Source organism: Chryseobacterium flavum, assembly GCF_003385595.1.
GTDB classification, from domain to species: domain Bacteria; phylum Bacteroidota; class Bacteroidia; order Flavobacteriales; family Weeksellaceae; genus Chryseobacterium; species Chryseobacterium flavum.
The window spans coordinates 57,672-115,342 of record NZ_QNUE01000003.1 but is presented as its reverse complement, the minus strand read 5'-3'; the positions used below and the strand labels follow the sequence as shown (position 1 = coordinate 115,342).

Genomic DNA, 57,671 nt, shown 5'->3' with positions numbered 1-57,671 from the left:
TCCGGAGCGTTCGGAAAAGATCAGATTTTAAGATTTATCAAAGAAGGGGATATCATCGGCTATCGTTCTTTGCTTTGCGGGGAAAACTTCCAGGCAAAAGCAGAAGCAATGACAGATATTGAATGCGTTTTTTTGCCGGCAGATATCTTCATGTATCTTTTAGAAGTTGATCCGCAGTTATCTTTTGTAATGCTTCAAAAGATTTCCTATGAATTAGGAGAGTCTTCAAATACAATTACATTCCTTGCCCAGAAAACGGTGAGAGAAAGATTAGCGGAAATTTTATTGCTTCTTGAACAGAAATTAGGAGTTGATCCGGAAGGATTTATTAAAATTTCATTAACAAGAGAGGAAATAGCCAACATTATAGGGACAGCTACTGAAAGTGCCATCCGTCTGATCTCTGAATTCAAGCAGGATAATCTGATTGAAGTAGATGGAAGGAATATCAAGATCTTAAATCACGACAAACTCATGAAACTCGGTCACGTAGTTTTATAAATCATACAAAAAACTTAAGTCGGCTAAAAGCCGACTTTTTAACTTTTAAAAAATAGATACAATTATGTCTGTTCACTCTGAAATTAAAAAAGTTACAACTGAAACCTTGCGTAAAATGAAATTCGACAAGGAGAAAATTACCATGCTGACTGCCTATGACTATACCACGGCTAAAATGGTGGATGCAGGCGGTGTAGATGCTATTTTGATTGGAGACTCTGCGGCAAATGTAATGGCGGGTTTTGAAACTACTTTGCCTATTACGTTGGATCAGATGATCTATCATGCTCAAAGTGTGGTAAGGGGAACTGATAGAGCTCTGGTCATTGCAGATCTGCCTTTCGGGACTTATCAGAGTAATCCTGAAAAAGCATTGGAGTCTGCAGTAAGGATGATGAAGGAAGGAGGTGCCCACGCAGTGAAAATTGAAGGGGGAAAAGAAATTTCAAAGTCAATAAAAAAAATAATTAATGCCGGAATTCCGGTAATGGGACACCTGGGATTAACACCGCAGTCTATCTATAAATTCGGAACTTATAAAGTAAGAGCTAAAGAAGAAGCGGAAGCAGAAAAACTGATTGCTGATGCACAGCTTTTGGAAGAATTAGGATGTTTTTCTGTAGTACTGGAAAAGATTCCGGCAGAATTGGCTAAGAAAGTAACAGACAGTATTTCTATTCCGACTATTGGGATCGGAGCCGGAGCTGACTGTGACGGGCAGGTCCTGGTGTATCATGATATGGTAGGAATGAACAAAGGTTTCAGTCCGAAATTTTTAAGAAGATATCTGGATCTTTATACTGAAATTACAGGAGCTGTTTCACAATATGTAAAAGATGTGAAAAATGTTGAGTTTCCGAATGAAAATGAAAGCTACTAATCAATGCAGAATCAACAACAATCTATCCAGGGAATATTATCTATTGCAGCATTGATCTGTCTTGCTGTAGGGTGGTTTAATTTATTCTCCCCGGAAATCAATCACTTACTTTCAAGAAAGGTTTTTTATGTGCTGATAGGAGCAAGTTTCTTTATTCAGGCTCCACTGCTTACCAATAAAAACTTTGTATATGCTATGTATGCTGCTGCGGCAATCTGTGTACTCGGAGCATTCATTCCGGAAGGATCAAAACTTTCAGCCCTTAAAACAGTGGGACTTCTGGCAGGAATTATTTTGTCGTTATCCAATAGAAGAAGATAGACCGAAAAAGTATGAAGGAGCAGATTGTATATGAAGATAATCATCTTTTGGTGGTCAATAAAAAGGTCGGACAACTTGTGCAGGGGGACAAAACAGGAGATGAATCACTGTTGGACTCAATAAAGAACTTTATAAAGATAAGGGATGATAAGCCGGGAAATGTTTTTCTCGGCCTGGTACACCGTATAGACCGGCCTACTTCAGGGCTGGTAATTTATGCTAAAACTTCAAAAGCTCTTTCACGTCTTACCCAGATGGTAAAGAACCGTGAGATTAAAAAAACATATTGGGCAGTTGTAGGAAAAGAACTTATTCCGCAAAGCCAGAGACTGATTCATTATTTAAAGAAAAATGAAAAGAATAATAAGGCTGTTGTTTTCCCTAAAGCAACAGAAGGGGCGAAAGAAGCAATTTTAACGTATCATATTATTAAGGCTCTGGATAATTATCTGCTCTTGGAAATAGATCTGGAAACGGGAAGACACCATCAGATTCGGGCACAGTTATCAAAAACGGGCGTTCCGATCAAAGGTGATCTGAAATATGGTTCACCACGTTCTAATCCTGACGGTGGAATCAATCTGCATGCAAGAAAATTAGAATTTATCCATCCGGTAACCAAAGAAAAAATTGAAATTACAGCTCCGGTTCCGCAAAATGATGCGGTCTGGCGAGCTTGTGAAGAATAAGAATCCTGCAAATTTTGCAGGATTTTTTTATATGTAATTTATGGCGTTTTTGATCTTTTTTATGTTATTTTGATCTTTTTTATTTGTTTTTATTATAAATAAAGCTGTTAAAATAATTTATAATTGAATTATTTGTAAAAATTCATATCTTGGTTGTGAAACAAACAAACTTGCTATGAAACATTTTTACAAAATTTACGAAAGGAGTAAAAAGTATTTTAAACTGACCCTCGGAGCGGCTTTACTTGCTGTATCTCCAGGTGTGAATGCCCAAGTTAGTGCTTATGCATTTACTCAGTCTACAGGAACTTACACTCCAATTATAGGAACAGTTTTGGATGCTGCAACAGGAAATACCTCTGCAACTAATCTCAACAGCAATGTCTATCCTCTGTCACTGCCATGCAATTTTAATTTTAACGGAACATCTTATAACTCGTTAAATGTATCTACAAACGGCTTTATCACTTTTGGGACAATAGCTCCGGGTACAATTGTTACAACACCAATCTCGGGTTCTGCTGCTTATGATGGGGCAATATCTGTTTTTGGGAAAGATTTAAGCAGTGTTTTTGATATAGGTGGTTCTACCGGTGATATTAGCTGGGAAGTAACCGGTACGGCGCCAAACAGAGAAGTGGTTATCCAATGGGAAAATTTCAGGCCTAACAGCAGTACATCTACAACTACTGCCTATACTTTTTCATTTCAGATCCGGTTAAAAGAAACGTCTGATATTATTGAAATGGTATATAACAGCGGAGGGTATCTTGTGGGGTCATCCACTGTTTCAGGAACTGCTCAGGTCGGATTGAGAGGAGCTACCAATGTTGATTTTAATACCCGTCTTAATGCAACCACACTGGAATTTATAAATTCAACTTCCGGAACAGCAAATAACAGTACACAGGCATTTAATACCAATAATACAACACCCGGAATGCCTGCTGCGGGATTAACGTATACCTGGACTCCTCCGACATGCTATGTTCCATCAGGTTTGACAGGAACAGCAACAAGTAATGACGCAACTATTTCATGGACTGCTTCTTCCTCAGCTCCTGTGGGGTATGATATCTATTATAGTACATCAAATACTCCTCCAACTTCCTCTACAGTCCCAAGTAATCCTAATGTTCCGGGAACATCTGCTTCAATCGGGCCATTAGCTCCGTATACAGCTTATTATGTTTGGGTTAGATCCAATTGTGGAGCAGGGAATACAAGCATATGGTCCCCGCAGCCTATACAAATTATTACCCAATGCCAGCCTCCGGCAATTCTTACAACCAATGGAGCCACTTTTTGTTCCGCACAGACGGCAACGTTATCGGCAACATCAGATCCGGGAACAACCATTACATGGTATGATTCTGCTACCGGGGGAAATGTGGTTGGAACAGGTCCGGCGTTTACGACTCCTCCATTGACAAATACGACTCCTTATTATGTAACAGCTTCTACAGGAAGCAGGGTTATGACAGGATTTACCAATGCTGTATCTTCATCGGGATATACCTTAGATGCCGGTTTGCTCTTTGATGTGTATTCCCCTCTTACTATTGAAGGAGTATATGTATATCCGATGGGAACAGGAGCTGGAACTGTGGAAATCGCTTTACAGGACGGGAATGTTTCTCCTGCAGTAACCTTACAGACAATTACGGTAAACCTTACAGGTTCAGGGGCACCACATGTTAAAACTTATGTACCGTTAAATTTTACGGTAGTACCAGGAAACAATTATAAATTGATGATGGTAACAAGGTCAGGGGATGTTACCGGATTAATCAGGGAATCAGGTTCCGGCTGGGGCAGCTATCCGTTTACAGCTCCGGGACTGTTATCCATAACCGCTGGAAATCTTTCAGGAAATTCGCCTTCAACTTCGTATTATTACTTCTATGACTGGAAGGTAAGCAATATATGTGAAAGCCCGAGAAGCATAGTTACTGCTACGCTTGACAGCAATTGCTTAAGTACCTCAGAAATAGAAATGAAAGATCAGATGAAAATATATCCTAATCCATTTAAGGATATCATTACCATTACTGATATTGAAAAAGTTAGCTCTATTCAGATTGTTGATATTTCAGGAAGAATGATTAAAAAAATTAATAATGTATCCCGTGAAATTGATCTTGGAGACCTGAAATCCGGATTATATATTCTTAATCTGATCATGAAGGACGGAAGTATAACGAACGTAAAAGCAATAAAAAAATAAAATGTAAAAACAAAAGTAAAAGTCCGGAGGTTTAAGTACTTCCGGATTTTTTTGTTTATGTATTTACTTTTCTAAAAAAAATAACTAACTTCGCCCCATACTTTAGGGGTGTCTGTTGACAACAGACTGAGACTTTACCCTTTGAACCTGATCTGGATCATACCAGCGTAGGGAAAAGTAGATGACTTTTGCTGTGCATTCTATTGTACAATAACAGCCATTCCTAAAGTGTATTTAAATTTATTAGGAATGGAACTTATTATCAACCACACCCGAAAAATATTTGAGATACTTCCGCCGAACCTGGAGGTGTTGCTTGCTATGGAATTGCCCGGAAAGAAAAAAGGAATTGCCATAGCGCTCAATAATCGCATTATCCCGCTGTCTGCCTGGGCAGAAACTTCCCTTAAAGATAAAGATTCAGTTTTAATCATTACTGCCACTCAGGGCGGTTAACTTATATATTTAATACCAATATCTATGGCTCATTCAATTACATGTTCGCCATTTCCGAACTCAAAAAAAATTTACGTTGAAGGAACAATACATCCTGTCAGTGTAGCAATGCGTGAAATACAGCTTAGCCCAACCAGGCTTAGCAGCGGAGATTTAGAAGATAATGCTCCGGTGACTGTTTATGATACATCAGGTCCTTATACTGATGAAAATGCGGTCATTGATATTCAGAAAGGACTTCCAAGAATCAGAGAACAATGGATTCTGAACAGAGGTGATGTAGATATTCTGGATGGAATTACTTCAGAGTACGGCAAAGCCCGTTTAGCAGATTCACGTCTTGATGAACTGAGGTTTTCATACGATCATAAACCTAAAGTAGCAAAGCATGGAAAAGAGCTTACTCAGCTTTATTATGCAAAACAGGGAATTATTACCCCGGAAATGGAATATGTGGCGATCAGAGAAAACCAAAAGATAGAACAGCTTGATTCCGTATCAAAAGAAATGGCTTTTCAGCATGCCGGACACAGTTTTGGAGCCAATACTCCGAAAAGCAGGATTACCCCTGAGTTTGTAAGGGATGAAATTGCTGCCGGAAGAGCCATTATTCCCAATAATATCAATCACCCGGAAAGTGAACCGATGATCATCGGAAGAAATTTCCTGGTAAAAATCAATGCCAATATAGGAAACAGTGCCGTTTCATCCAGTATTGAGGAAGAAGTAGAGAAAGCGGTGTGGGCATGCCGGTGGGGAGCAGATACTATTATGGATCTTTCAACCGGAAAAAATATTCATGAAACAAGAGAATGGATTATCAGGAACAGTCCCGTTCCGATTGGAACAGTTCCTATTTATCAGGCATTGGAAAAAGTAAAAGGTGTGCCGGAAGATCTGACCTGGGAAGTTTTTAAAGACACCCTGATTGAACAGGCAGAGCAGGGAGTATCCTATTTTACCATTCATGCAGGGGTTTTACTACGATATATCCACCTTACAGCAAACAGGGTGACAGGAATAGTTTCCAGAGGAGGGTCTATTATGGCAAAATGGTGTCTTTACCATCATAAAGAAAACTTCTTATATACCCATTTTGAAGAGATCTGTGAGATTATGAAGAAATATGATGTTGCATTTTCATTGGGAGACGGCCTTCGCCCGGGGTCTATTGCTGATGCCAATGATGCAGCTCAATTTGCAGAACTGGAAACCTTGGGAGAATTGACAAAAATTGCCTGGAAGCATAACGTACAGGTAATGATTGAAGGACCGGGCCATGTTCCGATGCATATGATCAAGGAAAATATGGATAAGCAGCTGGAGGAATGCCATGAAGCTCCATTTTATACCCTGGGACCCCTGACTACTGATATTGCGCCGGGATATGATCACATAACTTCCGGAATCGGGGCCGCAATGATCGGGTGGTTTGGCTGTGCTATGCTCTGCTATGTAACACCGAAGGAACACTTAGGGCTTCCGAACAAAGAAGATGTAAAAGTGGGAGTGATTACTTATAAACTGGCAGCTCATGCGGCAGATCTTGCAAAAGGACATCCGGGGGCACAGTACAGGGATAACGCATTAAGTAAAGCAAGGTTTGAATTCAGATGGGAAGATCAGTTCAATCTTTCATTAGACCCTGAAACGGCAAGGGCATATCATGATGAAACACTTCCGGCAGAAGGGGCTAAAATTGCACACTTCTGTTCTATGTGCGGGCCAAAGTTCTGCTCAATGAAAATCACTCAGGAAATTCGTGAGTCTGCAGAAAAAGGAATGCTGGATAAATCACAGGAGTTTATTGAAAAAGGGAAAGAAATTTATATATGATCCTGGTTATCACTCCTGAATTGATTGTTCCGAACGAACCTGATAGTATTAATCAGATGTTTCAGGAAGGTCTTGATCTGCTCCATATCCGCAAACCGTGGATCAGCCGTAATGAAATGATTGAATTCATCACCCAAATTGACGAATCTTTTCGTTCGCAGCTGGTGCTTCATACACATTATGACCTTGGGAAAGAATATCATATTTCAAGATTTCATTTCAGGGAAACTGACCGTGAGCAAGGAAAATACAAACCCTTTGTGCCGGAAAATATTATTTCAACTTCAGTACATGATATCAGAACATACAATACTTTGGATAAAGAATGGGAATATGCTTTTATAAGCCCGTTCTTTCCAAGTATATCCAAAAAAGGATATGGGCTGGGCTCCACCATTAAAGAAGAAATAAAATATAAGAATAATCCGGATGTAAAGTTAATAGCCTTGGGAGGGATTAATGAAGAAAATATTCATGAAGTCTTTGAGTCAGAGGCTGATGGGGTGGCCTTATTAGGAGGGGTCTGGGAAAATAAAGAACCACTAAAAGTATTCAGGAAATGCAGGAGCGCCCTTATGTCATAAGTATTGCGGGTTTTGACCCGACTGGTGGAGCTGGTTTACTATCAGACAGTAAAACCTTTGAGCAATCCAAAGTGATGGGCTTGGGAGTATGTACCGCATTAACATTACAGACTGCTTCAAAATGTCTTAGTCTGGACTGGCGTCCTGTGGAAGAAGTTACCGGTGCGATTCAGGTGCTGATGGAGAACTATCCCGTTTCAGCAGTGAAAATCGGAATTGTGAGGGATGCAGAATTTCTAGGTAAAATTGTAGAAGCGGTTCAAAAGTATAATTCTGAAATTAAAATGGTTTGGGATCCTGTCCTGAAAAGTACCTCCGAATTCACTTTTTTTGATCTTGAAACCCTTTCTCAATTAAAAAATACCATTAATAAGCTCAGTTTAATAACTCCCAATTATAATGAATACAGTGTTTTAAAGGAAAATAATCTTTTGCCGGATACCCATCAATGTTCATTATTAATCAAAGGAGGGCATAGGGAAGATCATTTAGGAACGGATATTTTAGTTGAAAACGGAAAAAAAACTCTTTTAGTTCCTGCTGAAAATAATACGGTATATTTTCCTAAGCATGGTTCAGGTTGTGTTTTATCATCAGCCATTACAGCAGAACTTGCTAAAGGTGAAAATATGAAAGCCGCCTGTAAACATGGAAAATTATACATCGAAAAATTTTTAAAAAGCAATTCTACATTATTGGGAACACATTCATAGAAAACATGGAAAAATTACAATACATATCACAGGGAAATACCCGACAGGAACAGGAACTTCATATCCGTAAAGCTCTGGATAACGGGATCAAATGGGTGCAGGTTCGATGGAAAAATGCTCCTGAAAATGAATTGATAAACCTTTGTGAAATTTCAAAACAACTTTGCTCAGAATATCATTCAGTTTGTATTATCAATGATCATGTACAAATAGCTAAAGAAATAGATGCTGACGGAGTGCACTTAGGTTTGAATGACAGCTCTATTGAAGAAGCAAGACTGATCTTAGGCGAAAACAAAATCATCGGGGGGACAGCGAATACCCTTTCAGATGTTATCCGGAGAATCAATGAAACTTGTGACTATATTGGTTTGGGGCCATTGAGATTTACCACTACCAAGGAAAAGCTAAGCCCTGTTCTTGGATTTGAAGGATACCGGAATATCGTTGAAGGGTTAAAAGATAAATCAATGGAAATCCCTAAAATATTTGCAATCGGGAGCGTCGCTTCTGAAGATATTTTACCCTTACAGCAAATAGGAGTTTATGGTGTTGCTGTATCGGGGCTCATTACCAGGCAGCCGGCCATTATTAACGAACTAAAAAAAGTAATGATATGAATAATCAGAAATTAGAAATAACAGGAAGAACTTTTGAATCAAGACTGTTCTTAGGAACAGGAAAGTTCGGAAGCATGAGAGATATGATACAATCTGTAGTCGCATCCGAAACCAATATGGTGACCCTGGCGCTCAAAAGAATTGATGCTCAGGCCGGTGAGGATGATCTGCTTGATTCATTAAAAGAGACCAATGTTCATCTTCTTCCCAATACTTCCGGAGCCAGAACTGCTAAAGAAGCTGTATTAGCAGCACAATTAGCAAGAGAAGCTTTGGAGACCAACTGGGTAAAGCTGGAAATCCATCCTGACCCAAAATATTTATTGCCAGATCCTATCGAAACCTTGTATGCTACGGAAGAACTTGCAAAACTAGGCTTCATAGTGATGCCTTATATCCATGCCGATCCGGTTTTATGTAAGCGTCTTGAAAATGCCGGAACGGCAGTAGTAATGCCTTTGGGAGCACCGATAGGAACAAATAAAGGATTAAGAACACAGGATTTTCTGGAAATAATCATCAGTCAAAGTAATGTTCCCGTAGTGGTAGATGCAGGAATCGGAGCGCCGTCAGATGCTGCTAAAGCAATGGAAATGGGAGCAGATGCCGTTTTGGTGAATACGGCTATTGCTGTTGCCGGAAATCCGTTGAATATGGCTGTTGCTTTTAAAGAAGGTGTAATTGCCGGAAGAAGAGCTTTTGAATCAGGACTGGGGGCCATTGCTAACCATGCGGAAGCTTCAAGTCCGCTTACCTCATTTTTATTTGAATAAATCAGAATAATGAAAAGCTTTAAAGATGTTTTTGAAAACTATCAATGGGATGAGGTAAAGGATAAACTTGAGAAAGTAAGTTTGTCTGACGTAAGATACAGTCTTCAGAAAAAAAATAAAACGCTTGATGATTTTCTGAATTTCCTTTCGCCAGCCGCCTCTCAGGAACTGGAACTGATGGCAGGAATGACACAGCGGCTCACTCAAAAACGATTTGGAAAAATTATTCAGCTCTATGCTCCGTTGTATCTCAGTAATGAGTGCCAGAATATCTGTACCTACTGTGGGTTCAGTCTTGATAATAACCTGAAAAGAAAAACACTTTCAGATATCGAACTGATGATTGAAGCTTCGGTACTGAAATCAATGGGGGTAAACCATGTATTACTGGTGAGCGGAGAAGCCGGTAAAATAGTGGGAGTGCCTTATTTTCAAAATGCTGTTCGTAGGTTAAAACCTTATTTTTCCAATATTTCAATTGAAGTTCAGCCATTATTGGAAGATGAATACAGGCTGCTTCATGAAGAAGGTGTGCATTCTGTTTTGGTATATCAGGAAACCTATCATCAGGAAGTCTACAGACAATATCATCCGAAAGGTAAAAAATCTAATTTTCATTTCCGGCTGGAGACCCCGGACAGGATAGGAAGAGCGGAAATTCATAAGATTGGATTGGGAGTTCTTTTAGGGCTGGAAGATTGGAGGGTGGATAGCTTTTTCAATGCTTTACACATTGATTATCTTCAGAAGCAGTACTGGAAAAGTAAATTTTCAGTTTCCTTTCCAAGGCTCAGGCCGGCTGAAGGAATTATTGAACCGAACTTTATTATGGAAGACAAAGACCTTCTTCAACTGATCTGTGCCTATAGAATCTGGAATGAAGACCTTGAAATTTCCATTTCTACCAGGGAAAATGAAGTATTCCGGAATAATATAGTGACATTGGGGGCTACAACAATGAGTGCAGGATCAAAAACGAACCCGGGAGGATATTCTGTGGATAAAGATTCATTAGAGCAATTTGAAACCAGTGATGAGCGAAGTATGGAGGAGATAAAAAATATGATTAGAAAAGCTGGATATGATCCTGTAATGAAAGACTGGGATTCTGTTTATAGTGGATTTTAAAGCCATTAACAAGTTTGAAGAGGTAACATTTAATTAAGAGAAATCGGAGATTTAAGATAGTATCTTTTTGAAGCGAAGCTCAGTCCTTAAAAACTTAAAGGATCTAAATGGTTTAATTATAATTATGACAAAAGATAATTTTTCGCGGTACAGCCGGCAGATATTCATTGAAGAAATAGGATTGGAAGGTCAGAAAAAAATAATGGATTCAAAAGTTCTTGTAATTGGAGCAGGAGGTTTGGGAAGTCCGGTTATACAATATCTGGCTGCTGCAGGAGTAGGAACTTTAGGTGTTGTAGATTTTGATGAGGTTGAACTTCATAATTTGAACCGGCAGATCATTCATACCGAAAGCAGAGTGCGCTTATCCAAAGTGAAAAGTGCTGCAACTTTTGTAAAAGAACTTAATCATCAGGTTATATTCAAAGGAATTGAAGAAAAAATCAATGATGAGAATGTTGAAGAAATCCTTTCTCGGTACAATGTTATTATTGATGGTTCAGACAATTTTTCAACAAGATATCTGGTGAATGATACTTGTGTGAATTTAAAAAAGACTTTGGTTTACGGCAGTATTTTAGGGTTCTCAGGACAGGTTGCAGTATTTAACCATTGCGGAAGTAAAAACCTGAGAGATATATTTCCGGAACCTCCTTTTGATGAAAATATTCCGGATTGTGACAGTCTTGGTGTTTTAGGAGCTTTGCCCGGAATCATAGGCAGTATGATGGCTCTGCAGACCTTAAAGATTATTGCCGGACTTCCTGTAAAAGTAAATCAGCTGACCTTAGTAGATACCCTTGCCTGGCATTTCCAAACGATAGATTTTTAGATAATCGGGCAAAAATTGTTACAGAATTATGAGAAGTATTATATAATGAAAAGGCAGTAAAAATGATTACTGCCTCTTTCATTTCTCTTTGGAAAAAAATTATTGTGTCTGCTGCATTACGCTGCTGTTATCCTCTTTTTTAGTTTGGTTTAAGATATTTGGATCTTCTTTTGCCAGTTTATTTTTTGTTGGGATTTTATAGTTGATGGAAATTCCGAAATTTCTAGTATCATACTTGCTGCTGATCATTACCGGCATTCCTGATAGCGGGTTAGAGCGTACCTGCATTACCTGCCCGTTGAAAATATCATTGGCAAAAACAGAAAGTGTCAGACGGTTATTCATAAACTTCTTTGTCAACGTAATGTCAAACGAATTATTGAATGGTTTCTCTGCCGTGAAGTAGAAATATCCCGCCTTTGGGGTCAGATAGCTGTAGTTGGCTGTCAGTTTAATATCTTTCGGCAAAATAATCTGCGTCATGATATTGAAGATCCAGAACCCTTTATTGTTCAGATTGTCAATTTCATGTTTCTGATAACCGGCATACAGGTACATGAAGTTAATTTTATCAGGATTAAAATTAAACTTCATAATCTCACTCATCGGCTTACTGAGAATCATAAAAGGAACCGGTAACCCTACATTAAAGTTATGAATTCTCATATTTGAAATATTCACCTGCTCATTGAAGAGTTTTCTTCCGTCTTTTCGGATGATCTGTGCCACCTGATTGCTTGCCGAGCTTACGCTATACCCAATAAATGCATAATCAAAGGCTGATATTTTTAGTTCATAATTATCAAAAATAGTTGGCTGTAGATTAGGGTTTCCGTTTACTTCCGTACTGGGGCCTGAGAATGTCACATTATTCGGGTTCAGGGCGGAAATGCTTGGCAGGCTGATTTTTTTGTTGTAATTCGCAGCGATATACACCTGGTTCATCAGGTTATACTGTACACTCGCATTCGGGAAAAGCTTAAATTTATTAAAAGGAATTAAACCGGCTTCCACCAGCTTTGCATCCTTATTGAAATATCTTGTTATCCCGGAAATGTCATAATTTTCAGCACGGGCGCCCAATGTAAAATCAAATTTTTTCAGTTTAGCCTGAAATTCCAGATAGGTAGAGGCTGTCTGTCTCTGATACTCCAGATTGGTTAATCCAAAACTTTCTGTATCATAATCCTGTCTTTCATACAATCCCCCAAAGCTCACTTTTCCACCATCAAGAAGCTTAACAGGCTGGGCATAATCTACTTTGAAATTAGCAATATTCATTACCGATTTATTGTTCAAAATGCCTTTTAGTCCGCTTGTAGCACTATTTATAGGAAGGTTTGGAGCTTCCGCAAATGTACCATCCTGAAAGAAATTATCCTGAGAAAATTTACTGTCCGATCTTGTGTAACCGAATTGGAAGTCAAGCTTTTGAGATTTTTCAGCAAAACGTTTCTGATAGGTTACAACTGCTTCCTGTCTCAGGTTATTGGTATGGGCAACATCTGAAGAACTGAAAAAAGCTTCTCTTAAATCCTTTGGGTTATTCTCAAAAGGTAAATCTCCGTGACCGTTACTTAAGGTGTAATTGTCATTATTATTATGATAAATATCGTAGTTTAATAATAGCCTGTCCTGTCCTAAGTCAAAAGTCAGTCCTGATTTTGCAAAATATCCTCGGGAAAAGCGGTCTGTTTTGCTGGTCAGAAGTTCATCCTGCTGGCCGTTCAGCATACTTTCACGATAATTCTGGCCAACGTTCAATTGCCATCCGAAATATTTATTTCTTGCATTTAAATTAACAGAATTGGTGGTTCTGCTTCTGAATTTGTCATAATTTGTAAAGGAATAATTTCCCGAATAAGTAGCTGTTAAATATTTATTAGCATTTTTATTGGTAATGATATTCATGATTGCACCACCGGATGTTGCAGGAAATTCTGCACCGGGCTGGGTGATTACTTCTATTCTGTCCACAGAATTGGCAGGCATTCCCTCAAGAAAAGAGTTCAGCTCATTTGATGTAATATTCAGGGGTCTACCATTAAGGTACACTTCAAGCATTTTTCCCTGATACATCATCCCTGCGATATCAGTTGATACCAGTCCGGGGAGTTTTTTTATTCCTTCAAGAACATTACCGTTATTCAGCTGAGGTTGTTCAGAAAAATCAAAAATAGTACGGTCTGCCTTTTGCTCAACGGCTTTTTTAGTTTTGGTGATAACTACTCCTTCAAGCTGCTTTTCCTGAGGCTTGTTATTTTTTTCCTGTGAAAAAACAAAAACAGAGCTTAATAAGGATAAAGCGAAAATCGTTTTTTTCATAATGTTTTTACTACTATTCCGTTAGACGCAGAAAAAGATAATTTGTTACGGTAATTTTTTGAAAATCGAAAATTTAGGCTAAATGTTTTTTTATTTCCGAAATAATTATATCTTTGCCAGGTAATTATCAAGAATCTCTAGATGGGATAGCAACCTGCAAAAACAAGCAAGGTGCTGCAATCGATAAGCCGGATCTTCCGGAAAAAATGTTTATCATTCTATCATTACTCCCATCTTGAATTTTTGTTTTAAAGTTAAAATCAATGTTTAAAGACAAGGGAAATCACCCAACATCGGTAATTTTTTATTCTTCAGATCATGAAGTGAATCTTCATTACTCTGATATGTTCTCATGCCATTTCTACATGCGCATGTGTTGTTGTTTCTAGCCTTTTCTATTTCTAAAAGATAATACAAACATTTTGAATTCTATGGTAACCTTACAATTTAGGGTTACAGGATTTGTATTGCTTAAAAAACAATTTTATAAACAAAAAGTACACAACAAACATGCATAATTTCAAAAAAAGAATCTTTGTTCCTTCTATTGCGCTTATCTCCACATTTTACTATGCACAGACGGACACCTTACAATCTAAGAAAATAGATGATGTGGTCATCCTTGGATCAAGAGGCTCCGGTAGATCGCTTACGGATACTCCTGTACCCGTAGATATCATTAATATATCGAAAATTTTAAAACAAAGTCCGTCTAACAGTATAAGTCAGGCTTTAAATTATATTGTACCCTCATTCTCATCCACCTCTCACACGGTTAATGACGGAACTGATTTTGTAGATCCCGCGCTCTTGAGGGGATTAGGACCGGATCAGGTTTTGGTTCTGGTAAACGGAAAAAGAAGATATCAGTCTTCACTTATTAATGTTACCCTTACTCCGGGAAGAGGTTCTGTGGGAACCGACCTTAATGCTATTCCTGCCTTTGCATTGGAAAAAATAGAGGTTTTAAGGGACGGAGCTGCTGCTCAGTATGGTTCTGATGCAATTGCAGGAGTAATAAACCTTGGGCTGAAAAAAAGATTGGGGCTTTCCGGACAGGTATTTTTAGGAGGATATGCTTCTCCTGTCACCAATAATTTCTCCGGCGGAGTAGATGGGCAGACCATTTCCGTAGATCTTAATTATGGAGCCAAAATAGGCAAAACCGGTTTTTTTAATGTGACAGGTTCTGCACAATATCGTGATCCTTATTCCAGAGCCGGAGTGAGGGAAGGGGATATTTTCAATGCTTATAATGCAATTAATTACAGAGCATTACAGGATGGAGTTAATATTGATAGACTCTATAAAAATATTACCAATACTCCCAATACTCAGCAGATTATCAGCACGATTAAACAGTATGCAGCCAAGGTAGATTATTTTGGGAACGATTTTCAGTCCCAGATCTCAGGGGCAACCAGTATTTCTGATCTTCAGAATATATTGGGCAGAGATTTTACCTCTCAGGAACTTAATTACAGAGGATTGAGAGGAAAGATTTCAGTCTGAGAGCCGGGCAATCTAAACTGCAGTCAGGCCAACTCTTTTTCAATTCTGAAATTCCTGTTAATGATGAATGGAAAGTTTATTCATTCGGAGGTTACAGCTACCGTCTTGGGAATGCCGGAGGATTTTACAGGCTTCCAAACAATGAAAGAAACATCAGTGCGGTTACACCCAATGGGTATCTCCCCCAGATTGAAGCAACTGTGAATGATTATTCCCTTGCTGCCGGAATCAAAGGAAAATGGGATGGCTGGAATATCGATTTCAGTAATACATTTGGGAAAAACGTCTTTGGTTTTGGCGTTGTAAATACTTTTAATGCTTCGCTTACAGATGGTTCTCCAAGGACTTTTGATGCCGGAGGATCTGAATTCTCACAAAATACCGTCAACCTGGATTTCTCCAAAAAATATGATATCCTGAAAGGGTTGAACATTGCATTTGGTGGTGAATACCGACACGAAAATTATAAAGTAAATGCCGGAAAAGAAAACTCTTATGCATCTTACGATATCTATGGCCGTGTAGTAACAGCTAAAACCCCTGAAAATGAAAAAGTAACCGACTTTTTCGGAAATGTAAGACCTGCAGGAGCTCAGGTTTTTCCAGGCTTCAGTCCGGAAAATGCAGTTTCCGGAAACAGAAACAGTATTGCGGCTTACTTTGATACAGAACTGGAAATTACTGACAGATGGCTGTTGGAAGGTGCTTTACGATATGAGAATTATTCAGACTTTGGATCTACATTTAATTATAAGATAGCAACCAATGTAAAACTCGCTTCTAATCTCAACTGGAGAGGAGCTGTTTCCACAGGTTTCAGAGCTCCTTCATTGGCACAAATCTATTACAGCTCTACTTCTACGCTGATTCAGCAAGGGAAAACAACACAGGTAGGAACTTTCAGAAATAATTCTGAGGCTGCACAGGCATTAGGGATTCCAAAATTGAAACAGGAAACTTCACGATCCTACAGCACAGGAGATTCCGGCATTAAATCTGACTTTTACAGCGGATGCTTACTTAATAAAGATTAAAGACAGGGTAGTACTGACTGATCTTTTCTACCGCCCTGATGGTAGTTTTACTCCGGGCTCAGATCAGGCTGTTCTACAGGATGCCTTTGATCTGGCAAGAGCAAGCGCGGCCAACTTTTTTGCCAATGCTGTAGACTCTCAGACAAAAGGTCTGGATATTACCATCTCCCAGAACTCGAAAATTTCATCGGGGGTTACTTTGGAGAATAATCTGGGAATAAACTTTAATCAAACCAAAAGAATCGGGGATATCCATGCATCTCCGAAATTGGTTAGCCAGATCAATAATTATTTTTCAGAACCTAACAGAGTGTATTTTGAAGAAGCTGTACCCCGTGTAAAAGCTGCATTGGCCAACACAGTAAAGACTTCTGGCTTTACTTTCGTACTGCGTAATTCTTTCTTTGGTAAAGTGGCCGATGCAGATGTCGTAGATGCCAATTTTGATGGAGTAACAGGAAGTGCGGAACATTTTGTCCTTAACAGCCGTTTGGTAACAGATCTATCTGTAGGTTATAGTTTTAATAAAAATATTTCGGCAACAATAGGAAGTAATAATATCCTAAATATACAGCCTTCTAAAAGTCCCGATATAAGTTCTCTAACAGCTGATAACCAGTTTGTTTATTCAAGGCAGGTTTCCCAGTATGGTATCGGCGGGCGGTTCTTATTTGCAAGAATTGAATTCAGTTTCTAATATAGAACTTAGAGGTTTAATAAAAAGGACAGAGATTCGGTCTCTGTCTTTTTTATATTCAGCCTGAACATAAGGAGTAAGTTCTTATAGCCCCGGCCAATCATTGTATTTATTTCAGTGAAGAAAATTCAGTAAAATTATATTCTGCGGAAGAGGTAAAAAGCTGCCGTAATACTGCGGCATGGCCATTTCCGGCAATCACAAGAATTCTGTCTTCACTGTTGTGAGGAATGTTTTGAATATTACGGAACATCCTCAGGTTTCTGCTGTACCAATAAAGTGCAAGCATATCTGCACCGTCGTATTCTCTCAGTTTGAAATCGCCGCTAAGATAAGCTCCGTACCCGTATTGATGGCTTTCTTTGGAATTCATATAAGTAAAAGTATCTAAAAGAGATTTAAAATTTTTAGGCTCAGAACTCTTGTAGAAGGCAGTAAACTGTTGAGAGATCGGGTCATCACTTCTGAAATCATAATCCTTGCTGAGTTTTTTAAAAAACGCAGAATCAGTTTTTCCAAAATGTTTTTCAAGATCGTCCAGAACAGATTCTGCGTCAATGCTGAACAATTCGTTTATTTTAAGCTCACTGGCTATTCTCATAGCAAGCTGATAACGCTCATCTCTTTTGTCACGGTGCATACCTTTGTTATATTCCTTCAGCTTTTGATTGGCATTCCAGCTTGGCCAGGCTTCAATTGCGATTTTTGTCGGTTTAAATCTTTTTATATATTCTACAAGTTCGGTGACTTCTTTTGCAGTTTTAGGAGAAAGTACATCTATCTGATCTTCTTTATTGGTTTTATGAGCATCAAGATTCGGATAATCAAAATGAAATGAACCGACAACCAAAACTTTCGTCTTTGACTTTGAAAAATAATCTGAAAATTTTTTTTGAGCGAATACTGATGTAGAAAGGCATACAAGAAAAATATAAATAAAAGTTTTCATGAGTTTGTTTTTTAAATTACTATTAAATTATTGTGCACGGTTTTTCTCTTCGAAATTCACCGCTCTGTTATTCGATTTTCTGGTTATATTTTCCGAACGAAGGTTTCGGAGGTAGTTGATCAGCTCAGATCCGGAAAGATTCAGCATACGGCCATTGACCATCACAGAAACACCATTTTTTCCGGCAATGGAAAGCAGTCCTTTATTTTCATCCACCTGTAATAAAGGTGTACCAACCAAAACTTCAGTTCCCGAACTTCCCTGTGAAAGCATAGAATTCTGGACATTATAAACAAGACGGTCCACTTTACGTTCTACCAGAACCTTTTTACCGTTCACCATAACCGCTTCTATTTTGTTGACATTAGCGGTGTCTTTGGTTTGGGCTGCTGAAAAAGAACAAATCAGGGTAGCTATAAATAAAATGCGTTTTTCCATATTATAAATGACAGATTGAATGGTATTTATATTACATTTCTTTGACAAAAGTACCGGAAGAGGTTCTATGAGAAAACAGCATTTAGATGAAGAACACAATTATTCATGTCAAAAAAGTTTCGTCGGGAAAAAACAGGTTTTTGTCGAAAACAATTGATGAATTTTCCCTTTAGAAATTTATATTTGAATATGAATAAAAAGCAAATTATCTGGCTTCAAATTATTTACTGAGGGTTCAATTTTATAGGAACTGTCATTACACCTAACTTTTTTGTTCCGGATACTAATCGTCGGGAAGTACACATTCTGAGGGTTACATTTTTCATTGTGAAAATTGCCACATTTTATATATCCTATTTCTTTATTTTCCCAAAAGTTTTTAAACTTGAGAAACTGTATTCTGCTGTTTTTGTTTTTATACTGACACTGCTGTGTTTTGCCGGTATGAGATATGCTCTGGAAGAATTGATACTGCCTTCTACTCTTGGCTTTCGCAATTATGATGAAAGTACGGGGCTTCTCTACTATCTTTTTGATAATATATATAATAGCTCGCTGACTACTTTCATTGCCGGTATTCTATGGATACTGGAGAAATATGGAGTGGCTGAAAATGATAAAAAGCAGCTTCTGATCGAAAAGAAACAGGCAGAACTCCAGGCACTGAAAACCCAGATCAATCCACATTTTATTTTTAATTCATTAAATAATATCTACTCGCTTGTCTACCAGAAGTCGGATGAGGCGCTTCCTGCTATTGAAGAGCTTGGGCAGCTGCTGAGGTACAGCACGAAAGATCTTGAAAAAGATTCCATTTCGCTCGATAAGGAAATCGGATATATTGATAGTCTTATTGCACTGGAGAAACTCAGGATCAGAAATCCCGAACTGTTAATCGTAGAGAAAAATATTCAGCATCCTCACCTGAAAATTTCTCCGATGCTGTTGGTTCCTTTTGTGGAAAATGCTTTTAAGCATGGTGATTTCCGGGATAAATGTTTTGAAATGAAAATCTCAGATCCTGATGAGGTCTTGCATTTTTATCTTTTTAATTATAAAACCCGGAAAATGAAAGATGTTGTTTCCGGAATCGGAATTCAGAATGTGAAAAAAAGGCTGGAAATATTGTACCCCAAACATCAGCTTGAGATTAAAGATTCGGAAACGGAATTTGTTGTAGATTTAAAAATTGATTTAAAGAATGAATAAGATAAAGTGCATTATCGTTGATGATGAGCCCCTGCAATTTCCCTTCTGGAACATTATGCAGAAAAAATTCCTTTCCTGGAACTGGTTTTCTCTACAGAGAATCCGATTCAGGCTTTGGAATATCTGCAGAAAAATGATTCTGATCTTATCTTTCTGGATATCCAGATGCCGGAACTTACAGGGATCAATTTTATGAAGATTGTAGGTGCTGATCAAAAATATATTTTAACAACAGCCTATTCTGAATATGCATTGGAAGGTTATGAGCATAACGTTGTTGATTATCTTCTGAAGCCTGTTTCTTTTGAAAGATTTCAAAAAAGTGTTTTAAAGGCTCAGGAACGGTTTTCTTTTCCACAGGAAGAAAATACCCATTTCTTTGTGAAGTCTTCGGGACAAAAACATCGCATAGGCTTTCATGAGATTCTTTACGTTGAAAGTATAAAGGACTATGTCAATATCCGGACGGAAAATGATGAGTTTATTGTTCTGGATACTCTTAAATCAATGGAAAACCAACTTCCTGAAAGATTTGTAAGAATTCATAAATCTTTTATTGTCAATCTGGATAAAGTGAAAAGTATCGGGGCTAAAAAAGTGATTCTTCCTGATTATGAGATTCCTATTGGAGAAAGCTATAGAGCAGGTCTTCTTGATAGAATATCATAATATTCATATGAGAGCTAAACCTTACAGGTTTCTAAAACCTGTAAGGTTTGGAATATTCACCAAAGTTCAGCAAAGGAAATTTTTAAGGCATTTGAAATAAAAAAAGACGACTTCTATTGAAGCCGCCTTTTATATTAATCGATCTAACAATTAATCTTATTTTTCCTGTTGTTTAATCAGATTAAGTGCAGAACCAGCCTTAAACCAATCAATTTGCTGATCGTTATAAGTATGGTTTGCCATGATAATATCCTTTGTTCCGTCAGTGTGGATAAACTCTAAAGTCAGCTGTTTTCCCGGAGCAAACTGATCAAGATCTAAGAAGTTAACAATGTCGTCTTCCTGGATTTTGTCATAATCTGCCTCATTAGCAAAAGTGATTCCAAGCATCCCTTGTTTCTTAAGGTTGGTTTCATGGATTCTAGCGAATGATTTTACCAATACAGCTTTCACTCCCAGGTGTCTGGGTTCCATTGCAGCGTGCTCTCTTGAAGAACCTTCACCATAGTTCTGGTCTCCTACAACGATTGTTGGGATGCCTGCTGCTTTGTAAGCTCTTTGTACAGCCGGAACTTCACCATATTCACCCGTTAATTCATTTTTAACTTTATTGGTTTCCATGTTGTAGGCATTTACAGCTCCGATCAACATGTTGTTTGAAATATTGTCTAAGTGACCTCTGTACTTCAGCCATGGTCCAGCCATGGAAATATGGTCGGTAGTACATTTTCCGAAAGCTTTGATCAATACTCTTGCTCCTGTAATGTTTTTACCGTCCCATGCCGGAAATTCTTCCAATAACTGAAGTCTGTCTGAAGTTGGGCTTACATTCACAACAACTTTAGAACCGTCCTCTGATGGAGCCTGGTATCCGTTGTCGTCTACTGCAAATCCTTTTGAAGGAAGTTCGTATCCTTTAGGTTCATCAAGTTTTACCTGCTCACCGGCTTCGTTAGTCAAAGTATCTGTAATTGGATTGAAGTCAAGTCTACCTGAAATTGCAACAGCAGCCACCATTTCCGGAGAAGCTACAAATGCATGGGTATTCGGGTTACCATCAGCTCTTTTCGCAAAGTTTCTGTTGAAAGAGTGAATAATAGAGTTTTTCTCTCCTTTTTCTGCACCTTCTCTATCCCATTGTCCGATACATGGCCCACAAGCATTGGTAAAGATTCTTGCATTTTCAAATTTTCTGAAAGAATCAAGGAAACCGTCTCTTTCTGCAGTGAATTTCACCTGCTCAGAACCTGGGTTGATCCCTAAGATAGCTTTAGGCTTAACTCCTTTTGATACTGCATCCTCTACAATTGAAGCAGCTCTTGATAAATCTTCATAAGAAGAGTTGGTACAAGAACCAATAAGAGCCCATTCAACTTCCAGAGGCCATCCGTTAGCTTCAGCTTTAGCTCTGAATTCAGCAACCGGAGTTGCCAGGTCCGGAGTGAAAGGTCCGTTTAAATGTGGAGTCAGTTCAGAAAGGTTGATTTCTATTAATTGGTCGAAATATTGTTCAGGATTTGCATATACTTCAGCATCACCTGTTAAATGTTCAGCGATTTTATCTGCTGCATCTACTACATCCTGTCTTCCGGTAGCCGCAAGATATCTTCTCATAGAATCATCATATCCGAAAGTAGAAGTTGTAGCTCCGATTTCAGCACCCATATTGCAGATTGTTCCTTTACCGGTTGCAGAAAGAGATTCAGCACCTTCACCGAAATATTCTACGATACATCCTGTTCCTCCTTTTACCGTAAGGATTCCTGCAACTTTTAAGATGACATCTTTGGCAGAGGTCCATCCGTTCATTTTACCGGTTAATTTTACCCCGATAAGTTTAGGCATTTTAAGCTCCCAAGGCATTCCGGCCATTACATCTACTGCGTCAGCGCCTCCAACACCAATAGCCACCATTCCTAATCCTCCTGCATTTACCGTATGGGAATCGGTACCAATCATCATACCTCCCGGGAAAGCATAATTTTCCAATACAACCTGGTGGATGATCCCAGCCCCGGGTTTCCAGAATCCGATTCCGTATTTATCACATACAGAACTTAAAAAATTGAATACCTCAGAGTTTTTGTTGATACCTTCCTGTAAATCTTTATCAGCGCCTACTTTAGCCTGGATCAGGTGATCCGCATGCGCCGTTGAAGGAACAGCTACTTTAGCTTTTCCAGCCTGCATAAATTGCAAAAGCGCCATTTGTGCTGTTGCATCCTGCATTGCTACTCTGTCCGGTGCAAAATCTACATAAGAGTTTCCTCTTTCATGTGCCTGTGTAGCATTTCCTTCCCAAAGGTGGGTATAAAGGATTTTTTCTGAAAGGGTAAGAGGTTTTCCCACGATCTGTCTTGCCGCAGCAATCCTTTCGGGATAACGCTCATACACTTTTTTAATCATATCAATATCAAAAGTCATATCTCTTAAAATTAATGTTTATACATTTATGTTTAATGGCAGCTGAATTATATTAATGACCAACCTGAACCAGCTCTTTGATAGGTGGTGCAAATTTAGTCAGATCAATACCTTCAACGGCTGCTTTATATTCATCAATATTGGGAATACGTCCGATAATAGCAGAAAGTACTACTACCGGTGTTGAAGCCAGTAAAGATTCTCCTTTCTTACGTTCAGAATCTTCCACAACTCTCCCCTGGAAAAGACGGGTTGAAGTTGCCAATACGGTGTCTCCTTTAGCTGCTTTCTCCTGATTTCCCATACAAAGGTTACATCCGGGACGCTCAAGATACATCACATTTTTATATTCTGTACGTGCTTCTCCTTTTGGAGCATTGTCGTCGAATTCAAATCCGGAATATTTCTCTAATAATTCCCAGTCTCCTTCTGCTTTTAATTCATCAATGATATTATACGTAGGGGCTGCCACTACAAGTGGAGCATTAAATTCTACTTTTCCTTGTTGCTTTTCCAGGTTTCTAAGCATTTGGGAAACGATCTTAAGGTCCCCTTTGTGAACCATACAAGATCCTACGAAACCAAGATCTACTTTTTTCTCACCTCCATAGTAAGAAAGATCTCTGATAGTATCGTGGGTATATCTTTTGGAAACATCTTCATTGTTTACATCCGGGTCAGCAATCATTGGTTCAACGATAGCGTCAAGATCCACAACTACTTCAGCATAATATTTTGCATTTGAATCAGGAGTCAGGGCAGGTTTTTCTCCTGATCTGATCTCTGCAATTCTCTTGTTGGCTTTATCAATTAATCCCTGAAGAACTTTATTGTGGTTATCCATACCCTTATCGATCATGATCTGGATTCTGTTTTTTGCAATTTCCAGTGATTCGATTAGCGTATTATCTTCAGAAATGTTGATAGAAGCTTTTGCCTTCATTTCAGCAGTCCAGTCTGTAAATGTAAATGCCTGGTCAGCAGGAAGTGTTCCGATGTGAACCTCAATGATTCTTCCCTGGAATACATTCTCTCCTCCAAACTGTTTCAGCATCTGGGCTTGTGTTGCATGAACCACATCACGGAAATCCATATGTTCTTTCATGTTTCCTTTGAATGTTACTTTTACCGATTCAGGAATTGGCATAGATGCTTCACCGGTTGCTAATGCAAGTGCAACAGTTCCTGAGTCCGCTCCGAAAGCAACTCCCTTAGACATTCTGGTGTGAGAGTCACCCCCAATAATGATGGCCCACTCATCTACAGTGATGTCATTAAGAACTTTGTGGATAACGTCAGTCATGGCATGGTATTCACCTTTCGGGTCACGGGCTGTAATAAGACCGAACTCGTTCATGAATTTCATCAGCTTTGGAATATTAGCCTGTGCTTTTTTGTCCCAAACAGAAGCGGTGTGACAACCTGACTGGTAAGCTCCATCTACAGTAGGGGAGATTACGGTTGCTGCCATAGATTCAAGCTCCTGAGCAGTCATAAGACCTGTGGTATCCTGTGAGCCTACGATATTCACTTTTACACGAACATCTGAACCTGCGTGTAATACTTTTCCGGGAGTTACTCCAACAGCATTTCTGTTGAAGATCTTTTCTACCGCAGTAAGTCCTTGTCCTTCGTGAGAAATTTCTTTTGAAGGAGCAAAAACAGCAGGTGCTTCAATTCCTAAAAGCTGAGCAGCAAATGTCTGTAGTTTCTTACCGAATACAATGGCATAAGAACCACCCGCTCTGATGAATTCCATCTTCTGCGGTGTGAAAGACTTTGTAAGGTCGATAAGTTCCTTATCTCCGTTATATAATTTTTTTTCTTTTGTATTGATTGTTAAAACAGTTCCTGTTGCTACAGAATAAGCTTCTTCAAGAACGGGCTCACCATTTTCATTAAAGACAGGGTTTCCGTTTTCATCTACTTTCTTTACCCAGTTTTTAAGATCGATCCCAATACCTCCGGTAACGTCTACTGTGGTAAGGAAGATCGGAGAAATACCGTTTGTTCCTCCTACAATTGGAGCTATGTTCACGAATGGTACATAAGGACTGGCTTGTTTTCCTGTCCACAGAGCAACATTATTTACTCCTGACATTCTTGATGAACCTACACCCATTGTACCTTTTTCAGCAATAAGCATAACGCTTGCATCAGGATGTTGTGCCTGTAAAGCTTTAATTTCTTCCTGAGCCTGAGGAGTGATCATGCATTTACCGTGAAGTTCACGGTCAGACCTTGAGTGAGCCTGGTTACCCGGAGAGAGTAAATCTGTGGAGATATCTCCTTCACCGGCGATATAAGTTACTACTTTGATTTCTTCAGCAACTTCAGGAAGTTGGGTGAAGAATTCAGCTTTTGCATAGCTTTCAATGATTTCTTTTGCAATTTCGTTACCGCTGTTAAATGCTTCCTTCAGACGGTTTGTATCTGCTTCATAAAGGAAAACCTGTGTTTTAAGTACATTTGCAGCTTCTTTAGCAATAGCTGCATTATTACCTAAAGCAAGGTCCAGCAGAACTTCAATAGAAGGTCCGCCTTTCATATGAGATAATAGTTCAAAGGCAAATGCCGGGGAAATTTCTTCTACTACCGATTCACCTAAAATAATTTCTTTTAAAAATTTTGCTTTTACTCCCGCTGCACTTGTTGTTCCGGGCAATGTGTTATAAATGAAAAATTTAAGAGAATCCGGTCGGTCAGGATTACCTGAGTCTTTAATTTGTGTAATGATTTCGCTTAGTAATTCAGCACCATCAATTGGCTTTGGATGAAGCCCCTGGGTTTTTCTTTCTTCAATCTCTTTGATGTAATCCTTATAAATACTCATAATAGAAGGTCTTTCAAAATTAAAGGTAGGTCAGCTTTTTCTTTACTGGTGTGTATAAATACAATTAATGACATTTTGAGTTCTCGCATTTTGATGCAACATTAACCGGATAAAGTCAGCATAATCTACACTTTTTCAAAAGTTTTTAAAATTATCAAACAATTCAAAATGTTCCCAAAATTACGAAATTTTACTATTTTATGAGAGTGAAATTATTTAGATTCTTTATAAATATGAATTTTATAATATCTATTTTGGTCGTATTTTTGCAAGCAAATGATGAATATGAGAAATGTACTGAGTGTTTTATTCGTTTTTATCTCGATTTCTGTTTTCTCCCAGGCTAAATCTGTGAAGAAAATTAGCGTGAAGAACGTTTCGAAAACAAATGTAAGAAAGAAGGCTTCAGCGGCTAAGCCGGATCTTGATCTTCCGGTTATTAATAAAGATCTTCCGGTACTTATACCCAAAAAAGAGGGAGATAAATTTGGATATGTAAACCAAAACGGGAAATTCATTATCCATCCGGAGTATCATATTGCCGTATTTTTTTATGAAGATTGTAATCTGCTGAATTCCCCGAATGAAAAAATCAGGAAATTCGGAACCAGTGATTATGCAACCGTTGAAAAAGATATGATTTCCTATCGTATTGATAAATATGGGAAAAGGGTTTATCAGTTTAAAGATTCAGATTTTGGGCAGTGTAAGTTTGAGGAATATAAACAACAGAGGTTTCAGGCTTATATTTTAAATGGGTTTTATGGTATTATTGAAAAAGCAACCTTCGTGAATGCAGCTGATTACAGACAATATCAGATTTATCCTCAATATCAGTATTTATATATCATGGAAGGGGATGATGTTGAAAATCCAATGATTGTAGCCTCTCATAATGATAAATTCGGAGTTATTGACGTGAATAATAAGGTGGTGGTTCCTTTTGAATATTCTAATATAAAGAGGAATTTTAGCTGGAAACTGGGAAAAATGTTTGAAGTTACAAAAGACGGAAAAAATTATTACTATATCGACGCAAACAATAAAACCTATTAGAGAATGTTTTCTGTCTGTATATCCGGAACAGGATTTCAATAATTTTTTTTAATTTTGCAGTTGAAATAAAGGGGTGCTTTAACAGGCTGAGATTATACCCAATGAACCTGGAACAGGTAATGCTGTTTAGGGAATTTTGAAAATGTATCAATGAAATAATCTGACAATATATCGGTTCTCATTGCTATACTGTTAACGAATCAAAATTGTTACATATTTAATCTGCCCCTTTTATTCATTAAATGCTAAGATTTATAGAATGAAAGGATTATTTTTTTTAGGCCTTACGGTAGGCTCAGCAGCCTTTATTCAGGCTCAGGACAGGGATTCTCTGAGAATCAGGGAAATTGAAGCGGTCAATTTTACCAAAAGACTTCCGGTTGCTAAGGAAATCATTAACGTTCAGAAAGATCTGGATGGTAAAAATCTGGGACAGGATCTTCCTATTCTTTTGAAAAATCAGACTTCCATTATTTCTACTTCAGATGCAGGAAACGGAGTAGGATATACCGGATTCAGGATCCGCGGTGTTTCAGGAAGTGCAATCAATGTAATGATGAATGGTGTTCCGTACAATGATTCGGAAAGCCAAGGAACCTTTTTTGTCAACGTTCCGGATTTAACCAGTTCTGCATCGCAGATTGTAATTCAGAGAGGAGTCGGAACTTCCAATAATGGCGTTTCTGCCTTTGGGGCAAGTATTAATGTTCTTTCTAAAGATCCTGAAGAGAAGTTTTACTTTAAAACAGATGACAGCTACGGTTCATTTAATACTTACAAATATTCAGCAGAAATAGGTTCAGGAAAATTCTGGAAAAACCGTCTTTCCGTAATGGGAAGATATACGCATATTCATTCTGACGGTTATATTGACAGGGCTTCATCAAATTTACATTCCTATAACTTTACTGCTTTATTTGAAGAAGGGAATACGAAGCTGCGTTTAATGGCCTTCGGTGGAAAGGAGAAAACCTATCAGGCATGGAACGGTATTGACCGTAAAACGTGGGAAACCGATCCGAAATTCAATATTTCAGGAGTAATATATGATGCCAGCTGGGAAAATATTGTAGGTTTCTACGACAATGAGACTGATAATTACAGACAGAACCATTATCAATTGCTTTGGGAACAGAAATTCAGTGACCGCTGGAATCTTGAAACCACATTTCATTATACAAAAGGAAAAGGATATTATGAAAATTATAAGCAGGGAGATCCTTTCTCAAGGTACAATCTGCCTGATATTACTGAAGGAGGAGAAACTGTAAAATATTCAGATTTCATAAGAAAAAAATGGCTGAATAACGATTTTTACGGAATTGTTTCCACATTGTACGGGAAGTTTGAAAATCTGGATCTGAATTTTGGTGCTGTAGCCAACCAGTACTACGGAAGACATTACGGAAATGTAACAGGAGTATTTTTTCCTCAGATTGATGAAAGTGAATACTACAGAAACCGTTCTGTGAAGAATGAGGTGTCTGGTTTTGCAAAAGCATTACTGAGAGTAGATAATTTTGAATTCTTTGGTGATTTACAGCTTAGAAAAATTAACTACAACACCAAAATCCTAATGGCAGGAGACGATGAAGGTGCTGATCTGAGCAAAAACTGGCTGTTCTTTAATCCAAAAGCCGGAGTAAATTACAGAATTGACGGCGGTAAAATATTTCTTTCCTACGCTCATGCCCACCGGGAACCCAACAGAGATGACCTGATGGCGAATAATGATGTAAAAGCAGAAAAGCTTCACGACATTGAAGCCGGTTTTGAAAAACAGTTCGGAATAGTGTTATTTACTGCAAATGTTTATTACATGTATTATGTCAATCAGTTGGTTTTAAATGGCGAACTTAATAATGTAGGAGCATTTATCAGAACAAACTCAGGAAAAAGTTACAGAAGAGGGGTTGAAATCGGGGCTTTGGCAAAACTATCCAAACAATGGGAAGTTTCCGGTAACGTGACATTGAGCCAGAACAGAAATCAGGATTTCAATATTCAGAATGGTGATGTTCCTAAAAGTCTCGGGAATACCCAGATTTCTTTCTCACCGAACGTGATAGCTAATTTAGGTTTGAAATTTAATCCCGCAAAGAATTTCCAGTTTGCTTTAATGAATCAGTATGTCGGAAAGCAATATCTTGACAATACGGAAGACGCAAATCTTCAGCTTAAAGATTATTTCCTGACAGATTTCAATGCTCAGTACCAGTTTAAAATTGCAAACAATGATATTGCTTTAAAGTTATTGGTTAATAATCTCTTCAATAAAAAATATGTTAATAACGGAGCAGTCTATGATGGGGAGCCTTATTATTTTTCACAGGCAGGAACAAACTTTATGTTTGGGATCAGCTGGAAAATTCAGTAATGGTTAAAAGTATTAAATAACAGAAAATAAATGTTGTGAGTGCTTGATTTTCTTGTTTTTTTCAGTTTCTTAATATAGTATTAAACTTTTATGTTTTTTTAGATTACGGGTAAAGGTCTGATTAAAGTTATTCCTGTTTTTATACATAATATGCAAAGGAATGATTCCCCAGTCTTTTTTATCTCGTACCCAAATGTCTCAAAAAGTCATGAAAAAGTTATAAATTTGCTGCCAAATGAATATTTCAGCTTACATTTTAGAATACTTGAAACAATTTGGAACTGTAACAGTTCCGGGCTTTGGCGTGTTTTTACTGAAAAATTCTAAGGCAATTATTAATTCTGAAAACGGAAGCATTCTTCCGCCAGCCAGCGAGATTGATTTTACGATTGATTATGAAGTGCAATCTGAAGAACTGACCGCTTTTATTGCTGGACAAAAACAAATGTCTTTAGAAGCTTCCCGAAGTGATTTAAAAATTCAAACAGACTTTTGGAAGAAAAAGCTTCAGGCAGAACAGATTCTGGAAATTCAGAACCTGGGGACTATTTTTATCGAAGAGGGACATACCCATTTCAAGGGTAAAAGAATAGAGTCAGGGAGACCTGATTTTTATGGGCTGGAGGAGATCAGATTCTCAGATATCAATAATGGTGAAAAAGTAAATGCCTCGGAAAGCCGTGAAAAAGATTATAAGTTCAATAAGACAATCCTTTGGGTTTTTCTATTGGCAATTCCAATTTTAGGTATTTTATACCTGGCCTATGCAAAACAGGAGTTTATTTTTGGAAAGAAATCATTTGATAATGTTTCCGTGCAAACTTCTACCCACAGGATCGTGAAAGATACTGTGAAAGTTGTAGCCCATTCACCTGAAGTATCTGTTTCAGATTCTTTGAAAAAAGATTCATTAGTAAAACCTGCCGTGAAAGCAACACAACCTGCTCCGGCTACCCGAAATAACACTAAGACTAGATGGCAAAAATAAAAACTGCGTCAGAATCTCTGACTATTATGACTAATATCGTTCTTCCGAACGAAACAAATTCTTTAAGAAATCTTTTTGGAGGTGAGCTTTTGGCGAAAATGGACAGATGTGCCTCTATTTCTGCTGCCAGACACTGTGAAAGAAGAGTGGTAACGGCTTCTGTAAATCACGTTTCCTTTAATCATCCCATTCCTGAAGGAGGAGTGGTAGTATTGGAATCCAAAGTTTCCAGGGCCTTCTCAACTTCTATGGAGGTGTATGTGGATGTCTGGCTGGACGATCCGATCAACCAGAAGAAAATTCATACGAATGAGGGGATTTATACATTTGTTGCGGTAGACGAATTTAACAGACCGATTCCAATTCCTGAAATGATTCCTGAGACAGAAGAAGAGAAGCTCAGACATGCAGCGGCATTCCGTAGAAAAGAACTTTCTCTTATCCTTTCCGGAAGAATGAAACCGTTGGAGTCTGTAGAACTGAAAAAATTATTCCAGGAACCGCAACCTGCTAAAAAAGATAAAAAATAAATAAAAATGCTTTTAATCATGGTCTTCCAAATTAAAAGCATTTTATTCTGAACTCCTTATTATATACTTCGATTTTAAATTGCAGGTCCTTTTATGATGATATTAGGAACCTGTGTAATCAGTATTTTTAAACTATGAAAATTCTTCTTTTAGATAAAAACCATCCTCTTATTACTGACCAGCTCCTGGCTAAAAATTTTATACTGGAAGAGGATTTTACCTCTTCTTATGATGAGGTTTGTAATAAAATTGAGCAATATGACGGTGTTATTATCAGAAGCCGGATTCCATTGGATAAAAATTTCCTGGAAAAAGGGAAAAAACTGAAATTTATCGCCAGAGTGGGAGCAGGAATGGAAAATATTGATATCCCGGCAGCTGAAAAGTTGGGAATTCAGTTGATCAATTCTCCTGAGGGGAACAGGGATTCCGTGGCAGAACATGTTGTTGGAATGCTGCTTGTCATTATGAACAGGCTGTTTATTGCTTCTCAGGAAGTAAAAAACGGCATCTGGAAACGTGAAGAGAACAGAGGTGATGAATTATTGGGGAAAACGGTGGGGCTGATCGGATATGGAAATATGGGAAAAGCTACTGCCAAAAGGTTGTCGGGGTTCGGATGTAAGGTGATCTTCCATGACATTATTCCCGGGCTTTCTGATGAATACGCAACACAGGTTACATTGGATGAATTGAAAAAGTCTGCAGAAATTTTAAGCTTACACATTCCTTTAACTTCAGAAACCCATTACCTTATTGATGAGGCATTCATTGCGGGAATGGAAAAAGACTTTTACTTTGTCAATACCGCAAGAGGAAAAAATGTAAAAACCAAAAGCCTGGTGAATGCCTTAAAATCCGGAAAGATTAAAGGAGCATGCCTGGATGTACTGGAATATGAAAAGTCTTCATTTGAGAATATTGAAAATGAAAATGAAGACCTGATATATTTGTTGCAATCCGAAAAGGCACTTATCACACCTCATATTGGTGGCTGGACTCATCAAAGTAAAGAAAAGCTTGCACAGTTTATTGTTGATAAAATTGTAGCTTCCTATTGCTAAATAAATACAGAGAGGTGAATGAGATTGTTATTCACCTTAATTTCTTTCATTCACTTATGTTAAATAATTCATAATATCCACCTCATATTTATTATTTATTTTGAGTTTTATTAAATTGCCGCTCATTTTTGAATCTCATGACGACGCGTAATTTTGTACTCATTTTAACTGTTCTTCTATCTATATTTTCCTGTAAAAAAAAGCCTGAGGCTAAAGCTGTTTCGGCGGATAATTCCACAAATCTTCCTAATTATGGGAATGTAAATCTGGGAGATGTTTTCACTAAAGCTGACGGCCAGCTTTTAGATAAACAGACAACGGTAGGATATATAGATCAGTATTATAAAAAAATATGGGAAGGAGGTGATTTGAGTGGTGGAATACTTGTCGCTAAAGGGGATGATATTTTGTATGAGAACTACAGAGGTTATGGAAGAGAAGGGAATCAGATGCCGATTGATAAGAATACTCCTTTGCATGTGGCTTCAGTATCTAAAACACTGACAGCAATGGCTATGATGAAACTGGTAGAAGCAGGGAAAATAAAACTTTCAGATCATCTTACACAGTATTTTCCAGGATTTCCATACCCTGAAGTTACTGTTCAGACCTTATTGGATCAGAGAAGCGGCCTTCCTAAATACGAGTATTTTATCACAAAAATTCAACCCGTTCCGGCTGAACTTTCCAAGCCATTTATTACCAATCAGGATATTCTGAATATGATTATCAGATATAAGCCAGATCTTGCAAGAGATACAGATACAGGATTTATGTATTGTAATACCAACTTTGCTTTATTGGCTTTGTTAATTGAAAAAATAACAAAAACCCCTTTTCCGCAAGCTATGAAGGAGATGGTTTTTGTTCCATTGAAAATGGATCATTCTTATATTTTTCAGGAAAAAGATATTTCCACAGCTTCACAGTCTTTTTATTATGGAGGCAACAGACTTTATCCTCTGGACAGGCTGGATCTGATCTACGGAGATAAAAATGTTTATACAACTCCGAGAGATCTGTATAATTTTTCAAAAGCAATGTTCTCAAAAGACTTCTTAAAGCCTGAATTAATGCAAATGGTTTTTACTCCTTACAGCAATGAAAAAGCAGGTATGAATAACTACGGACTAGGATTCAGGATGAAAATATTTGATAACGGGGAAAAATTAACGTACCACAACGGTTGGTGGCATGGAACCAATTCTGTATTTGCTCATCTTTTAAAATCTAAAGTGACCATTGTTGCCATTGGAAATAAATATTCAAATAAAGTATATACAGCACTTGCCTTATCTGGTTTATTTGAAGATTTTCCTTTGCAAAAAGATAAGCTTCACTCCGTCATGAATGATAATAAAGATACTTTGAATTCAGGACACGAAGTTTTTGGAGAATAATGTTTACTTTTGCTTAAACATTTTCATGAAAAGGTTTCTTTTATTATTTGTCATCTGTTTTCTTGTACATTCCTGTGCGAGAGTAGGATCTCCTGTTGGTGGACCAAAGGATACTTTAGCTCCCAGATTTTTAAGCTCCAATATTGATACAACGAGAATCAATGTGAAAAGAGATATTCATGAACTCCGGCTGGATTTTGATGAATATGTCACATTAAAGGATATTAATAAAAACCTGATTATTTCACCTCCCATCAAGAATATTAAACGAATTCTTCCATCCAATATTGCAAACAAGTTCGTTTTGATTCAATGGACAGACACTTTACAGGCAAATACAACTTACAACTTCAACTTTGGAAATTCAATTGTAGACAATAATGAATCCAACCCGTTGCAATACTTCAACTTTGCTTTTTCTACAGGAGATAAATTAGATGATTTATATATCAGTGGTGAAGTAAAAGATGCTCTTCAGATTAAGCAGAAATCCGGAAGTAATGAGAATAAACTGGTAGTAGGGCTATATCAGGCCAAGGATACAATGAACTATAAGCAAAAGCCTTACTATATTACAAAAGTAGATGATGACGGATATTATGAACTGAACTATCTGTCACCCGGAAAATATAAAATCATTGCGTTTGCTGATGAAAACGGGAATTCAGTTTACGATCCAGGAAAAGAAAAAATTGGATTCAAAAAAGAAATAATAGAGGTAGAAAAATCAATATCAGGCTTAAACTTAAAAGTATACCCTTCCCAGAAGCCTTTGAAATATTCTGAAATGAAAGAAATTGCCGGTGGGGTTCTTATGACTTTTGAGGGGCATCCGGATGAGGTAAAGGTTCAGTCATTGAATGATAAGCTAAAAGATATAAAAGTAACACACCGGCCCAAATCAGATTCTGTACGGATCTGGTTTGATGCAGTTAAAAATGATGTGGGACAGACTACAACAGAGAAGCTGATGTTCAGTCATAATATTGGTGCCAAAAAGGACAGTCTCTATAATGTTTCTCTGTTTTATAAATACAATCCAAAAAATGTAATGGATATTAACAGTAATAATGGAGGAGGTTCACTGGATCCAAAAGCTGATTTTAAAATCTTATCCAATTATATTATTGATAAAATTGATCCTGCAAAATGGGTGTTGAAAAGCGACAGCCTGACAACGCAGGAATTTACAGCAAAAATATCTGAAACCAATCCATATCAGATTATTGTTCAGTCTGATTTTGTAACCGGAAAAAAATACCAGCTTACTATTCCTAAGGAAACAATATCTTCTTATTATGCTAAAAATGCACAGTCTAAACGTTTTGATTTTGATGTAGCAAAAGTAGAAGAATTTGGAAGCCTGGAATTCACTCTTTTCAATGCTCCTGTCTCCAGCTATTGGATTCAGCTTCTGGATTCCTCGGAAAAGGTTATTTATCAGAAATATACAAAGGGAGATAAAGTTAAATTCGATATTCTGAAGCCAGAGGAATATATTGTTAGAATATTGGTTGACAATAACGAGAATAAATATTGGGATGAAGCAGATTTTGCAACTGAAACCTTTGCAGAAGATGCCTATATTTTCTATAAGAAAGTAGTTATAAGAGGACTTTGGGAAACAAGAGAAGATTGGGATCTGAATGATACAAGAACGCTGGATAATCCGAAAGGGACACCTGCCACCGTTCCTTCTCCTTCTGTTGAAGAAAATAAGGAAACAGTACAAGCAGTACAGCAGGAAGCTAAAAAGGAAATAAAATCAGATAATGCAATTGTAACTCCCGTAAAGTAGCAGATACATGACATGGCAAAAAAAATAATCTTCTGGAGTCTGGTAGCTTTTGCTTTGATCCAGTTTATTCCTATTGACAGAGTAAATCAACCGGTTGATGTAAAAGTAAACTTTGTTGATTCTAAAAAAACTCCCGAAAAAGTAAAGGCCTTACTTAAAAACGCATGTTATGATTGTCATTCCAATGAAACTGTTTATCCTAAATATGCCTTTATTGCTCCGGTATCCTGGTCTGTAAAAAGCCATATCAACGAAGGGCGTGAACATTTGAATTTCTCTGTCTGGGAAACGTACAATAAAGACTTAAAGGAAAATATGCTTTCTAAGTCAATACAGACGGTTCAGAATAAGACAATGCCGATGCCAGGTTATATTGTTTACCATAAAGAAGCAAATCTTTCAGCAGCAGAAAGGTCTCTGCTGGTTCAGTATTTCGAGGAAATGCTCAAATCAAAAACCTATTGATTTTACATAAAAAAACCCGCAGATTTTGCTGACCGGTCATGATCTGAATAATAATATTCTGTCAATTGCAGTTGTGGCAGAATCTGCAGGAGGATAAATTATTTGCTTAAATAGCTCTCAAAAAATTTTTTCTGAGAATCAAAAGCGATATCTTCAAGACGAAGTTCTTTTAACGGAATCCATACAGCTTCTGATATTTCTGAAAGTTCAAGACTGACTTCAAACTTTTCCTGAACGCGATATTCATAAAAAAGATCAATCGTATTGTAATCAATCTCTTTATATTGATATAGGTTTGGCAGGCTTGTAATATATTTTAAATTTGAAATATCAATATCAAGCTGAAGTTCTTCAAAAAGCTCTCTTTTACAGGTTTCCTCGGCGCTTTCCTTAGGGTCAACAAATCCACCTGCCAAATCAAGTTTTCCTTTTTGAGGATCCCTGTTTCTTCGGGTAAGGTAGACTTCATCCCCGCATCGTATCACTACAGCGACGGCTCCTGCTACATTATTATACAGTGTGAAACCACATTCAGGGCAGCTCCATTTTTTTTCGCTGTCCCAATGCAGGGATTCCTTGCCACAGCTTGGACAATATTTTAATAATTTCATCTGTTTATATTTGTTTTCAGATCAGATGGAATATAAGTTTATTGAGCTACGTTAATATTTCTCGGATGGTAGCTCAAAATAACATCTCTCAGTTCCTCTGTTTTCAGGTGAGTGTAGATTTCTGTTGTTGTAATACTGGAGTGTCCGAGCATTTCCTGGATATAACGCAAATCCGCACCGTTTTGCAATAAATGTGTTGCAAAAGAATGTCTGAAAGTGTGTGGAGATATTTTTTTATTAATTCCTGCCTTATCTGTAAGTTCCTTAATAATAAGAAATACAATTACCCTGGACATGGATGTTCCACGACTGTTTAAAAACAGGGTGTCTTCATATTTCTTATTAATTTTCCCTTTAGGACGTATTTCCCTGATGTAATTATTCAACAGATCTGCCGTATAATCAGCCAATGGAACAAAGCGGGTTTTATTACCTTTTCCATGGACTTTGATGTATTGCTCTTTAAAGTTGATGTTGGATATTTTCAGGTCAATCAGTTCAGAAACCCGCAGTCCGCAACCATACAGAACCTCAATGATACACAGGTTCCTTTGGCCAAGATCTGTATTGACTTCTATGGCTGCAATAATCTTGTTGATATCAGGCAGGCTTAAGGTGTCAGGCAAATATAATCCCAGTTTGGGGCCTTCAAGTAACGCTGCTGGATTATCTTCACGAAATTCATCCTCAAGCAGAAATTTAAAGAAAGCTTTAATGGAAGAGATCCATCTTGCCTGAGATCTTTCGCTGAATTTCTGTTTGGAAAGGTTGAAAATGTATTCCTGCAGGTTCTCATAACCAATAGAATCTGGACCGACGTTCTCCAGATCTTCTTCTGCGTAATCTTTTAATTTTTTGATGTCTCGAACATAGGCGTCGAGCGTGTTTTCTGAAAAATTTCTTTCGAAGCGAAGAAATATTTCAAAATCTTTGATCTTTTCATCCCAAGTCATTTGTGCTTATTTTTTTAGTTCACAGTCCGATATTTGTTCTATTTCAATACCATGGTTTCTCAGGAACGATATCCCATCGTCATCTGAATACTCATTAATATACACAAGTCTTGTAATTCCCGCCTGCAGGATCAGCTTACTGCATTCTTTACAGGGTGACAATGTTAAATATAATGTTGCCCCTTTTGCAGACTGGGTGGAAGCTGCCAGTTTTAATATGGCGTTGGCTTCTGCATGCAATACATACCAGTGTGTTTTTCCTTCTTCATCTTCACAGCAGTTCTCAAACCCCGAAGGAGTTCCGTTGTAACCATCTGAAATAATCATCCTATCTTTTACGATAAGAGCTCCTACCTGTTTTCTCTTACAGTAGGAAAGTTTTGCCCATTCTTGGGCCATTTTAAGATAAGCCTTGTCAAACTTATTCATACCGCAGCATTGGTTTTTCGAAATAATTTGGATTAAAAGTTTTGAAAGTTCAGAAGTTCGGCTTTCTTTTCTCGAGGAAAGCAGTTACTCCTTCTTTCTTATCTTCCATTTCAAAAAGTTCGCCGAAATACTTAATTTCGGTATCAAAACCTTTATCCGTGTCAGATAAATTCACGGCATTGATTGCCTTGGATATTGCCATTGGTGAGTTGTGGGCAATAAGATTTGCTAATTCTTTCGTTTTGGTTAATAATTCTTCAATAGGGTATACTTCATTAACCAAGCCGATTTCTTTTGCTTTTTGAGCAGAAATCATTTTGGCAGAGAAGATCATTTCGTTGGCAATACCTTTACCGACAAGTTTCGGAAGTCTTTGGGTTCCTCCATATCCGGGAATCAGGCCCAGCGTTACTTCAGGAAGTCCTAGTTTTGCATTCTCTGATGCATATCTGATATGGCATGCCATGGCAAGCTCTAAGCCTCCTCCTAACGCAAAACCGTTCACGGCAGCGATAACAGGCTTAGACATGTTTTCTATTTTGTTGAATAATAAATTCTGTCCGTTTCTGGCTAGTTCTTCTGCTTTTTCCTGGCCGAATTCACTAAATTCTTTAATATCAGCTCCGGCAACAAATGATTTTTCACCGCTTCCTGTCAGAATAATTACCCTGCAGGAGCTGTCTGTATTAAGTTCATCCAGTGCTGTGCTGATCTCCTGAATGGTTTGTGCATTCAGAGCATTCAGACTCTCAGGTCTGTTTATTGTAATGATAGATACTTTATCTTCATTTTTTAATAATACATTTTCGTAATTCATTTTTCCACTTTGAAATATCATCCTCTGCAAATTATGAATTTTTTACAAAAAAAAGGAAAAAATATTATTTTTTTTTCCTTTTTTTTAAATTATTATTCAATACGATCATTTAGAATGATTCATCATATTTGCATCTATATTAACATTTAGCTGAGAAGCTACTTTCATGCCAAGTTCAATATTCGCTCTGAAAAAGTGACACAGCTGGCGGTTTATGATCTCCTCTTTTTTAGGGCCGTCAATTCCTTTCATGCTTCCAACAATATTTTTAACCAGGTGATCCCTGTCTTCCGCATTCATTGCTTTTGAGTATAAGAGACCTGGCTGTGTATAATGATCGCTGTCATTTTCATTTCGGTTGTAATTCGCAACATGGGCACTATCCAGCTCATATTCATAATTTTTATAAGAAGGATCAGGTTTGATATCATCAAAACTGTTAGGATGGTAATTAGGTTTATCCAGATAATGGCTTGAGTCCGCCATATATCCGTCTCTCTGATAATTGTTAACGGCAAACGGACATCTGTTTACTTCTAACTGATGTGCGTTTACTCCTACTCTGTACCGGTGTGCATCAGGATAAGAGAATAATCTTCCCTGAAGCATTTTATCCGGGGAGAAGCTGATTCCATTAATAAGATTACTTGGCGAGAAGGTAGATTGTTCTACGTGGGCAAAATAATTAACAGGCACCTCGTTAAGTTCCATTTCACCTACTTCAATCAATGGGAAATCATCATGGAACCATACTTTGGTAACATCAAAAGGATTCCATCTGAAATCTTTTGCCTGTTCTTCCGTCATTACCTGGATATACATGGTCCATTTCGGGAAGTTTCCGTTTTCAATTGCATTGCAAAGATCCTCCTGGGCAAAATCAGGATTTTCACCAGCCATTTTTACTGCTTCTTCATCCGTGAAATTTTTTACTCCCTGTTTCGTTTTAAAATGGAATTTTACCCATACTCTTTCATTATGGTCATTAATCATGGAAAAGGTATGCGAGCCGAAGCCATGCATATGCCTGTAGCCATATGGAGTTCCTCTGTCTGACATCAGAATGAGAACCTGATGGAGAGATTCGGGATTTAAACTCCAGAAATCCCACATCATGGTAGCGCTCTTTAAATTAGTCTTTGGTACTCTTTTCTGCGTATGAATGAAATCCGGAAATTTTTTAGCGTCTTTAATAAAAAAAACAGGAGTATTGTTTCCTACCAGATCCCAGTTCCCGTCTTCTGTATAAAATTTTAAAGCGAACCCTCTTGGATCTCTTGCGGTATCTGCGCTTCCTTTTTCTCCTCCTACAGTAGAAAATCTGGCAAACATTCTGCACGAGTTTCCTACTTTTGAAAATATTTTTGCTTTGGTATATTGAGTAATATCATGGGTTACGGTAAAAGTCCCGTAAGCTCCGCTACCTTTAGCGTGTACAATTCTTTCAGGAATTCTTTCCCTAACGAAATGGGCAAGATTTTCCTGAAGAACAAAGTCTTGCAGTAATACCGGGCCTCTTGGTCCTACCGTCTGGGAATCCTGATGCTCAAAATAAGGCGTGCCGTTACTTAACGTTAATTTTTTAGAATCCATATATCGATGATTTGAATAATTGCTTTCTTTAATTTTAATTCCAACTGTAAAGGTAGTGAATATCAAATTTACTTGAATTTTTAATTGCTAATAGCAAAAACATTATATCTTTGTAATAGATAATATTAATCAAATGAACATTCAGCAACTGGAGTATCTTATCGCCGTTGATAAGTATAAACATTTTGGAAAAGCAGCGCAGGCATGCTTCATTACCCAGCCTACCTTAAGTGCCATGATACAGAAATTTGAGGACGAACTGGATGTGAAGGTTTTCGACAGAACTACACACCCGATCCGTACAACAGATGTAGGTCTTCAGATCATTGATCAGGCTAAGGTTATTATAGAATCTGTCAATGAGCTGAAAAACAAGGCAAATCTTTTGAATAATATTTTAGGAGGAACCATTAATCTGGGAATTATCCCTACGGTCTCTTCTTTTATTCTGCCTACAGAGATCTTTAAGTTTCTGGAAGATAATCCAAAGATCCAGATGAATGTGAAGGAGATGACTACAGATAATATTATTAAGGCTTTAAAGGCCGGAGAACTGGATGCCGGAATCATTTCGACTCCTTATGATACAGCAGATGAGTTTTATCAGGATTTTCTGTTTAATGAAGAATTAATGATCTATAGCTCTAATACAGAGGCTAACAAAAAGAATTCCTACATTATTCCTGAAGAACTGAATGTAGAAAAGGTTTGGTTACTTGAAGAAGGAAACTGTCTCAGAAACCAGTTCGAGAATATTTGTCATCTGAAGGAAAATACATTAAAGCCTAAAAATCTTGATTTCTTAGCTTCCAATATTCAGACTCTGGTTCATATGGTAGATAAAGTGGGGGGAATCAGTATTCTGCCTGAGCTTGCATTGAGCCAGCTTTCGGAGGAACAGAAAAAAAATGTTTTCAGATTCAAAAAGCCATTCCCATACCGGGAGATCAGCATCATTTATTATAAGCCGACTTTTAAGCAGAAAATTATTGATGAATTATCACATTCTATCAAAAATTCATTGGAACTTAAATTGAATTACCATGAAAGTCCGAAAGAATTTGTAAGTATAAAGCCGCAGTAGTCTGGATGTCTTAAAGTGATATAAATCATTAATTTAAACAAAATAATAATTAGTAAACAAAATTTTTGAGTATTAAAAAAATAGTGCTTAAATTTGCTGACGTTTACTACGAGGAAAAATTTGACCTGATTGCAACCTCTATAAAAAAATGCTAAAACAGTATTCTTTTTTCTGGGCAATTTTATTCTTATTTTTCTTCGAAATTTTAATCTAAAAAAACAGAGAATAATATGTCTTATTTATTTACATCTGAATCAGTTTCAGAAGGACATCCGGATAAAATTGCCGATCAGATTTCCGATGCATTAATCGACCATTTTTTAGCATATGATAAAAGTTCAAAAGTTGCATGTGAAACACTTGTAACTACAGGACAGGTAGTATTGGCAGGAGAAGTAAAATCAGACGCTTACCTGGATGTACAAACCATCGCCAGAGAAGTAATCAACGGAATTGGTTATACAAAGGGAGAATATATGTTCAACGGGGATTCGTGTGGAGTGATCTCTGCAATCCATGAGCAATCTCCTGATATCAACCAGGGAGTTGACCGTGTTGTTACGGATGAGTCTTTTGAAGCCAAAGCAACTGCACAGGGAGCTGGTGACCAGGGAATGATGTTTGGATATGCAACGAATGAAACGGCGAACTATATGCCGCTTGCTTTAGATCTTGCTCATACAATACTTAAAGAGCTTTCTGCAATAAGAAGGGAAAATAAAGAAATCACCTATCTTCGTCCGGATGCTAAAAGTCAGGTAACTATTGAATATTCTGATGATCATAAACCGATCAGAATTGACTCTATTGTAGTTTCTACACAACATGATGATTTTGGTACAGAAGAGGAAATGCTGAACAAGATCCGTGAAGATATTAAAAATATTCTGGTTCCGAGGGTTGTTGCACAACAAAGCGAAGAGATCAAAGCATTATTTAATGATCAGATCAAATACCATATTAACCCTACAGGTAAATTTGTGATCGGAGGGCCTCACGGAGATACAGGTCTTACAGGAAGGAAAATTATCGTTGACACCTATGGAGGTAAAGGAGCCCATGGTGGAGGTGCTTTCTCCGGAAAAGATCCGTCAAAAGTTGACAGAAGTGCTGCATATGCAACGAGACATATTGCTAAAAACCTTGTAGCAGCAGGGGTTGCTGATGAAGTTTTGGTACAGGTATCTTATGCCATCGGAGTTGCTGAACCTTGCGGATTATACATCAATACTTACGGAACTGCAAAAGTTGACCTCCACGATGGTGATATCGCTAAGAAAGTTTCTGCAATCTTTGATTTAAGACCCTATGCTATTGAACAGAACCTGAAATTAAGAAATCCTATCTATCAGGAAACAGCTTCTTACGGTCATATGGGAAAAGAGCATTATGTTGCTGATAAGACCTTCAATAAAGGTCAGAAGAATGAACTTACCCTAAAAAATCTTGAGTTCTTCACCTGGGAGAAGTTAGACAAAGTGGATGAAATTAAAGCCGCTTTCGGAATTTAATTTTTTCTTTGAGAATAAATGAGCTGCTTTATCTTCTGATAAGGCAGTTTTTTTTAATTTTACATCTTAATTAATTGAACGATGATGAATTTCAGAACTGCAATTGCAATCCTGTCCATGTTTTTTCTAAGTACGTTGGTGAAGGCACAATATACGATGCATAAAATGATAAGTGTGGGATATACCTATCAGAATCAAAGCTTCGGAGAGGTCGGAGGAAAGTTGCTTTTTCTTAAAAATGATGATGTAATTTACAGGCTTGGTGGATCTGCTCTAATGGGATCTGTTGATTCCAGGTTTGCTATTATGCCGAAACTGCAGGCAGATGTACTGCTTAACTTTGAGAAGAATGTAGACTTTTATCATTCCTACTATTTTTTAGCAGGGGTAGAAGGAACCAGTAAATATGTTGCACCTAAAATAGGAGTGACTTTATTCGGAATGCTTGACCTTACAGGAGGATATGCATTTCCTGTTGGAGAAGCCCGTTTAAACGGGAAAGAGCTAAAAGGCTTAAATATTAATTTAACACTAAATATTCCAACTGTGTTTATTCATGATATGTTTAAGTGATTTTTTTTAAATTTTTCTCTTTAAAAATTAATAATTAGTTAACAGTTATTAAAAAATTATTATATTTACACCATAATATAATGTACCGCCTATAGAAGAGACTCTACTCTAAAAAACTGTTTTGTAAATACAGCAATGACCGGATGAAATATCTGGAGGAATACGTGTCTGCAAACATTATATTGAGAAGAGTTATGAAATCAAAATCGGATAGTTTACTAATTTCGCTTTACCAGAAAGGAGACGAGGAAGCGTTATCAACCCTTATTCATCGTCATCAGAGAGAACTGTTTACATTTATTTTTTACAAAATTAATGATGAAGACCTGGCCAATGATATTTTTCAGGATACCTTTATGAAAATCATTGTAATGCTGAAAGAAGGCCGTTACAACGAAGAAGGAAAATTTATTCTTTGGGCTAAAAGAATCTCTCATAACCTGATCATTGATCACTTCAGATCAAAAGCCAAAAACATCAAAGTTTCTGAAACTACTTTTGAAACCGATGAGTATTCTATTTTTGATCTTATCCGGGAACCTTCAGAAAATATTGAAGATCAATTGGTAACCAATCAGATTCAGGAAGATTTATTGAAAATGTTACAGTTTCTTCCAAAAAATCAGCAAGAGGTGATCAAACTGAGATTTTTTGACGGTTTAAGTTTTAAAGAAATTGCTGATCATACAGATATGAGTATTAATACAACATTAGGAAGAGTACGATATGCATTGATAAACCTGAGAAAAATCATGGATGAAAATAATATAATATTAACCAGATAAATAATATTTCGTAAAATTTCACGTTTTAAGGAAAACATATTTCGCGTATGAAAAAAAATGATTCTTTAAAAGTGAAAACTTTGAAACCTAAAAAACAAACAATTGATTTCTTGCTTAATTTTTCTAAAAACCTTGAAATTGTGAAAAGCAAGAGCAAGAATTACCCGATTTCAAAAAATTAAAATTATTAACTTTGTGCTGTATGAAAATGCAGCACGTTTATTTTGACCTGGACAATACACTCTGGGATCACCGCAGAAATGCTTATTTAACCATTAAAGACCTTTTTGAAAGACAGGATATTACTTCAAAGTATCAGATTGAGTTTGAAGAGTTTCATGCTGTTTATCATGAGATCAATGAAAATCTATGGGAAAAAATCCGGGATGGAATTATAGGCAAAGATTATTTGAGAGAACACCGTTTCTATGATTCCTTTAAACATTTTGGCGTAGATAATAAAGAACTTGCCCTTTATTTTGAAGAGCACTTCCTGGATAATATTGTAAGTCATAATGAACTGGTAGAAGGGGCAGAAGATATTCTCAATTACTTAAAAGCTAAGAATTACAGATTGCATATCATTTCTAACGGATTTCAGGAAGTGACCGAAAGAAAATGTGCTCTATCAGGGATTGCTTCTTATTTTGAGACGATTACCAGTGCAGACGCTGTCGGAGTAAGAAAGCCAAACCCCAGAATTTTTGAGTACTCGCTTGGGTTATCTGAAGCAAAAAAAGAAGAAAGTATTCTGATCGGTGATGATTGGATTGCCGATGCAATGGGGGCAACGAATTTCGGAATGGATGCTATTTTCTTCGATGTCTATAAGGAAGATAAATCCGGAACGGATTTAAAAGCGATTACACATCTTCAGCAGATAAAAGAATATCTGTAATTATTCTTTCAGACCATACAGATTTTTATGCCATCAGGATTAAATATTTAATTAACAGAGATCATCAAAGTTCAAAACACAGAACAATGATCATAGTCTTGTCATTTTGAATCTTTTACCGATGGTTTAATTATATCTACTTTTCACATTTTTTATTCTTTCTTTACAAATTAAGTTTTCCCAATTCTTTCCCAAATTGATTCAGAACTTTGCTCCGGAATATAAACGAAAACTTAATATTATGAAAAATGTAAAAAAAATCACCGGAGCATTTATTTTATTTTTTATGTTGATTGGTGGATTTGTTTCTGCTCAGGATCGGGCGATATCTGCCAGCCAATTACCTAAAGCAGCCAAGACTTTTTTGACCGTCCATTTTAAAGGAATTCCTGTAAGCTCAGCAATAGAAGACAGAGAAATCTATGGGATTGATGATTATAAAGTTTATCTGAATAACGGAATGAAAATAGAGTTTGACAGTAATGGTAACTGGAAAGAAGCAGATGGGAAACATCAAAAACTACCTTACGGCTTTATTCCTGCATCCATCAGAAATTATACAGCCAGAAATTTCCCGAATACATATATTGTAAAGATAGAAAAAGAAAGATGGTCTTATAAAACAGAACTTTCCAACGGATTAGAACTTGAGTTTGACAGGAAAGGGAATTTTAAAAGAATTGACGACTGATTTGCTTACAGCTTAGATGAATTTAGCATTATGATGCAGCCGGAATATGTAAAATCAAATTAATAGTTTATGAAAGAGGACTGGAGGAAGGAAGCCGGAGATTATTTATTCATTCTTGACGTTTTATGGATAATATATCATATTGTTCTTGTCCTGGTAATGCTTTACTAGTTCTTAAAAGCATCTGTCTTTCCTCTATAATTTTATATATTTGATAGAAATTTAGTTGTATAGTAAAGTATACAAAATCAGTGATATGAAGATTTTAATTGTAGAAGATGAGCCGGAACTAAAAGATACTGTACAGAAATTTCTGGAGTCAGAGCATTTCATCGTGGAACATGCAGAAAACTACAGATCGGGCCTGGAAAAAATTATTTCTTATGATTACGACTGTATTCTTTTGGATATTATGCTGCCGGATGGAAGTGGAATAGATCTGTTGAAAGAAATAAAAAGGCTGCATAAAAAAGATCCTGTGATTATCCTTTCTGCTAAAGATTCTGTGGATGATAAGGTATCAGGCCTGGAGATTGGAGCAGATGACTATCTTGCAAAACCTTTTCATCTTGCGGAATTGATGGCCAGAATTAAATCTGTGATCAGAAGAAACCATCAGGATGGAGAGAATATCATTCAATATAAAAACATTAGTATTGATCCGGAAAATAGAAAGGTAATGGTTGGAAATGAAGAACTGATACTGAACCGTAAAGAATATGATCTTCTGTATTATTTTATTATTCATCCGGAAAAAACTTTACAGAAAACTACTTTGGCAGAAGCCATTTGGGGAGATTATATTGATCAGGCCGACAGTCTGGATTTTATTTATTCACAGATTAAAAACCTTCGCAAAAAACTAAAATCCCAGCATGCAGAAGCTGATTTCCAGGCTGTATATGGAATCGGTTATAAATTTGTCTGATGAAAGTCTCACTAAAATATTATACCATTAAATATCTTATTATGATCCTGCTGCTGATTATTGCAGTCTGGGCAGGGTTATTCTATGCATATATTCTGGATGAAGTGCATGATAATGTGGATGATGGACTGAAAGACAGAAAAATTCAGATTATTAAGGCGGTATATTTGAATCCACAATTGTTGAGGAACAATGAATTTGGATTTAACGAATTTAAAATAAATCCCATTACAGCCGGAGAATATCAAAATAAAAGCAGGCTCTACAATAAGATGTATTATATGGAGTATGATGATAAGGACCAGCCTTACCGGGTTCTGGAGGCCGACTTTATAGATCAGTTTAAGGGGCATCAAAGATTGGTGATCCGGACCTCTACGGTTGAAGAAGATGAATTGATATATGATCTTACAACTGCTTTAATCGTACTCTATATTCTTCTGGTCATAAGTATTGTTGCAGTAAACGGGTACTTATTGAACAAAGCCATGCGGCCATTCTATCAGATTCTTGATAAGCTGAAGAAATATCAGTTTGGTATTCCATCCGAACAGGAAAATAAAAATTATCTTATCAAAGAATTTGAAGAGCTTAACCAGGAGATTGATGAAATGATTGAACGGAATGAACTTGTTTTTTATCAGCAGAAGCAGTTTATTGAGAATGCATCACATGAGCTTCAGACGCCTCTTGCCATTGTAATCAATAAAATTGACCTGCTTATCCAGAATGAAAATCCTGATGAAAATAACCTGAATTTCCTTACCGGGGTTAAAAATGATCTGAGAAGAATGGTTGGACTGAATAAGTCATTGTTAATGTTGTCAAAAATAGAGAACAGCCAGTTTAATAAAACATCCGGAGTGAATTTCAATGCAATGGTCAGTACCTTGGTTAAAAATTATGAGGATTTTATTGAATTTAAAAATGTAGGTGTCAATATAATAGAAAAAGGTGTTTTTGAAGCGGACTTTAACCGGGACCTTGCAGATATTTTACTTTCCAATCTCCTTAAAAATGCTATTAAATATAATAATGAGGAAGGCATTTTAAATATTATAATTGAATATGACCGGATTACTTTTCAAAATAGCGGGGCTTCTGTGCCATTAGATACATCCAGAATTTTTAACCGGTTTTATAAACAAGGGGCAGATCACACTTCTACCGGCCTTGGATTGTCAATCATTAAAACTATAATAAAGCAATATCCGGGTTGGGATATCAATTATGAATTTGGTGAAGGAATGCACTATTTTATTCTTGTAAAAAATAAAGGTTAAGCCCTGGAGTCAGTTAGTATCCAAATAACAGAAAAGCCTTTCAATTTGAAAGGCTTCCTTATTTTATAGTTAAGCATTAAAATCCTAAACTTGCCCGCACTCTTTTAAGAGTTTCCAAGGCAATCGGTCTGGTTTTTTCCGCTCCTTGCTGTAATTTTGCTTCCAGCTCATCCAGATTGTTCATATAATAAGCAAAGGTTTCTCTTTCTTTGGTAAAACGTGTAAGGATAAGATCCAGCAATTCTTTTTTAGCATGTCCGTATCCAAAGTTTCCTGCAAGATATTTAGCCCTTAATTCTTCAGTCTGTTCTGGTGTCGCAATCAATTGATAAATGGCAAAAACCTTGTCAGTTTCAGGATCTTTAGGCTCTTCCAGAGATTTAGAATCAGTTTCAATACTCATAACCTGTTTTTTCAATTCCTTTTCCGGTAGAAAAATATTGATAATATTTCCTCTTGATTTTGACATTTTATGACCATCTGTTCCCGGAACGTATTTTGTATCTTCCTGAAGCTCTGATTGTGGAAGCACCAGAATTTCTCCCATCTGATTATTGAATCTTGATGCGACATCTCTTGCAAATTCCAGGTGTTGCAGCTGATCTTTTCCTACCGGAACAATCTCTGCATCATATAATAAAATATCTGCAGCCATCAAAATAGGATAAGTGAAGAGTCCTGCGTTCACATCATGCAGCCGGTCTGCTTTATCCTTAAAAGAATGAGCTAATGTTAATCTTTGATAAGGGAAAAAACATGATAAATGCCAAGATAATTCACAGGTTTCAGGGATGTCACTCTGTCTGTAAAAGAATGTTTTTTCGGTATCTAGTCCACAAGCAAGCCAAGCCGCAGCAATCTCGTAGGTATTCTGTCTTAAAGTCTGCGCATCTTTAATCTGGGTAAGCGTATGAAGATTCGCAATAAATAAAAATGATTCATTTCCTTCCTGCTTGGATAATTCAATAGCAGGAATAATTGCCCCAAGAAGATTTCCAAGATGGGGAGTCCCGGTGGCTTGAATGCCGGTAAGAATTCTTGACATTTGTTAAAATATTTTAAAAATTAATGAATGCAAATTTACAAGGTTTGGAGGGAATAACGAATAAAAAGATTAAAACAATTAGAATCAGGTTTTATATTAGATTCACCGGGAGTTTATGAATCCCGTGGAAATTTTACGGAACCATAATTTTTTCTCCTCCAAATTTTGGTTTTACTCCGAAAAGAAGATCCCAATATACTTTGGCCTTTGCAAAGTACTCCCTGATATTAGTTTTAATGCCTGCATACTTGTTAACGTCTGCTGCATTAAATCCAAAAGCTTCCATATGATTTTTTTTAGCAAGAAAAACAGCCCTTTCATTATGGAACTTTTGTGAAATAATAATCAGTTTCGTTTGGCCGAAGATATCTCTCGCCCTTATGACGGAATCCAGTGTTCTGAATCCGGCATGGTCCATGATGATCTTATCCCGCGGGATACCATTCTGTATTAAGGCGATTTGCATGTCTTCCGGTTCATTGTAGTCTTTGGAACTGTTATCACCACTTACGATAATGTACTTTATTTTCCCGCTTTTATAGAGTTCTGATGCAGCTTGAATCCTATTGTAAAAATAGGCATTTGGCATTCCGTTGTTTAATGTTTTTCCTGTCCCGAGAAGTAAAGCAACTTTAGCTTGCGGTACATCTGCAATATCGTAGGAAATAAAAGATTCACTTTCTTTTTTGATATTGTAATTTGCCCAGGCTATAAAAATAATTCCTGCAACAAGAAGAAGCAGGAAAAATTTAAAAATATTTTTGATTATTTTTCTCATCCAGGTATTTCTAGAACTCAAGACCGTTTGGAAAAGCTTTTTTTCTGAATATTAACAACAGGATAGCTCCCACGGTAATTGCAGAGTCCGCAACATTGAAAATATATTTGAAAAACTCAATATGCTTTCCTCCGATCAATGGAACATTTTCAGGAACATTCCAGTCTACCAGCGGAAAGTGAAGCATGTCTACCACACAACCTTTCATAAAGGTAGAATATCCCTGTCCGAAAGGTGTAAACTTGGAAATTCCGCCATAGCCGATCCATCGGTCAATACTTTGGTCATAAACTGTTCCGCTGTCGAATATCATTCCGTAAAACATTCCATCAATAATGTTTCCGATAGCGCCGGCAAAAATAATAGACATTGGGATTAAAAGATAATTGGATGCTCCTTCCTTTAGCCATTTCTTAAACATATACACCATTCCGCCGATCAGGAAAAGTCTAAGGATAACCAGAAAGTATTTTCCGATGATGCCTCCGAAATGGAGTCCGTATGCCATTCCCGGGTTTTCAACAAATGTTAATTTAAAACCTGGAAATACGGAAACACTATCGTCCAGATTGAAATGGGTTTTAATATAAATTTTTGAAGCCTGGTCAATCAACAATACCAAAAATGTGATAGCTAAAATCTTTTTCATTATTGTCCCTTAGGTTTTGACGGTTTTGCCGCTTTTACATTTTTATTATCGCTTGCTTTCTTGATTACTTTCTGCCCGTTAAACGAACTTTTAACATGGGCCTTTTCAAATTTAATGTTCATTTCTTTTAACACACTTTTCAGCGCACTAAGCTCCATAGAATTTTTAGGATGTACTATGATAGATTCCATTTCTTATATTTAATTTTTACATTCTGGACAATTCATCAAGTCTTTTTCTGTCTTTTGCAGACAAGTCATTGACTCCGTTTTTGCCCATCTTATTCAGAAGTCTGTCGATTTCTTTCTCCCGTTCACGTTTGTCAGAATTAAACTTATCATCAATGGTGTAGTTTTTTTGCTTGTCCGGAAAGGCTTTACTTTTGATCCATTGCCTGTTAAAAAACAATAAGACTACTGCGATGATAATTGCTAAAATCAATAATTCGCTCATGGGTATACATTAAAAATTAGGTTTATAAAGTATCCGTAAATACGATATAAACCCAATATTATTTTACAAACCTTACGGTTATTTCTGCATGTTTTTCGCTTCGATGCTCAATGTGGCATGAGGAACAGCTAAAAGTCTTTCCTTAGGAATTAATTTTCCTGTTACTCTGCAGACACCATACGTTTTGTTTTCAATTCTGATTAACGCATTTTTAAGATCACGCACGAATTTTTCCTGTCTTCCTGCTAAAATAGAATTCTGCTCTTTGCTTAATGTTTCTGCTCCTTCTTCAAAAGCTTTGAATGTAGGAGATGTGTCATCTGTACCATTATTCTGGTCGTTGATAAAACTTTCTCTTATGAGCTGAAGATCTTTTTCTGCTTTTTCTATTTTTTCTTTAATGATCGCTTTAAATTCCTGTAAATCAGCATCGCTGTATCTAACTCTTTCGTCTGACATATTCTTTCTCTTTTTTAATAAAATTATGAAATGGAATTTGAAATACAATAACTACATGTTAATTTTTTTCGACATTTATCTTAAAATTAACCTCATCTATTTCGATTTCGTTAAAATTTGAAAGTGAAGATACAATTTCTATTTTATTTGACAAGACTTCCGAAGAAATATATTCCTCATTTTTCTTAACATCTTCAATAAACGGTGAATCTTCTTCAATGAAGATATTAATTCTGTCTGTCAGCTCAAAATTCTTATCTTTTCGCAGATTCTGAATCCTGTTAATGAATTCTCTTGCGATTCCTTCAGATTTTAATTCATCTGTTAACGTCAAATCTAATGCCACAGTCGTTTTTCCATCAGAAGTAACAGTCCATCCCGGAATATCTTTTGTGGAAATTTCCACATCTTCAAGGGTGATCTCATAGCCCTGAATATCAAGTTTTCCTTCTTTCTCAAGAACGGCAATCTGCTCTGTGGTAAGATTAGCAATCTCGGCACCTACCACCTTCATGTCTTTTCCTAATTTAGGACCCAGCGCTTTGAAGTTAGGTTTTATCTGTTTTACAATTAAGTGAGATGCTTCTTCGGCATTGATCAGCTGTAATTCTTTTACATTTACTTCCTGCTTGATAAGATCAGCAACCGCAAGAATCTGTTCTTCTGTTTTAGAATCCAACACAGGAACCAATACTTTTTGTAACGGCTGACGAACTTTTACATTTTCTTTCTTTCTCAGAGAGAAAACCATACTTGTAATATTCTGGGCTAAATGCGTTTTTTCAACCAGATCCTGGTCGATCAGGCTTTCATCAGCAACCGGGAAATCTGTAAGGTGTACAGATTCACAGTTTTCTTTTCCTGTTACTTTATTTAAATCCTGATACAATTGATCCATAAAGAACGGAGCAATAGGAGCCGATAATTTAGCAACTACTTCAAGACAAGTATATAAAGTCTGATAAGCAGAGATCTTGTCATCAGAATATTCTCCTTTCCAGAAACGTCTTCTGCATAATCTTACATACCAGTTGCTCAGGTTGTCATTCACAAAAGTGCTGATCGCTCTTGCTACTCTTGTAGGCTCATAGTCTTCATAGAATGCTTTTACTTCTTTGATCAGGAGATTCAGCTCGGAAAGGATCCATCTGTCAATTTCAGGACGGTTTTCCACTTCTTTCTCTGAATAGTTGAATCCATCCACATTCGCATATAGAGCAAAGAATGAATATGTATTGTAAAGTGTTCCGAAGAATTTTCTTCTTACTTCGTCGATTCCTTCAATATCAAACTTCAGGTTTTCCCATGGGTTTGCATTGGAGATCATATACCAGCGTGTAGCATCCGGTCCGTATACAGCAAGTGTTTCGAATGGGTCTACAGCATTTCCTAAACGTTTTGACATCTTTTGCCCGTTCTTATCCAGAACAAGACCGTTACTCATTACATTTTTGTAAGCAACAGAATCAAAAACAGCCGTTCCGATTGCGTGAAGGGTATAGAACCATCCACGGGTCTGGTCTACTCCTTCTGCGATAAAATCAGCAGGGAATGCTTTATTGTTATCAATTAATTCTTTGTTTTCGAAAGGATAATGTAATTGTGCATAAGGCATTGAACCTGAATCGAACCAAACGTCAATCAGATCACTTTCACGACTCATTGCTTTCCCTGAATCAGAAACCAATACTACTTTGTCTACTACATTTTTATGAAGATCCACAAGTTCATAGTTGGACTCTGCCATATTTCCGATGATGAAACCTTTGAACGGATTTTCAGTCATCAGTCCTGCTGCAATTGATTTCTCAATTTCATTGTATAATTCCTCTACAGAACCTATAATCTTTTCTTCTTTCAGGTCATCGGTTCTCCAGATCGGCAGTGGAATACCCCAATATCTTGAACGGGAAAGATTCCAGTCGTTTACATTTTCCAGCCAGTTTGCAAAACGTCCTTCTCCGGTAGCTTTCGGTTTCCAGTTGATCTCTTTGTTCAAATTAACCAGTCTGTCTTTTACAGCGGTCATTTTCACAAACCATGAATCCAGCGGATAATATAATACCGGTTTGTCTGTTCTCCAGCAGTGTGGATAAGAGTGGACATATTTCTCTACTTTGAAGGCCTTGTTTTCTGTTTTCAACAGGATTGCCAATTCTACATCCCATGATTTTTCAGGAGCAGTTCCTTCATCGTAATATTCGTTTTTGATATATTTTCCAGAAAATATCTCGGGTACATTTTCTCCTTTGATAAATCTACCCTGTAAATCTACCAATGGTACAAGATTGTCATTTTCATCTTTTACCAACATTGGAGGAACTTCAGGCTGGGCCATTTTAGCAACTCTCGCATCATCAGCACCGAAAGTAGGGGCCGTGTGAACAATACCTGTACCGTCCTCTGTCGTTACGAAATCACCAAGGATTACTCTGAATGCATTCTCGGGATTATCATTGGGTGTAAACCAAGGCACCAGTTGCTCATATCTGGTATCAACAAGCTTTTCTCCTGTAAATTCTTTTAATATCCTGAAAGGAATTACTTTAGTTTCCGGAGTATAGCTGGCAAAATCTTCATCTGTTCCTTCTGTGTATTTTTTACCGAAAACTTTAGGTAAAAGAACACTGGATAACACAACTGTTACCGGTTCAAATGTATACTGATTGAAGGTTTTAACCAAAACATATTCAATATCTCTCCCTACAGTAAGAGCAGTATTGGATGGAAGTGTCCACGGAGTTGTCGTCCATGCAAGGATATGAACATCCCCGTCAACATCGTTGAACAATGCTGAAGAGTCTTTTTTTACTTTAAACTGAGCCACAACTGTAGTATCCGAAACATCACGATATGTTCCGGGCTGGTTAAGCTCGTGAGAAGAAAGTCCTGTTCCCGCTTTTGGAGAGTAAGGCTGGATGGTGTATCCTTTGTACAATAAGTTTTTATCATACAATTGCTTCAATAACCACCAAACCGTTTCCATATATTTTGACTTGTACGTGATATACGGATCATCAAGGTCTACCCAATATCCGATCTTCTCCGTAAGGTTATTCCATACGTCGGTATAACGCATTACTGCTTCACGACAAGCTTTGTTATAGTCTTCAATAGAGATTTTTTTGCCAATATCTTCTTTCGTGATTCCTAATTCTTTTTCTACACCCAGTTCCACAGGAAGACCATGCGTATCCCAGCCTGCTTTACGGAAAACCTGCTTTCCGTTTTGTGTCTGGTAACGGCAGAAAATATCTTTCAATGCTCTTGCCATTACGTGGTGAATTCCAGGCATACCGTTTGCTGAAGGCGGACCTTCATAAAAAACAAACTCAGGATTTCCCTGACGAATCTCAACACTCTTATTGAAAGTTTTATTTTGTTTCCAAAATTCCGCTACATTTTCTGCTACGTCAATAAGGTTGAGGTTTTTGTATTCTTTAAATTGGCTCATTGTAAATATCTCAATATCGTTGATTAATTAAGTCTGCAAATTTAGTGATTTTTGTCGGTTTATAATATATGTTTTAATGAAGTAATATCTATTAAAAAGTTCAATTTCAGAAATATAAATGAAACTAATAGCTAAAAATGAACAGAGATTAATTAAAAAGGGCATTACTAAAGTCTTTTTATGCAGATTCTACAGCTTTATTTTCAATAGAATTATAAGTGACTTTCTGCTATTTATATTAATAATTTTGTTTAATGATCCTGGACAGAAAGAACAGATAGCTGCTGATCATGAAATTTCGTATATTTAAATAAAATAAACCCAAATGCTGTATGAAAAACTTTTGTAGACTGGTGCTGTTTGTCTTCCTTGTCAGCAGTGGCATTGCACAGGCACAAAATGATTACCCGAAAAATTATTTCCGGAACCCATTAAATATTCCTATGCAGCTTGCTGCCAATTTTGGTGCGGTGCGGGCCAATCATTTTCATATGGGACTGGATTTAAGGACCAATAGTCAGGAAAATCTGCCGGTTGTTGCATCTGCGGATGGTTATGTAAGCAGGGTGAAAATTGAGCGCTACGGATTTGGAAATGCAGTTTATATCTCTCATCCTAATGGATATACAACAGTATATGCCCATTTAAACAAATACTTTGACGAGCTTGATGAATATGTTAAAGAAAGGCAGTATAAAGAAGAAAAGTGGGAACAGGATATTGCCTTTTCACCCGGTCAGTTTCCTGTGAAAAAAGGGCAGTTGATTGCTTTAAGCGGAAATACAGGAGGTTCGGCAGGACCTCATTTACATTTTGAAATACGGGATACCAAAACCGAAGAATGTATTAATCCGCTTCTTTTTGGATTTGTCATTCCCGATTCTGTATCTCCTGTGATCAGCGGACTGTATTGGTATGACAGACGTTTCAGTACTTATGAGCCTGGAGCGAATAGTATTTCTGTCAAAAAAGCGGGGAGTGTCTATACTACGAATGTGGTCAGGGTGAACTCTCCGGTAATCAGTTTTGGGATTAAAGCTGTAGACAAAGCCAATAAGGGGTTTAATCTGGGTATTTATCAGGCTGAATTACTTATGGATGGACAGCTGATCTATCGTTTTTCTATTGACAAAATAAGTTATGATGATACCCGGTATCAGAATGGCTGCATAGATTATACGAAATTTATCAGGGATAAAATGAGCATTCAGCATTTGTCTGCCTTACCGGGTATGCAGTTGCAGGGATATAGTCAGCCCGGATTATCCGGAATCATTAATCTTCAGGATGAACAACTTCATAATATCGAAATTGTTTTAAAAGACGTAAACGGGAATATAGGCAGGCTAACAACAAAAGTTCAGCTGAATAAAACAGAAGCTGGAATTTCGTCAACCGGTAAAACAGTAAAAGCAGGAGAAACTAAAACGATAACGACAGAAAATTCTGAAATTACTTTTGATAAGAATTCGGTGTATGATGCTGTTAACTTTAATCTGTATGAGAAGCCTGAGGCTGCTGAAAATGCAATTTCCAATACCATTTTTTTGCATAATACCTACGTTCCGGTTCATGATAATTATACGTTAAAAATAAGACCGGACCGAAAATTAACCAAAGAAGAGAAAAATAAAGTGGTTATGCTGCTTGATTACGGCAGTGATAAAGAGGCAGTAAAAGTTACCTGGGATGATGACCGGGCAGAAGGAAAATTCAAAAGGCTCGGGAATGTCAGGCTGATATTGGATACCAGTCTGCCATTAGTTATTACAGAATGGAAAAATGAATCAGAAATTAATACTGCTTCTCTCCGTCTGAAAGGATATACGGAAGTGGGAGATATTGTTTCATTTAGGGCTGAGCTTGATGGGAAATGGGTACGTTTTGCCCGTTCAAAAGATTATTTTATCTATGTTTTTGACGAAAGATGTCCGAAAGGATCAGGGAAACATACACTCAACGTAACTACTGTTAATACTGCGGGAAATATCAATACCCAAACCTTAATATTTTACAGATAAATAAACTCTGATTAATGATTAAAAATCATTGATACATTTTACTCCAAAAACACTGTACAATTTAATACATTTGCTTTAAAATTAAAATCATTGGAATTCTATCCTTCAATTGAAAAATCGAGTATACAGGAAATCAAACAGTTTCAGGAAAAAAAACTTCGGGAGCTATTGATCTATCTTGAGAGTAATTCACCTTTTTATCAAAAGTTGTTCAGGGAAAGTAATCTTAAATTACAGGAAATCTGCACGTTGGAAGACCTTCAGAAGATACCTACCACCACAAAGAATGATCTTCAGCAATACAATCATGATTTTTTCTGCATTCCGCCGGAAAGGATTGTAGACTATAGTACCACATCAGGGACGTTAGGCGATCCTGTAACTTTTGGGTTGTCAGACCATGATCTGGAGAGACTTGCCTATAATGAAGCGATCTCCTTTGCCTGTGCAGGGATCAGGAAGGGAGATGTGGTCCAGATGATTACGACTATAGACAAACGTTTTATGGCAGGCCTGGCTTATTTTCTGGGGTTAAGAAAAATGGGAGCAAGCGTGGTGAGAATGGGACCAGGTATTCCTGAATTGCAATGGGATTCCATTTTCAGGTACAAACCGAAATATTTGATTACTGTTCCTTCTTTTCTGTTAAAAATGATTGACTATGCGGAGAAACATGGCCTCGATTATAAGAGCTCAAGCGTCTATGGCGCTGTGTGTATAGGGGAGAGTATTAAGAATCAGGATTTTAGTGATAATATTCTTTCGCAGAAAATCAAAGAGAAATGGAATATTAAACTTTTTTCTACCTATGCTTCTACGGAGATGAGCACTGCCTTTACAGAATGTGAATTTCAGATTGGAGGGCATCATCATCCGGAACTGATCATCACCGAAATTCTTGATGATAATGAAAATCCTGTAGAAGAAGGTGAAAGTGGAGAGCTTACCATTACTACTTTAGGCGTGGAAGCAATTCCTTTGTTAAGATTCAAAACGGGAGATATTGTAAAAGCACATTCCGAACCATGCAGATGCGGAAGAAAAACCATGAGGCTGGGGCCTGTAATCGGAAGAAAACAGCAGATGATCAAGTATAAGGGAACTACACTGTATCCACCGGCAATGAATGATATCCTGAATGACTTTAATAATATTCTTTGTTATCAGATTGTTATTCAGTCTAATGAGATCGGGCTTGATGAAATTATTATCAAATTAAGTACAGATGAAGATCATGGAAATTTTGTGAATGAAGTAAGGGATCATTTTCGTGCAAAACTGAGAGTAAGCCCTAAAATAGAACTGGTAGATTTTGAGGTTCTGTCTAA

At 37.1% G+C, this 57,671-nt stretch carries 53 protein-coding genes and 2 riboswitches (2 of these 55 cut by a window edge); of the genes, 36 read left to right on the top strand and 17 right to left on the bottom strand.

Annotated elements, in window-relative coordinates; translation table 11 throughout:
- From DRF59_RS04425 to DRF59_RS04365, 13 genes are all read left to right on the top strand, one after another.
- Nucleotides 1–501: the 3' portion of a Crp/Fnr family transcriptional regulator gene (locus DRF59_RS04425; protein WP_050019785.1), read on the top strand. The gene continues 213 nt to the left of window position 1, outside the view; 501 of the gene's 714 nt are visible here — the last part of the coding sequence; its start codon lies off the left edge, out of view; it ends in the stop codon at nucleotides 499–501.
- A gap of 64 nt (nucleotides 502–565) precedes the next feature.
- A complete protein-coding gene (panB, locus tag DRF59_RS04420; protein ID WP_115957202.1) occupies nucleotides 566–1,381 on the top strand; it encodes a 3-methyl-2-oxobutanoate hydroxymethyltransferase in 816 nt (271 codons plus the stop codon).
- A 3-nt stretch (nucleotides 1,382–1,384) separates the two neighbouring features.
- Nucleotides 1,385–1,702 carry a hypothetical protein gene (locus DRF59_RS04415; RefSeq protein WP_105684126.1) on the top strand — a complete coding sequence of 106 codons (318 nt, stop codon included), beginning with the start codon at nucleotides 1,385–1,387 and terminating at the stop codon, nucleotides 1,700–1,702.
- 11 nt (nucleotides 1,703–1,713) lie between these two features.
- A complete protein-coding gene (locus DRF59_RS04410) occupies nucleotides 1,714–2,391 on the top strand; it encodes an RluA family pseudouridine synthase (RefSeq protein WP_115957200.1) in 678 nt (225 codons plus the stop codon).
- A gap of 175 nt (nucleotides 2,392–2,566) precedes the next feature.
- Nucleotides 2,567–4,618, top strand: coding sequence for an Ig-like domain-containing protein (locus DRF59_RS04405; protein WP_115957198.1), 2,052 nt, complete (start codon nucleotides 2,567–2,569; stop codon nucleotides 4,616–4,618).
- Nucleotides 4,619–4,712: 94 nt separating this feature from the next.
- Nucleotides 4,713–4,809, top strand: a riboswitch (TPP riboswitch).
- Between the two features lie 58 nt (nucleotides 4,810–4,867).
- Nucleotides 4,868–5,074 (top strand): sulfur carrier protein ThiS, encoded by a 207-nt coding sequence (thiS, locus tag DRF59_RS04400; RefSeq protein WP_115957196.1) that lies wholly within the window; start codon nucleotides 4,868–4,870, stop codon nucleotides 5,072–5,074.
- 24 nt (nucleotides 5,075–5,098) lie between these two features.
- Entirely contained in the window at nucleotides 5,099–6,910 is a 1,812-nt protein-coding gene (thiC, locus tag DRF59_RS04395) for a phosphomethylpyrimidine synthase ThiC (protein WP_115957194.1), read from the top strand.
- Nucleotides 6,907–7,494 (top strand): thiamine phosphate synthase, encoded by a 588-nt coding sequence (locus DRF59_RS04390; protein ID WP_115957192.1) that lies wholly within the window; start codon nucleotides 6,907–6,909, stop codon nucleotides 7,492–7,494. The genes thiC and DRF59_RS04390 overlap by 4 nt, the downstream gene beginning before the upstream one ends.
- The gene (locus DRF59_RS04385; RefSeq protein WP_115957190.1) at nucleotides 7,470–8,207 is read left to right on the top strand and encodes a hydroxymethylpyrimidine/phosphomethylpyrimidine kinase; all 738 of its coding nucleotides are present in this window, start codon (nucleotides 7,470–7,472) and stop codon (nucleotides 8,205–8,207) included. Before DRF59_RS04390 ends, DRF59_RS04385 begins: the two co-directional genes overlap by 25 nt.
- A gap of 5 nt (nucleotides 8,208–8,212) precedes the next feature.
- Nucleotides 8,213–8,827: a thiamine phosphate synthase gene (locus tag DRF59_RS04380; RefSeq protein WP_115957188.1), complete on the top strand. Its 615-nt coding sequence runs from the start codon at nucleotides 8,213–8,215 to the stop codon at nucleotides 8,825–8,827.
- Nucleotides 8,824–9,600 (top strand): thiazole synthase, encoded by a 777-nt coding sequence (locus tag DRF59_RS04375; protein WP_115957186.1) that lies wholly within the window; start codon nucleotides 8,824–8,826, stop codon nucleotides 9,598–9,600. The genes DRF59_RS04380 and DRF59_RS04375 overlap by 4 nt, the downstream gene beginning before the upstream one ends.
- Before the next feature lie 9 nt (nucleotides 9,601–9,609).
- A complete protein-coding gene (gene thiH / locus DRF59_RS04370) occupies nucleotides 9,610–10,728 on the top strand; it encodes a 2-iminoacetate synthase ThiH (RefSeq protein ID WP_115957184.1) in 1,119 nt (372 codons plus the stop codon).
- 124 nt (nucleotides 10,729–10,852) lie between these two features.
- Nucleotides 10,853–11,560: a HesA/MoeB/ThiF family protein gene (locus tag DRF59_RS04365; protein WP_167456644.1), complete on the top strand. Its 708-nt coding sequence runs from the start codon at nucleotides 10,853–10,855 to the stop codon at nucleotides 11,558–11,560.
- Nucleotides 11,561–11,659: 99 nt separating this feature from the next.
- On the opposite strand, the gene DRF59_RS04360 is transcribed toward DRF59_RS04365, so the two are convergent.
- Entirely contained in the window at nucleotides 11,660–13,885 is a 2,226-nt protein-coding gene (locus tag DRF59_RS04360; protein ID WP_115957182.1) for an outer membrane beta-barrel family protein, read from the bottom strand.
- Nucleotides 13,886–14,004: 119 nt separating this feature from the next.
- Nucleotides 14,005–14,102, top strand: a riboswitch (SAM-I-IV-variant riboswitch).
- 293 nt (nucleotides 14,103–14,395) lie between these two features.
- On the opposite strand from DRF59_RS04360, the gene DRF59_RS21080 reads away from it, so the two are divergent.
- The 3 genes from DRF59_RS21080 to DRF59_RS21170 all read left to right on the top strand — a co-directional run bounded on the left by DRF59_RS21080 (nucleotide 14,396) and on the right by DRF59_RS21170 (nucleotide 17,128).
- On the top strand, nucleotides 14,396–15,397 hold the full coding sequence (locus DRF59_RS21080; protein ID WP_241505478.1) for a TonB-dependent receptor plug domain-containing protein: 1,002 nt from the start codon (nucleotides 14,396–14,398) through the stop codon (nucleotides 15,395–15,397).
- A gap of 200 nt (nucleotides 15,398–15,597) precedes the next feature.
- Nucleotides 15,598–16,431, top strand: coding sequence for a TonB-dependent receptor domain-containing protein (locus DRF59_RS21175; protein WP_262510601.1), 834 nt, complete (start codon nucleotides 15,598–15,600; stop codon nucleotides 16,429–16,431).
- Nucleotides 16,432–16,630: 199 nt separating this feature from the next.
- A complete protein-coding gene (locus DRF59_RS21170) occupies nucleotides 16,631–17,128 on the top strand; it encodes a hypothetical protein (RefSeq protein WP_323755040.1) in 498 nt (165 codons plus the stop codon).
- Between the two features lie 109 nt (nucleotides 17,129–17,237).
- Here the strand turns inward: DRF59_RS21170 and DRF59_RS04350 are convergent, their stop codons facing one another.
- The gene (locus DRF59_RS04350; RefSeq protein WP_115957180.1) at nucleotides 17,238–18,077 is read right to left on the bottom strand and encodes a DUF5694 domain-containing protein; all 840 of its coding nucleotides are present in this window, start codon (nucleotides 18,075–18,077) and stop codon (nucleotides 17,238–17,240) included.
- A 27-nt stretch (nucleotides 18,078–18,104) separates the two neighbouring features.
- On the bottom strand, nucleotides 18,105–18,515 hold the full coding sequence (locus DRF59_RS04345; protein WP_241505477.1) for a hypothetical protein: 411 nt from the start codon (nucleotides 18,513–18,515) through the stop codon (nucleotides 18,105–18,107).
- 327 nt (nucleotides 18,516–18,842) lie between these two features.
- On the opposite strand from DRF59_RS04345, the gene DRF59_RS04340 reads away from it, so the two are divergent.
- Together DRF59_RS04340 and DRF59_RS04335 are read left to right on the top strand one after the other, a co-directional pair.
- On the top strand, nucleotides 18,843–19,724 hold the full coding sequence (locus DRF59_RS04340; protein ID WP_241505476.1) for a sensor histidine kinase: 882 nt from the start codon (nucleotides 18,843–18,845) through the stop codon (nucleotides 19,722–19,724).
- Nucleotides 19,725–19,838: 114 nt separating this feature from the next.
- Nucleotides 19,839–20,393, top strand: coding sequence for a LytR/AlgR family response regulator transcription factor (locus tag DRF59_RS04335; protein ID WP_241505475.1), 555 nt, complete (start codon nucleotides 19,839–19,841; stop codon nucleotides 20,391–20,393).
- A gap of 156 nt (nucleotides 20,394–20,549) precedes the next feature.
- Here DRF59_RS04335 and DRF59_RS04330 read toward each other — a convergent pair whose 3' ends face one another.
- A complete protein-coding gene (locus tag DRF59_RS04330) occupies nucleotides 20,550–22,817 on the bottom strand; it encodes an aconitate hydratase (RefSeq protein WP_002983822.1) in 2,268 nt (755 codons plus the stop codon).
- A gap of 52 nt (nucleotides 22,818–22,869) precedes the next feature.
- Nucleotides 22,870–25,650, bottom strand: coding sequence for a bifunctional aconitate hydratase 2/2-methylisocitrate dehydratase (locus DRF59_RS04325; protein WP_115957178.1), 2,781 nt, complete (start codon nucleotides 25,648–25,650; stop codon nucleotides 22,870–22,872).
- A gap of 285 nt (nucleotides 25,651–25,935) precedes the next feature.
- Here DRF59_RS04325 and DRF59_RS04320 point away from each other — a divergent pair, with 285 nt between their 5' ends.
- The 8 genes from DRF59_RS04320 (at nucleotide 25,936) to DRF59_RS04285 (ending at nucleotide 35,328) form a co-directional block, all read left to right on the top strand.
- Nucleotides 25,936–26,706: a WG repeat-containing protein gene (locus DRF59_RS04320; RefSeq protein ID WP_241505474.1), complete on the top strand. Its 771-nt coding sequence runs from the start codon at nucleotides 25,936–25,938 to the stop codon at nucleotides 26,704–26,706.
- A 259-nt stretch (nucleotides 26,707–26,965) separates the two neighbouring features.
- Nucleotides 26,966–29,083 carry a TonB-dependent receptor gene (locus tag DRF59_RS04315; RefSeq protein WP_115957174.1) on the top strand — a complete coding sequence of 706 codons (2,118 nt, stop codon included), beginning with the start codon at nucleotides 26,966–26,968 and terminating at the stop codon, nucleotides 29,081–29,083.
- A 235-nt stretch (nucleotides 29,084–29,318) separates the two neighbouring features.
- Complete coding sequence (locus DRF59_RS04310) at nucleotides 29,319–30,071, top strand: HU domain-containing protein (protein ID WP_115957172.1); 753 nt, start codon at nucleotides 29,319–29,321, stop codon at nucleotides 30,069–30,071.
- Entirely contained in the window at nucleotides 30,059–30,601 is a 543-nt protein-coding gene (locus tag DRF59_RS04305; protein WP_115957170.1) for an acyl-CoA thioesterase, read from the top strand. The genes DRF59_RS04310 and DRF59_RS04305 overlap by 13 nt, the downstream gene beginning before the upstream one ends.
- A 134-nt stretch (nucleotides 30,602–30,735) precedes the next feature.
- Complete coding sequence (locus DRF59_RS04300; RefSeq protein ID WP_115957168.1) at nucleotides 30,736–31,665, top strand: 2-hydroxyacid dehydrogenase; 930 nt, start codon at nucleotides 30,736–30,738, stop codon at nucleotides 31,663–31,665.
- Between the two features lie 137 nt (nucleotides 31,666–31,802).
- Nucleotides 31,803–33,065 (top strand): serine hydrolase domain-containing protein, encoded by a 1,263-nt coding sequence (locus tag DRF59_RS04295; protein WP_115957166.1) that lies wholly within the window; start codon nucleotides 31,803–31,805, stop codon nucleotides 33,063–33,065.
- A 25-nt stretch (nucleotides 33,066–33,090) separates the two neighbouring features.
- Nucleotides 33,091–34,863 carry an Ig-like domain-containing protein gene (locus tag DRF59_RS04290; RefSeq protein WP_115957164.1) on the top strand — a complete coding sequence of 591 codons (1,773 nt, stop codon included), beginning with the start codon at nucleotides 33,091–33,093 and terminating at the stop codon, nucleotides 34,861–34,863.
- Between the two features lie 12 nt (nucleotides 34,864–34,875).
- Nucleotides 34,876–35,328 carry a heme-binding domain-containing protein gene (locus tag DRF59_RS04285; protein WP_115957162.1) on the top strand — a complete coding sequence of 151 codons (453 nt, stop codon included), beginning with the start codon at nucleotides 34,876–34,878 and terminating at the stop codon, nucleotides 35,326–35,328.
- Nucleotides 35,329–35,426: 98 nt separating this feature from the next.
- Here DRF59_RS04285 and DRF59_RS04280 read toward each other — a convergent pair whose 3' ends face one another.
- The 5 genes from DRF59_RS04280 to DRF59_RS04260 all read right to left on the bottom strand — a co-directional run bounded on the left by DRF59_RS04280 (nucleotide 35,427) and on the right by DRF59_RS04260 (nucleotide 39,731).
- The gene (locus DRF59_RS04280; RefSeq protein ID WP_115957160.1) at nucleotides 35,427–35,939 is read right to left on the bottom strand and encodes an NUDIX hydrolase; all 513 of its coding nucleotides are present in this window, start codon (nucleotides 35,937–35,939) and stop codon (nucleotides 35,427–35,429) included.
- A gap of 38 nt (nucleotides 35,940–35,977) precedes the next feature.
- Nucleotides 35,978–36,892 (bottom strand): site-specific tyrosine recombinase XerD, encoded by a 915-nt coding sequence (xerD, locus tag DRF59_RS04275; RefSeq protein WP_115957158.1) that lies wholly within the window; start codon nucleotides 36,890–36,892, stop codon nucleotides 35,978–35,980.
- 6 nt (nucleotides 36,893–36,898) lie between these two features.
- Nucleotides 36,899–37,321, bottom strand: coding sequence for a deoxycytidylate deaminase (locus DRF59_RS04270; protein WP_115957156.1), 423 nt, complete (start codon nucleotides 37,319–37,321; stop codon nucleotides 36,899–36,901).
- A gap of 49 nt (nucleotides 37,322–37,370) precedes the next feature.
- A complete protein-coding gene (locus tag DRF59_RS04265) occupies nucleotides 37,371–38,138 on the bottom strand; it encodes an enoyl-CoA hydratase-related protein (RefSeq protein WP_115957631.1) in 768 nt (255 codons plus the stop codon).
- Nucleotides 38,139–38,243: 105 nt separating this feature from the next.
- Complete coding sequence (locus DRF59_RS04260) at nucleotides 38,244–39,731, bottom strand: catalase (protein ID WP_115957629.1); 1,488 nt, start codon at nucleotides 39,729–39,731, stop codon at nucleotides 38,244–38,246.
- A gap of 133 nt (nucleotides 39,732–39,864) precedes the next feature.
- On the opposite strand from DRF59_RS04260, the gene DRF59_RS04255 reads away from it, so the two are divergent.
- The 8 genes from DRF59_RS04255 (at nucleotide 39,865) to DRF59_RS04220 (ending at nucleotide 47,484) form a co-directional block, all read left to right on the top strand.
- The gene (locus DRF59_RS04255) at nucleotides 39,865–40,815 is read left to right on the top strand and encodes a LysR substrate-binding domain-containing protein (RefSeq protein ID WP_115957154.1); all 951 of its coding nucleotides are present in this window, start codon (nucleotides 39,865–39,867) and stop codon (nucleotides 40,813–40,815) included.
- Between the two features lie 230 nt (nucleotides 40,816–41,045).
- Nucleotides 41,046–42,326: a methionine adenosyltransferase gene (metK, locus tag DRF59_RS04250; protein ID WP_115957152.1), complete on the top strand. Its 1,281-nt coding sequence runs from the start codon at nucleotides 41,046–41,048 to the stop codon at nucleotides 42,324–42,326.
- Between the two features lie 81 nt (nucleotides 42,327–42,407).
- Nucleotides 42,408–42,899 carry a hypothetical protein gene (locus tag DRF59_RS04245; protein WP_115957150.1) on the top strand — a complete coding sequence of 164 codons (492 nt, stop codon included), beginning with the start codon at nucleotides 42,408–42,410 and terminating at the stop codon, nucleotides 42,897–42,899.
- 194 nt (nucleotides 42,900–43,093) lie between these two features.
- Nucleotides 43,094–43,684 carry an RNA polymerase sigma factor gene (locus DRF59_RS04240; protein WP_115957627.1) on the top strand — a complete coding sequence of 197 codons (591 nt, stop codon included), beginning with the start codon at nucleotides 43,094–43,096 and terminating at the stop codon, nucleotides 43,682–43,684.
- A gap of 202 nt (nucleotides 43,685–43,886) precedes the next feature.
- Nucleotides 43,887–44,582: a YjjG family noncanonical pyrimidine nucleotidase gene (locus tag DRF59_RS04235; protein ID WP_115957148.1), complete on the top strand. Its 696-nt coding sequence runs from the start codon at nucleotides 43,887–43,889 to the stop codon at nucleotides 44,580–44,582.
- Nucleotides 44,583–44,823: 241 nt separating this feature from the next.
- Nucleotides 44,824–45,273 carry a PepSY-like domain-containing protein gene (locus DRF59_RS04230; RefSeq protein ID WP_123873649.1) on the top strand — a complete coding sequence of 150 codons (450 nt, stop codon included), beginning with the start codon at nucleotides 44,824–44,826 and terminating at the stop codon, nucleotides 45,271–45,273.
- 256 nt (nucleotides 45,274–45,529) lie between these two features.
- Nucleotides 45,530–46,201: a response regulator transcription factor gene (locus DRF59_RS04225; protein WP_115957144.1), complete on the top strand. Its 672-nt coding sequence runs from the start codon at nucleotides 45,530–45,532 to the stop codon at nucleotides 46,199–46,201.
- Nucleotides 46,201–47,484 carry a sensor histidine kinase gene (locus DRF59_RS04220; RefSeq protein ID WP_115957142.1) on the top strand — a complete coding sequence of 428 codons (1,284 nt, stop codon included), beginning with the start codon at nucleotides 46,201–46,203 and terminating at the stop codon, nucleotides 47,482–47,484. The genes DRF59_RS04225 and DRF59_RS04220 overlap by 1 nt, the downstream gene beginning before the upstream one ends.
- A 76-nt stretch (nucleotides 47,485–47,560) precedes the next feature.
- Here the strand turns inward: DRF59_RS04220 and trpS are convergent, their stop codons facing one another.
- From trpS to ileS, 7 genes are all read right to left on the bottom strand, one after another.
- Entirely contained in the window at nucleotides 47,561–48,529 is a 969-nt protein-coding gene (trpS, locus tag DRF59_RS04215) for a tryptophan--tRNA ligase (protein ID WP_115957140.1), read from the bottom strand.
- 133 nt (nucleotides 48,530–48,662) lie between these two features.
- Complete coding sequence (locus tag DRF59_RS04210) at nucleotides 48,663–49,307, bottom strand: SanA/YdcF family protein (RefSeq protein WP_115957138.1); 645 nt, start codon at nucleotides 49,305–49,307, stop codon at nucleotides 48,663–48,665.
- Nucleotides 49,308–49,317: 10 nt separating this feature from the next.
- Nucleotides 49,318–49,956: a lipoprotein signal peptidase gene (locus tag DRF59_RS04205; RefSeq protein WP_115957136.1), complete on the bottom strand. Its 639-nt coding sequence runs from the start codon at nucleotides 49,954–49,956 to the stop codon at nucleotides 49,318–49,320.
- Nucleotides 49,956–50,147, bottom strand: a complete 192-nt coding sequence (locus DRF59_RS04200; protein ID WP_115957134.1) for a DUF2683 family protein — start codon at nucleotides 50,145–50,147, stop codon at nucleotides 49,956–49,958. The genes DRF59_RS04205 and DRF59_RS04200 overlap by 1 nt, the downstream gene beginning before the upstream one ends.
- Before the next feature lie 16 nt (nucleotides 50,148–50,163).
- Nucleotides 50,164–50,409, bottom strand: coding sequence for a DUF6576 domain-containing protein (locus DRF59_RS04195; protein WP_115957132.1), 246 nt, complete (start codon nucleotides 50,407–50,409; stop codon nucleotides 50,164–50,166).
- A 78-nt stretch (nucleotides 50,410–50,487) separates the two neighbouring features.
- Nucleotides 50,488–50,868 (bottom strand): TraR/DksA family transcriptional regulator, encoded by a 381-nt coding sequence (locus tag DRF59_RS04190; RefSeq protein ID WP_002983772.1) that lies wholly within the window; start codon nucleotides 50,866–50,868, stop codon nucleotides 50,488–50,490.
- 58 nt (nucleotides 50,869–50,926) lie between these two features.
- Nucleotides 50,927–54,322, bottom strand: a complete 3,396-nt coding sequence (ileS, locus tag DRF59_RS04185) for an isoleucine--tRNA ligase (protein ID WP_115957130.1) — start codon at nucleotides 54,320–54,322, stop codon at nucleotides 50,927–50,929.
- A 332-nt stretch (nucleotides 54,323–54,654) separates the two neighbouring features.
- Here ileS and DRF59_RS04175 point away from each other — a divergent pair, with 332 nt between their 5' ends.
- Both DRF59_RS04175 and DRF59_RS04170 read left to right on the top strand, forming a co-directional pair.
- Nucleotides 54,655–56,343: a M23 family metallopeptidase gene (locus DRF59_RS04175; protein WP_115957126.1), complete on the top strand. Its 1,689-nt coding sequence runs from the start codon at nucleotides 54,655–54,657 to the stop codon at nucleotides 56,341–56,343.
- Between the two features lie 90 nt (nucleotides 56,344–56,433).
- Nucleotides 56,434–57,671, top strand: the 5' portion of a protein-coding gene (locus DRF59_RS04170; protein ID WP_115957124.1) for a phenylacetate--CoA ligase family protein. Its footprint extends 55 nt past the window's final position; the window shows 1,238 of its 1,293 coding nt (coding positions 1–1,238); the start codon lies at nucleotides 56,434–56,436; its stop codon lies off the right edge, out of view.

What these genes read in the sequence shown, in the direction of transcription:
- panB (WP_115957202.1), top strand. Translation starts at nt 566, where the DNA reads ATGTCTGTTCACTCTGAAATTAAAAAAGTTACAACTGAAACCTTGCGT.
- DRF59_RS04415 (WP_105684126.1), top strand. Translation starts at nt 1,385, where the DNA reads ATGCAGAATCAACAACAATCTATCCAGGGAATATTATCTATTGCAGCA.
- DRF59_RS04410 (WP_115957200.1), top strand. Translation starts at nt 1,714, where the DNA reads ATGAAGGAGCAGATTGTATATGAAGATAATCATCTTTTGGTGGTCAAT.
- DRF59_RS04405 (WP_115957198.1), top strand. Translation starts at nt 2,567, where the DNA reads ATGAAACATTTTTACAAAATTTACGAAAGGAGTAAAAAGTATTTTAAA.
- thiS (WP_115957196.1), top strand. Translation starts at nt 4,868, where the DNA reads ATGGAACTTATTATCAACCACACCCGAAAAATATTTGAGATACTTCCG.
- thiC (WP_115957194.1), top strand. Translation starts at nt 5,099, where the DNA reads ATGGCTCATTCAATTACATGTTCGCCATTTCCGAACTCAAAAAAAATT.
- DRF59_RS04390 (WP_115957192.1), top strand. Translation starts at nt 6,907, where the DNA reads ATGATCCTGGTTATCACTCCTGAATTGATTGTTCCGAACGAACCTGAT.
- DRF59_RS04385 (WP_115957190.1), top strand. Translation starts at nt 7,470, where the DNA reads ATGCAGGAGCGCCCTTATGTCATAAGTATTGCGGGTTTTGACCCGACT.
- DRF59_RS04380 (WP_115957188.1), top strand. Translation starts at nt 8,213, where the DNA reads ATGGAAAAATTACAATACATATCACAGGGAAATACCCGACAGGAACAG.
- DRF59_RS04375 (WP_115957186.1), top strand. Translation starts at nt 8,824, where the DNA reads ATGAATAATCAGAAATTAGAAATAACAGGAAGAACTTTTGAATCAAGA.
- thiH (WP_115957184.1), top strand. Translation starts at nt 9,610, where the DNA reads ATGAAAAGCTTTAAAGATGTTTTTGAAAACTATCAATGGGATGAGGTA.
- DRF59_RS04365 (WP_167456644.1), top strand. Translation starts at nt 10,853, where the DNA reads ATGACAAAAGATAATTTTTCGCGGTACAGCCGGCAGATATTCATTGAA.
- DRF59_RS04360 (WP_115957182.1), bottom strand. Translation starts at nt 13,885, where the DNA reads ATGAAAAAAACGATTTTCGCTTTATCCTTATTAAGCTCTGTTTTTGTT.
- DRF59_RS21080 (WP_241505478.1), top strand. Translation starts at nt 14,396, where the DNA reads ATGCATAATTTCAAAAAAAGAATCTTTGTTCCTTCTATTGCGCTTATC.
- DRF59_RS04350 (WP_115957180.1), bottom strand. Translation starts at nt 18,077, where the DNA reads ATGAAAACTTTTATTTATATTTTTCTTGTATGCCTTTCTACATCAGTA.
- DRF59_RS04345 (WP_241505477.1), bottom strand. Translation starts at nt 18,515, where the DNA reads ATGGAAAAACGCATTTTATTTATAGCTACCCTGATTTGTTCTTTTTCA.
- DRF59_RS04330 (WP_002983822.1), bottom strand. Translation starts at nt 22,817, where the DNA reads ATGACTTTTGATATTGATATGATTAAAAAAGTGTATGAGCGTTATCCC.
- DRF59_RS04325 (WP_115957178.1), bottom strand. Translation starts at nt 25,650, where the DNA reads ATGAGTATTTATAAGGATTACATCAAAGAGATTGAAGAAAGAAAAACC.
- DRF59_RS04320 (WP_241505474.1), top strand. Translation starts at nt 25,936, where the DNA reads ATGAGAAATGTACTGAGTGTTTTATTCGTTTTTATCTCGATTTCTGTT.
- DRF59_RS04315 (WP_115957174.1), top strand. Translation starts at nt 26,966, where the DNA reads ATGAAAGGATTATTTTTTTTAGGCCTTACGGTAGGCTCAGCAGCCTTT.
- DRF59_RS04310 (WP_115957172.1), top strand. Translation starts at nt 29,319, where the DNA reads ATGAATATTTCAGCTTACATTTTAGAATACTTGAAACAATTTGGAACT.
- DRF59_RS04305 (WP_115957170.1), top strand. Translation starts at nt 30,059, where the DNA reads ATGGCAAAAATAAAAACTGCGTCAGAATCTCTGACTATTATGACTAAT.
- DRF59_RS04300 (WP_115957168.1), top strand. Translation starts at nt 30,736, where the DNA reads ATGAAAATTCTTCTTTTAGATAAAAACCATCCTCTTATTACTGACCAG.
- DRF59_RS04295 (WP_115957166.1), top strand. Translation starts at nt 31,803, where the DNA reads ATGACGACGCGTAATTTTGTACTCATTTTAACTGTTCTTCTATCTATA.
- DRF59_RS04290 (WP_115957164.1), top strand. Translation starts at nt 33,091, where the DNA reads ATGAAAAGGTTTCTTTTATTATTTGTCATCTGTTTTCTTGTACATTCC.
- DRF59_RS04285 (WP_115957162.1), top strand. Translation starts at nt 34,876, where the DNA reads ATGGCAAAAAAAATAATCTTCTGGAGTCTGGTAGCTTTTGCTTTGATC.
- DRF59_RS04280 (WP_115957160.1), bottom strand. Translation starts at nt 35,939, where the DNA reads ATGAAATTATTAAAATATTGTCCAAGCTGTGGCAAGGAATCCCTGCAT.
- xerD (WP_115957158.1), bottom strand. Translation starts at nt 36,892, where the DNA reads ATGACTTGGGATGAAAAGATCAAAGATTTTGAAATATTTCTTCGCTTC.
- DRF59_RS04270 (WP_115957156.1), bottom strand. Translation starts at nt 37,321, where the DNA reads ATGAATAAGTTTGACAAGGCTTATCTTAAAATGGCCCAAGAATGGGCA.
- DRF59_RS04265 (WP_115957631.1), bottom strand. Translation starts at nt 38,138, where the DNA reads ATGAATTACGAAAATGTATTATTAAAAAATGAAGATAAAGTATCTATC.
- DRF59_RS04260 (WP_115957629.1), bottom strand. Translation starts at nt 39,731, where the DNA reads ATGGATTCTAAAAAATTAACGTTAAGTAACGGCACGCCTTATTTTGAG.
- DRF59_RS04255 (WP_115957154.1), top strand. Translation starts at nt 39,865, where the DNA reads ATGAACATTCAGCAACTGGAGTATCTTATCGCCGTTGATAAGTATAAA.
- metK (WP_115957152.1), top strand. Translation starts at nt 41,046, where the DNA reads ATGTCTTATTTATTTACATCTGAATCAGTTTCAGAAGGACATCCGGAT.
- DRF59_RS04245 (WP_115957150.1), top strand. Translation starts at nt 42,408, where the DNA reads ATGATGAATTTCAGAACTGCAATTGCAATCCTGTCCATGTTTTTTCTA.
- DRF59_RS04240 (WP_115957627.1), top strand. Translation starts at nt 43,094, where the DNA reads ATGAAATCAAAATCGGATAGTTTACTAATTTCGCTTTACCAGAAAGGA.
- DRF59_RS04235 (WP_115957148.1), top strand. Translation starts at nt 43,887, where the DNA reads ATGAAAATGCAGCACGTTTATTTTGACCTGGACAATACACTCTGGGAT.
- DRF59_RS04230 (WP_123873649.1), top strand. Translation starts at nt 44,824, where the DNA reads ATGAAAAATGTAAAAAAAATCACCGGAGCATTTATTTTATTTTTTATG.
- DRF59_RS04225 (WP_115957144.1), top strand. Translation starts at nt 45,530, where the DNA reads ATGAAGATTTTAATTGTAGAAGATGAGCCGGAACTAAAAGATACTGTA.
- DRF59_RS04220 (WP_115957142.1), top strand. Translation starts at nt 46,201, where the DNA reads ATGAAAGTCTCACTAAAATATTATACCATTAAATATCTTATTATGATC.
- trpS (WP_115957140.1), bottom strand. Translation starts at nt 48,529, where the DNA reads ATGTCAAGAATTCTTACCGGCATTCAAGCCACCGGGACTCCCCATCTT.
- DRF59_RS04210 (WP_115957138.1), bottom strand. Translation starts at nt 49,307, where the DNA reads ATGAGAAAAATAATCAAAAATATTTTTAAATTTTTCCTGCTTCTTCTT.
- DRF59_RS04205 (WP_115957136.1), bottom strand. Translation starts at nt 49,956, where the DNA reads ATGAAAAAGATTTTAGCTATCACATTTTTGGTATTGTTGATTGACCAG.
- DRF59_RS04200 (WP_115957134.1), bottom strand. Translation starts at nt 50,147, where the DNA reads ATGGAATCTATCATAGTACATCCTAAAAATTCTATGGAGCTTAGTGCG.
- DRF59_RS04195 (WP_115957132.1), bottom strand. Translation starts at nt 50,409, where the DNA reads ATGAGCGAATTATTGATTTTAGCAATTATCATCGCAGTAGTCTTATTG.
- DRF59_RS04190 (WP_002983772.1), bottom strand. Translation starts at nt 50,868, where the DNA reads ATGTCAGACGAAAGAGTTAGATACAGCGATGCTGATTTACAGGAATTT.
- ileS (WP_115957130.1), bottom strand. Translation starts at nt 54,322, where the DNA reads ATGAGCCAATTTAAAGAATACAAAAACCTCAACCTTATTGACGTAGCA.
- DRF59_RS04175 (WP_115957126.1), top strand. Translation starts at nt 54,655, where the DNA reads ATGAAAAACTTTTGTAGACTGGTGCTGTTTGTCTTCCTTGTCAGCAGT.